The following is a 57,671-nucleotide window of genomic DNA, read 5'->3' as shown; positions in this document are numbered from 1 at the left end:
GCAATTCTTTCTCTAAGGCGACCTTGCCTTCAGGAGTCATAGGATAACGTTGCATTGTTGTCCCTCAGTTCAGTATTTTAAAAATACAGGTTTATAAAATGAAAAAAGCCCGCCACCGATAAGATGGCGGGACTTATCGGAAACGAATTAACCTAGTGTTTGCAAATCTTGCAAGCGATATACATCCATTGGCAATTTAATTGCTAAAGCTTGGCATACAGCATCAGCACCATTCAAGGTTGTTGTGTAATACACTTTACCTTGAAGCGCAGAGCGACGGATTGAGAATGAATCCTGCTGAGCTTGTTTACCTTCTGTAGTATTGATAATGAGGTGAATCTCGCCATTTTTCAAGCGGTCGACAATATTTGGGCGACCTTCTGTTACTTTATTCACACGTTCACATTCAATACCAGCTTCTTTAATGACATCATAAGTACCGCCAGTTGCGATAATTTTGAAGCCTAAATCAACCAATTGTTTCGCAATACCCGCGGCACGAGGTTTATCTGAATGACGTACTGAAATAAATACGTGCTTCACTTCACCTTCAGTTGGTTTACCCGGTAAGCGATCATTAGAGCCTAACACAGCTTTATAGAAAGCTTCACCAAAAGTTGTACCAACACCCATCACTTCACCAGTAGATTTCATTTCTGGTCCAAGGATCGGGTCTACACCTGGGAATTTGTTGAACGGGAATACTGCTTCTTTCACAGCAAAATGCGTTGGGATAATTTCTTTTGTGAATCCTTGAGATTCTAAAGATTGACCCGCCATACAACGTGCTGCAACTTTTGCTAATGATTCGCCGATACATTTAGAAACGAACGGTACTGTACGAGACGCACGTGGATTCACTTCAAGAATATAAACGTCATTACCTTTAACAGCAAACTGTACGTTCATCAAGCCAATCACACCAAGCTCTTTCGCCATAGCAACGGTTTGACGACGCATTTCATCCTGAATCTCTTGAGAAAGAGAGTAAGGTGGAATCGAACATGCTGAGTCACCAGAGTGAATACCTGCTTGTTCAATATGCTGCATAATACCGCCGATCACCACATCTTTGCCGTCAGATACACAGTCAACATCGACTTCTGTTGCATCATCAAGGAAATGGTCAAGCAGTACAGGTGCTTCGTTAGACGCTTGTACAGCATCACGCAAGTAACGTTTAAGTTCGTCGTCGTTGTATACGATTTCCATCGCACGACCACCAAGGACATAAGATGGACGTACAACCAACGGATAACCCACTTTAGATGCTTCAGCCATACCTTCTTCAGCAGATTTAACAATGCTGTTGCTTGGTTGACGAAGATTCAAACGTTGAATCATCTGTTGGAAACGTTCACGATCTTCTGCACGGTCAATCGCATCTGGAGACGTACCGATAATTGGTGCACCTGCTTCTTCTAAAGCACGAGCCAATTTCAAAGGTGTTTGACCGCCGTACTGTACGATAATACCTTTTGGTTTTTCTGTACGTACGATTTCTAAAACATCTTCTAAAGTGATCGGCTCGAAGTACAAACGATCAGATGTGTCATAGTCAGTTGAAACCGTTTCAGGGTTACAGTTGACCATAATGGTTTCATAACCATCTTCACGCATTGCAAGGGCAGCGTGAACGCAGCAATAATCGAACTCAATCCCTTGACCAATACGGTTAGGACCACCACCGATTACCATGATCTTGTCACGGTTAGATGGATTCGCTTCACATTCGTCATCATAAGTTGAATACATGTAAGCAGTATCTGACTCGAACTCAGCTGCACAGGTATCTACACGTTTGTAAACAGGGTATACACCCAAGTTCCAACGGTGCTTACGGAATTGCTTTTGCGAAATGCCCATCAAGTCTGCAATACGTAAATCAGATAAACCTTTACGTTTAAATGCACGGATATTGTCAGCGTTCAAATCACCAAAACCTAAAGTTTTGATTTGCTCTTCAGACTGAATGATGTCTTGGATTTGAATCAAGAACCAACGATCGATATTGGTTGCAGCAAATACTTCATCTAATGTGAAGCCATGACGGAATGCGTCAGCAACATACCAAATACGCTCAGGACCTGGCACTTTAAGCTCTACCAAGATTTTATCTTTCGCGCCTTCAGTACCCACCGCAATTTTCTCATCGAAACCACAAGCACCGACTTCAAGACCACGAAGTGCCTTTTGTACAGATTCTTGGAAGTTACGACCAATTGCCATGACTTCACCCACAGATTTCATCTGTGTAGTGAGTGTTGCATCAGCTTGTGGGAATTTCTCGAAGTTAAAACGAGGAATCTTGGTTACAACATAGTCGATTGCAGGTTCAAATGACGCAGGCGTTGTACCGCCAGTGATGTCATTTTTCAATTCATCAAGGGTATAACCCACTGCAAGTTTTGCTGCAATTTTGGCAATAGGGAAACCTGTTGCTTTAGACGCAAGCGCAGAAGAACGAGATACACGAGGGTTCATCTCGATCACAACCATACGGCCATCTTTCGGGTTGATACCGAACTGAACGTTTGATCCGCCTGTCTCTACACCAATTTCACGTAGCACTGCTAAAGAAGCATTACGCAGTAATTGGAACTCTTTATCTGTCAGAGTTTGTGCAGGTGCAACAGTAATGGAGTCACCTGTATGCACACCCATTGGATCGAAGTTTTCAATGGTACATACAATGATACAGTTGTCGTTTTTATCACGAACAACTTCCATTTCATATTCTTTCCAGCCAATTAATGATTCATCAATCAATAATTGTTTGGTTGGAGAAAGATCAAAACCGCGTTCACAGATTTCAATGAATTCTTCTTTGTTATAGGCGATACCACCACCTGAACCACCCATCGTAAATGATGGGCGGATAATCACAGGGAAGCCGAAACGGGCTTGAATTTCAAGCGCATGTTCCATGCTTTCTGCAACATCAGCACGTGGGCATTCCAAACCAATTTTGCGCATTGCGATATCGAAAAGTTTGCGATCTTCCGCTTTTTCGATGGCTTCTTTGGTCGCACCAATCAATTCAACATTGTATTTTTCTAAAATACCGTTGGCATCTAGTGCCAATGCACAGTTTAATGCCGTTTGACCACCCATTGTTGGAAGAACCGCATCTGGGCGTTCTTTCTCAATGATTTGTGCAACAGTTTGCCACGTAATCGGTTCGATATACGTTGCATCTGCCATAGTCGGGTCAGTCATAATGGTGGCTGGGTTAGAGTTCACCAAAATAACACGGTAGCCTTCTTCACGAAGGGCTTTACATGCTTGCGCACCTGAGTAATCGAACTCACATGCTTGCCCGATGACAATCGGACCCGCACCAATAATTAAGATGCTTTTAATGTCTGTACGTTTAGCCATGATCGCTTCCTTAATTACTTCTTAGATGCTTCAATAAGTTCGATGAAATGATCGAACAATGGGGCACAGTCATGTGGACCAGGGCTTGCTTCAGGGTGACCTTGGAAGCTAAACGCAGGTTTATCTGTACGATGAATACCTTGTAAGGTTTGATCGAACAAAGATTTATGCGTAGCTTTGAGGTTTGCAGGTAAAGTTTCTGCATCTACTGCGAAGCCATGGTTTTGAGAAGTAATCATCACTGTACCATTTTCAAGGTTCTGTACAGGATGGTTTGCACCGTGGTGACCATGTGGCATTTTCACAGTTCTAGCGCCAGAAGATAAAGCTAGAATTTGATGCCCCAAACAAATACCGAAAACAGGTAGGTTTGTAGTTTCAACAATGGTTTTTACTGCTGCAATTGCATAATCACATGCTGCTGGATCGCCAGGTCCATTTGACAAAAATACGCCATCTGGATTTAACGCCAATACTTTTTCAGCAGGTGTTTGTGCAGGAACAACAGTTAATTTACATCCGCGGTCTGCAAGCATACGTAAGATGTTGGTTTTGACACCGTAATCGTATGCAACAACATGAAATTTTGCTTCTGGTTGAGAAAAGCCTTGGCCCAATGTCCATGAGCCTTCGGTCCATTCAAAACCTTCTGGGTCACAACATTCTTTCGCAAGGTCTAAACCATCTAGACCACCAAAGGCACGTGCTTTTGCAATAGCTTCTTCTTCAGTAATATTATCGCCGGCAAGAATGCATCCGTTTTGTGCGCCTTTGTCACGTAAAATACGTGTCAATTTACGAGTATCGATATCTGCAATGGCAACGACATTATGTTGTTGTAAATATTCGCCAAGAGACTGAGTAGCTCGGAAATTGCTGTGTAATAACGGTAGGTCACGAATGATTAAACCATTCGCCCAAACTTTATGAATTCGACCTGATTCAGCGTCTTCTTCATTACAACCAGTATTACCGATATGAGGATAAGTTAAAGTTACAAGTTGCTGTGCATAACTAGGGTCGGTCAAAATTTCTTGATAACCAGTCATGGCAGTGTTAAAAACGACTTCACCAGTCGTACTTCCCGTAGCGCCGATCGATGTACCTTTAAAAACAGTACCGTCAGCAAGGGCTAAAATGGCGGGGGTGCTCAAACCATAGCTCCTGAACTAAAACCACAAAAATAGGGCTGTAAAAAAGCGAGTAGACGAAAAAAAAGGAAGGCTTACTAAATCCTACCCTCCTCTTGTCTGCTCGCTTGTAACTTAACAGCGCATTATACGCATGAGCCTCTCGAAAGTCTATTTTATTTCGAGGGATAATCTAAGATAAATACCTTGCTATTTAGCATTAATTCTGCTTTTAAAGTGAATTGTTTGAAATTGTAAGTATTTAAATATTGTCAGACAAATCAAAATCTAAAATTTATCCTTTCAATGTATCTTATTGACTCACATTCCAGGGGGAATCAATATGACTATATCTAAAGAAACTGTTACAAATAAAGTAACAAAAGAGACTGCGGCTTTGAAAGAAGTTGTAACTGAAACTACAGAAAGTTTAGAGAAGTTAGGTAAAGAAGCGCAGCAGAAAGTTGCTGAAGCGGTTACCGAAACTAAAACTAAACTTGAAGCAGAATCAGAGCAATTAACTGAGCAAGTTCAAGATCAAGTACAAAACTTTAAACAAGATTTGGTGCAACGTCTTGATGTGATCAAATCACAATTTTCAACTTCACAAAAAGATTTGGTTGAATTGGCTGATTTCTTAAAATCTGAATTAAGCATTTTAGTGAAAGAGTTAACTGAAGTTGGTAAAGAAATTCGTGAAGATGTTTCACAAATTTCGAGCAAACATAAAGTACAGTTAACTGAAACTTTAAAGCGTTCAAAAGATCATACTTTAGAAGTTTGGAATAAAGTAACAACAAAACAATAAGATATGTAAAGCTTATGTTTTGAGGAAAGCCATTTCTAAGAAAAATGGCAATAAAAAAGTGAGGCTAGTTGCCTCACTTTTTTATTTTCAATCACAGTTTACATAAGCGTATTTTAAAATGTATGTAACCAATCACGTTTATTGTGAAAGTCGGCCTGTTGGCCACTGTGTTGCATGGCAAAGAAATGTTGACCTTGCGTGGTATTTAAAACAGCGCTTAAACCTAAAAATAAGTCTGACCATTTTAATTTATTGGCAAGCATGAACTCGCTAAGATCTATGCTGACATTTAATCCATAATGCGTACGCTTTAACTGATTTAATTCAATGTCATAAGCAGCGACTGGCGGCATATTTTCAGGATAACGATATTCTTCAAATTGGTAAGCTTGCCAAGCTTGAGAAGGGGATAGATTAATTTCACGATAATAATCTTCACCTTGCACACCAATAAAAATCTCAAAACAGGTATTTTCCCAAAGGAAATCCTGACGTGGATTTGCTGTAACCAGTTCAGGATAAATTATGAATTGATTGGGATCTCTTAACCAATAACCGACATTGAGTGTATATGGGCTAATTTGTTCAATCGCACCAACTAGGGAGATACTTTGAAAACGACGATCAAATGCATTCAGTTCGAAACTTGCCATGAAAATAAATCTTAATTTGAAAGATGAGCGTGGCGAACTAAATTAGACAATTTTGGATTTTGTTTCGCAGCTTTTTTATAAAGCAATGCAATTTTACCAATTGTTTGAACAACTTCCGCACCAGTGACATTGGCAATTTCAGTAATCGTTGCAGCACGTGCTTCGCGGTCTTCACCTGTAACCTTGACTTTAATTAACTCGTGATCATTTAAAGCACGGTTTAATTCTTCAACGACACTTTCAGTCAAGCCTTTATCGCCAAGCATTACAACAGGGTTTAACGCATGTCCGATTTGACGTAAACGTTTACGTTCTTGGATAGATAGAGCCGCCATAAAAGATAACCTAATTTTAGAAACGACTTAGTATAACAAAAGCCATATCACTACGCTGTAAATTCTGTAGAAATAATCGATGAAGCTTATTCAAAAAAACATATCAATATCTGTCGATTTAAATCAATATGAATACTGCAATGAGAATTTTTTTCACGTACAATCAGAAGTTAGTTATCGGTTTAGATCAAGAGAGTTATGGCTACACGCATTACCAACCAGAAGTTATCCAAAAGTAGTCGTGCGTGGATGAGAGAGCATTTAGATGACCCTTTTGTGAAAAAAGCACAAAAAGAAGGTTACCGCGCTCGTGCTGCATATAAACTTCTTGAAATTCAAGAAAAACACAAAATGATTAAACCAGGGATGACCGTGGTTGACTTGGGTGCTGCGCCAGGAAGTTGGTCGCAAATCGCAGGTAAACTGGTCGGTGATAAAGGTTTAGTGATTGCTTCAGATATTTTAGAAATGGATGCTTTACCTGATGTTACTTTCTTACAAGGTGACTTTAGAGAAGAAGAAGTTTTCGAAAAATTGTTAAATATTTTAAATGGACGCACTGTAGACGTTGTAATTTCAGATATGGCCCCCAATACATCAGGTAATAGGGCTGTAGATCAACCTCGCCAGATTTACTTGTGTGAACTTGCGTTAGATTTTGCCAACAAGGTTCTTGGACCAAAAGGGCAGTTTTTAGTTAAAGTTTTCCAAGGCACTGGTTTTGATGAGTTCCGAAAGCAAGTCGTGGATAGTTTTGATGTGTTAAAAACAGCAAAACCAGCTGCTTCACGTGCACGTTCAAAAGAGGTTTTTTTAATTGGACAGGGCCGTAAAAAAGTTTCGCAATAGCTGGTGTTTTTGAGGTATGTTCATTCTTCGTAATGAATTGCCAACAAATGCTTGCCAAGTTGTTAAAAATTGTGCATTTTGTACCTTTTTAACCTTTATTGCGAAATTCATTACTCGCTTTTTGTTACGATCAAGCAAGATTGAGCCTGATCAAAATAGTTATATATGGGAATAAAGCTTTGAGCGATTACTTCAAAAATGCCGTATTGTGGCTGGTCATACTGGGTGTGCTGATCTTAATCTTCAGCAATCTCAGTGACCGCAGTAAGCCTTCTGCGATGAATTATTCAGAATTCGTCACAGCGGTGAATGCTGGTCAAATTAGTAAAGTCACAATTGATGGTGAAAGAATAAGCGGCGAAAAAAAGAACGGTTCGAACTTTGAAAGTATTCGCCCAGCAGTTCAAGATCCTGAATTGATGCCTACACTCATCAAAAATAACGTTGTTGTTGAAGGTACTGCACCTCAACGTCAAGGTTTATTGATGCAACTTCTCATCGCAAGCTTTCCTGTGCTTTTAATTATTTTATTGTTCATGTTCTTTATGCGTAACATGGGTGGTGGTGCAGGCGGTAAAAATGGTCCAATGAGTTTTGGTAAATCTAAAGCAAAAATGCTTTCAGAAGACCAAATCAAAGTGACCTTTACCGATGTTGCTGGTTGTGATGAAGCAAAACAAGAAGTTGTGGAAATCGTTGATTTCTTGAAAGACCCTGCAAAATTCAAACGCTTAGGGGCAACAATTCCTAAAGGCGTATTGATGGTTGGTCCTCCAGGTACAGGTAAAACTTTACTTGCGAAAGCGATTGCTGGTGAAGCCAAAGTTCCATTCTTTAGTATTTCAGGTTCTGACTTCGTTGAAATGTTCGTTGGTGTTGGTGCATCTCGTGTGCGTGACATGTTCGAACAGGCGAAACGCCATGCACCATGTATCATCTTTATTGATGAGATTGATGCAGTTGGTCGTCATCGTGGTTCAGGTACAGGTGGTGGTCATGATGAACGTGAACAAACACTCAACCAAATGCTTGTTGAAATGGATGGTTTCGAAGGTAATGAAGGGATTATCGTCATTGCTGCAACAAACCGTGCGGATGTACTGGATAAAGCATTACTTCGTCCGGGGCGTTTCGACCGTCAAGTGATGGTGGGTCTGCCAGATATTAAAGGTCGTGAACAGATCTTAGCAGTGCATTTGAAGAAACTTCCTTCGGTAACAGGTGTTGATCTTAAAGTATTGGCACGTGGTACACCTGGTTTCTCTGGTGCGCAATTGGCGAATCTTGTGAATGAAGCTGCATTGTTTGCTGCTCGTCGTAACAAGAACACCGTCGATATGCATGACTTTGAAGATGCAAAAGATAAGATCTACATGGGCCCTGAACGTAAGTCGATGGTGATCCGTGAAGAAGAACGTCGCGCGACTGCATATCATGAAGCAGGTCATGCCATTGTTGCAGAAATTCTTCCAGGGACTGACCCTGTGCATAAAGTAACAATTATGCCACGTGGTTGGGCTTTGGGTGTAACTTGGCAGTTGCCAGAACATGATCAAACCAGCCATTACAAGTCTAAGATGTTGAATGAACTTTCAATCTTATTCGGTGGTCGTATTGCAGAAGAAGTTTTCATTGATCAAATGTCAACGGGTGCTTCTAACGACTTTGAACGTGCAACCAAAATGGCACGTTCGATGGTGACCAAGTATGGTATGTCAGACAAAATGGGCGTGATGGTCTATGAAGATGAAAACCAGAATGGTTTCTTCGGAAATGTCGGTAGCCGTACGATTTCTGAAGCAACACAACAACAGGTTGACCAAGAAGTACGTCGTATCTTGGATGAACAGTATCGTGTTGCGCGTGATATTCTTGAAAATAACAAAGATATTGCACATGCAATGGTAAAAGCCTTGATGGAATGGGAAACGATTGATCGTGATCAAATCCGTGACATCATGGAAGGTCGTGATCCTCAGCCACCTAAGGTTTATGTTGCTGAAAATCCAGTGCTTGATGTAACACCTACAGATGGTCCATCAACACCACCACCATTACCAGCGACCTGATCAGTCAGTGAATAAACAAGAGCCTCAATTGAGGCTCTTTTTTTATACGAAAAAATTCACAGATGAAAAAAAATCACTGTGCTATTGATTTGAATTGTTAAACTAGCCTGAATTGAATACGGAGAATTGACATGCAACTGATGCCACTACCCAAGCAAATTTTGCAATGTGGGCGTTTAAGTCTGGATTTATCACAAGCACATGTCATGGGTATCTTGAATGTCACTCCTGATTCATTTAGCGATGGTGGGAAGCATGATCAAAAAGATCAAGCTGTTGCTTATGCCAAGCAAATGATTGCTGATGGTGCGACAGTGATTGATGTTGGCGGTGAATCTACACGCCCGGGTGCATCTGTAGTCGAGATTGCCGAAGAAATACGTCGTGTTGTTCCTGTGGTTGCTGAATTAGCCAAATTGGATGTCATTATTTCAATAGATACCTCACAGCCCGGAGTCATTCGTGAGGCGGTTAAGGCTGGTGCACATATTTGGAATGATGTCCGTGCCTTAACTCGTCCACATGCCTTAGAGACTGCTGCAGAGCTCAATATCCCTGTGATTATTATGCATATGCGAGGCGAGCCAACCACAATGAATCATCTTGACCAGTATGAAGATGTTACTCAAGAGGTAATTGCTGAATTACAGCAACGCGTAGATGATGCACTACAGGCAGGAATTCACCCTAAAAATATCATGATAGATCCTGGTTTTGGTTTTGCTAAAAATGCGCAACAAAATTTAAAGCTTCTCAATGAGTTTTATCAACTGAACAACATGGGTTATCCAATTTTATCAGCCTTATCACGTAAGCGCTTCATTGGTGAAGCTTTAGATGGTGCAGATGCCAATCATCGTGCTGTAGGTAGTGTTGCTGCACACTTGCTCAGTATTCAACAAGGCGCGTGTATGGTGCGTGCACATGATGTAAAAGCAATGTCGGATGCAATTAAAGTATGGCAAGCCATGCGCTCTGCAATTTAATGATGAATGATCAATAGCCTCTAATATTGTTTGATCTTTTTTTTAAATTTAGATCATCTACATCTGAAAAATTAATCAGTTAAATTGCCTGATCAATTTGGTGAATTGTATGGTTTGTGTTATATAAGCGCGTGAATTGCTGTTTTATTTTAGGTTGCAATGTTTAACGATCTACTTCTCCCAATGTTCGATGATGAATATTATCCAGATATTCTAGTTGCTGAGGTTAAGCAACTTATTGAAAATTTTGCTAAAAAAGTGGCAAAAACCAGCTTCAGTGATGCAGAAATTTATTCTATGGCAAAACTGACTGTGACTGAAATTAATGAAATGAAGCCACAGTTTGAGGATCTTGATTCTTCTTTGGATGGTACTGCAGCAGATTATATTGCTGAAGCAATGATGATGGTGGTACAAGACCAAGGGTATCTTGATATTGAAATGGAAGAGCTTGTTGCAAATAGAGAGTGGTAAGCCACTCTCTTTTTTTGCTATCGATTTTTAGAGATAAATAGGGGAGAGAGCTTAATTCCTTACTTATTTACGATACTTATTAAGCTGATTTTTTCGATAAAAACATAAATATGTATTAATTTTAAACATTTAAATATCAATTGCTTAAAGTATGATCATTGGTGTGTTTCAATGCTTGACGTAGGGTAGATAACTTTAGATAATGCGCACACAGTTTATGGCTATGTAGCTCAGTTGGTTAGAGCACCGCACTCATAATGCGGGGGTCACAGGTTCAAGTCCCGTCATAGCCACCATTTTTATAGACCATGCTCACTGCATGGTCTCTTTTTTTGTGCATCATCAAAAGATCACTAGATACAGATAAAAATTATCATCGTGCTATGAATATTTAGAATACTGAAAAAATCCAGTTGAATATTTGATTAAGCTTTTTCTGCTAAATAATTTTCTATAAATCTTTGTGTTTGCGTGTCAAGGTAGAATGGCGCAATCAAGGATTGAATGATCTCATCCAATAAGCCATGTTGATCCAAAGCACCTAGTGTATGTGGAATAAAACGATCAGCTTCGATAAATAAATCGTTTTGATCTAAGCCAACAGAGTGTAGTAATTCTTGTAAGCTATATTCCCCAAAGTATTCATAAAATGCTTCAACAACATTTAAAATAACCTGTTGCATATATTCTGTTTGACGTAATTCTTTCCAAGTTTCATAAACAAGAATAAAGAATTCCTCAAAATCAATGGATTGAACTTGAGAGAAAGCCTCTTTTAATGAGCGTTGCTTAACTTCATTCCAAACATGTGTAGCGATATCTGCCAGGTCTTCATTAGGCAGTAGAATGATATTGCTGAGTTGGCTACGGATAGCAGTTGCGAGTTGTTGTTCTAATTTAAGCTCAATATTGTGATGTTGATCTTGAATAAAGCTGATGACTTTAGCGCCAATACGGTTATGTTTCACTGTGTATTGACGTAGCTGGTTGAGCCAAGGGGTGTTGCTTTCTAAAATCTGATTGGCAAGCTGTAGGCTAACCTGTTGAATCTGCGGGTTGTGCTGTAAGTTTTCTTGAATATAGTCTCTTAATTGTTCTAATTCTAAGATTTTAAACATCCACAGTTCAAAAGATTCATCTGAGAGTAGATCATTGAAAATGGTTTGACTATGAATGGCATATTGATGAATTTTTTGAGCGACGACACCGATAAATTCAAGAATATCTGCGCCTAAATTCAATTCAAAAGCATATTTTTGCACTACAGACTGGAGTTGCTCAAGTTGAATCACATTTTTTAAAAGGATTTTGTCTGCATTTTGATAGGTTTGGGAAATAAAATTTTGAATAAATTGCGGATTTTTTTGATCTAAGAGTTGTTTTTTAATAAAGCGAACTTGCTCAAGCAATAATGCTTGAGCAAGTTCCTGAGCAAAGCTCGAAGGTGGAGGTGAATTATTCACATTCACGAGGCTTATACACCTGCTTTCCAGCCATTTACAATCGGATAACGGCGTTCACGGCTAAATGCGCGTGAGCTGATACGTGGTCCAATTGAACCTTGACGACGTTTGTATTCATTGCGGTCGACAAGCTGAATGACTTTTTCCACGATTGCACGTTCAAAACCTTTGGCAATGATGTCTTCTTGGCTTTGTTCTTCCTCAATATATGCATATAGAATGGCATCAAGTACATCATAAGCAGGTAAAGAGTCTTGGTCTTTTTGATCAGGACGAAGTTCTGCTGATGGTGGACGAGAAATAACCCGTTCAGGAATCACAGGCGTTTCAGAAATACTGTTACGGTACTTAGCCAATTCAAAAACAATAGTTTTATAAACATCTTTGAGTACAGCAAAACCACCTACCATATCGCCATACAGTGTGCAGTAACCTACAGAAAGCTCAGACTTATTGCCTGTTGCAAGCACAAGGTTACCAAACTTATTGGACAAGCCCATAAGCAATGTACCACGTGCACGCGCTTGAAGGTTTTCTTCGGTTGTATCCGCAGGTGAGTTACCAAAGAATGGGAACAAGGTCTGCATAAAGCTATTTACGATAGGATGAATTTCGGCAATACCAAAAGTAACGCCCATGCGTTTTGCTTGTTCAGTTGCATCTTCCACACTAATTTGTGATGTGTAGGTATAAGGCATCATCACGGCTTGAACTTTATCTGCACCAATCGCATCAACTGCAATTGCCAAGGTTAAAGCTGAGTCGATACCGCCCGATAGTCCTAAAATCACACCAGGGAAACCAGAGCGTTGTACATAGTCGCGTGTTGCTAAAACCAAAGCTTGATAGATCTCAGCCATAGTGTTTAATGCTGGCGCAGCTTCAACCACTTGATAGGCTTTATTTTCTATTTGATAGTCAGCAAAGTAGAGATCTTCTTTAAAGCTTGGTGCTTGTAGTGCAACTTCACCTGAATGGTTAATAACAAAACTGGTCCCATCAAAAATGAGATCATCTTGACCACCCACTTGGTTGATATAAACCACATTGAGATGGAGCTGTTTTGCCAACTCTTTTAATGTTTCGATACGATGTTGCGGTTTGCCGACTTCATAAGGTGAAGCATTCAAGACCAAAACACTTTCCACATTGAGTTGAGCAAGCTGTTGAACTGTATTTAAAGACCATACATCTTCGCAAATCAGGACCCCGAACTTATGACCTAAGTACTCAAATACAAGATGTTGATGTCCTTCATTAAAATAACGCTTTTCATCAAAAACGCTGTAATTAGGAAGATTTTGTTTGTTGTAGACCCCTAAAACTTGTCCATCTTTCATCACTGCAGCAGCATTGTAGCGTTGACCATCGTCTGTAAGATTGGCAAAACCAAATACCATCACGATGTCTTTAACAGTAGACAGTTTCTCGAAAGCTTGTGCAGTACGCTTTGCTAGGCTTGGGCGTAAAAGCAAATCTTCGGCAGGGTAACCGATTATAGAAAGTTCAGGGAAAACAACAATTTCAGCATTCTGTTTTTTTGCATCATTGGCTTGTTCAATCATTTTTTGAACGTTCGACTCAATATCACCAATGAATGGAGAGAATTGCGCGAGAGCAATTTTAAAACTTTTCATTTAAACCAAATCCTATTCCAATAGGGTAATTTATACACAAGTTGTTGATTTTTAAAATGTAGTTATTCAACATATGTGTATAGATATCACAGAAATTGCCAAAGGGCGAAACTATAAAATCATTAAAAAATCATCAAAATCTTTATTTTCTTGCAAGGCAAAAATTTCAGACATTGAGTATTTTAACTAAAAAAACGTCAGAAGCTAGTAATTCATCAAGTTTATTCAATACACCATCAATGACCTCATGAATTTAGTGTATTTTTTTTATAGAAACTAGTGATTTTTCATTATTTTTTGAATTTTATATTGGAAAGGATTAGCTTTAATTTATTTTTGTGAAATACATCACTTAAATTGTTTAAATTAGCATCAAAACAAGGGACTTAAATAGAATGATTGGCTGAATTTTTATCCAGAATAATATTTTCAATTCGATTTAAATAAATATCTTTGGCAATATCGCCTTGTTGCTCAATATTGTAATCGAAATAAGCTTTTCCTTGAATGAGGGTGTAGCGATAAGGGTTATATTTACCAAAACTCAGGTAAAGTGCGGACTGTAAAATCGCCCCCTTCAGTAATACATTTTCATGACGCTGATATTGATAAATATGGGCCATTTCATGAATAAAAACAGCTTGATAACCCAAGCTCATACAGGAAAAGTCTTCACAATAGTCTGCATCTTTTAAGTGAATATAACCATTGGGCGCCATCAAAATACCAACAGGCTGCCACGGTAAATAAGGATGATTCATCACCTTGACTTGGCTGTAGTCAATTAAATCTCCAAATACACTTTGGCTAATACGAATTTCACCCTCCGTCAATTTACGATACTTGAATTGATCCAATTGAAGAAGCTGTACAAAGCGCCAAATGAAATTGAACATTGTTTTATTTTGTGCTGTGTAAAAAGTACATCATGAAGTTTAGCACTGATTCAGTGTGACCCAAAGATTAACTGTGACCCAGATACACCACGATAAAAAAACTGTCTATTGTATATATGCTGACATGAAACTTTTCTTGTTGCCTGATTTCAGTTATGTAGCGTATCCGTAGTTAGGGTTCTCTACACCCAAAAATTAAATCATGATTTAAGTAAGCCAAAGCTAATGACTTGTCTGCAAAGGTCATTATTTATCAGTAGAGGCAAGCTCCGCACTTATTTGTCAGACACTTTATTGAATAGTCATAAATTGCCAATGGATTGACCTGAAATGTCAGTGGTATTTGAATCTAGATGACTTACTTTTCCAACATAAATAGGATTTTTTACTTGAAATGTGAATTTGAACTGGTTTTCAGTCAAATCCTTGATCCCTAAATAAACAATAGGTGCTTCATATGTTACTTGCTAAGCCTGTCAAAAAAGTGTTTGCAAAAGCTTTTCCAAGTCGATTGCCTAATTTAAAAGATCAGATTGCGAATATCCCGATTCGTCACTTCAATTTTAAATTTAGTCCAGATGAGTTGGATGTTAAATTTTTTATGCAAAAAGAGTGGGCGACTGCTTATTTTGCCGCACTGTCAATTTTTTTAACCTATGGTGAAGAGTTGGTGATCGAAACCGCACGACATCATCGTGATCAAATACAAGACCCAGTTTTAAAACAGCGTCTAACCAGTTTGATTGGACAAGAGGCAATTCACTCCAAAGTCCATGAAGAATACAATGAAACGATGATTCCAAATAATTTGCCTGTGCAGTTGTATCGGTTTTTAGCAGAACAAGTTTTTAATCATACTTTTTTAAAATTCCCACAGCCTTTAAAGCTTTCAATGATGGCTGGGATTGAGCATTTCACCGCTGTCTTTGCTCAATATGCCATGACGCATCAAGATATATTTAATCATTCTCTTGATGAAAAGACACGTGCTTTATGGTTATGGCATATGTTGGAAGAGTCTGAGCATAAAGATATTGCTTATGATACTTATCAAGTGCTTTCTGCAAATTATCCATTACGAATTTCAGGATTCTTTATTGCGTTGATTACTTTGGGTCTAGGCGTGGGTGCTGGCGCATTGATGTTGCCATTTTTACGACGTCCAATGAATAGCTTTAGTCTAAGTTTTTGGAAAGAGGCAAAGGGCAGTTGGGATTTATTATTTAGTCGAGACAATGGTGTTTTTGGTAGCAGTTTAGGCCATATTTTTGATTATTTGCGTCCAGACTTTCATCCAAATGATCATGATACAACTGAGCTTTTAGAATATTTCAAAAAAGAATTACTTGATCCTGAAACAGGCACACTCACCCCTTATTTTGTTAAAGAGTTTACCCCTGCTTTACGGATGTAATTTTATTCAATCTTAGCGTTCAAATTTTCTATTCAATATGAAAATGATTTTGTAGATCAATACTGAGCTTTTCCGTCAATTTTGTTGAAGGAAAAGCTTTTTTTAAAAGCTGTGATTTTAACCAAGCACTTCATAAAAATTGTTTTTAAGGGACATTCTTTATCAGTGGAGGCAACTCCTCAAAGTGATTGTCTGACAATTATCTAAGGTTGTCATAATTTGCAAACCGAATGAATGCATGTGCCAATGGTAATTGACAAGGCATGTCGTAATTTTTAGCCATCAAAGTAGAGTTTTTACTCAAAAGATTATCTAGTAGCTCATCCGCGTTAAGACGATGAAATGGATTTTCATATTAAATGAATAAAGAGTACCAGCTATGTTCGCTAAGCCAATTAAGAAAGCCGTTGCTAAAGTTTTTGCTGCGGCGCCATTCAGTCTGGAAAATCAAACGCCGATTATTCCAATTCGACATATGAAGTTTGATTTTGATCCAGCGCAAGTAGATCACCGATTTTATATGGATGCAGAATTGGCAAGTGCATATTTTGCGTCACTGTCGATTTTCTTAACACGTGGTGAAGATCTTGTGATTGATACTGCTCGTTATCATCGTGATTTCATTACCGATCCATTATTGAAGCAACGTGTCACCTCATTGATTGGTCAAGAGGCGATTCATTCAAAAATGCATGAAGAGTTAAATGACGCTTATTTAATTCGTGATTTGCCAGTAAAGCTGTTTCGTACTTGGGCTGGCTGGGCTTTTGAATATGGTTTTGAGCGTCTTCCACAACCGATGAAATTGTCTTTGATGGCTGGTATCGAACATTTCACTGCGGTACTTGCAGAATACATGATGAATCATGAAGAAGTGTTCTTCCGTTCGCAAGATGAAAAACAACGGGCAATCTGGATGTGGCATATGCTTGAAGAATCAGAGCATAAGGATATTGCTTTCGATGTGTTTCAAGAATTATCCAATAACTATTTATTACGTATTGCTGGATTCTTTCCCGCATTGATCACGATTTTGGTGCTGATTTCAGCTGCATCATTTTTAGTTCCTTTTTATCGTAATCCTAAGAATTTGATTAGCTTACGTTATTGGAAAGAGATTCCATATAATTTTCGCCTGATCTTTGGCTTAAAAGATGGTGTTTACGGCAGTAGCTTTAAACATATTTTTGATTATCTTCGTCCCGATTTTCATCCAAATGATCATGATACATCTGAATTTTTGGACTATTACAAAGAGAAACTGCTGAATCCAAAGACAGGTCTTCTTACGCCATATTTGACGAAAGAATTTTATCCTGCATTGCGTTCATAAAAACCTAAAAGAGATGGATTTAAAGTTTATGGGTATTTTTTCTAAAAAAGTTAAGCCGAGCCAAAATGCTTATGCGGTCGTGACTGGCGCAGGCAGTGGCATTGGACGTAGTTTTGCAATGGAACTTGCAAAACGCGGAGGAACAATTGTTTGTGCTGACATAAATTTGGATGCAGCCAAAGAAACTGTCAGTTTGATTGAATCACAAACTTCAGCTAAAGCATTTGCTGTGCAATGTGATGTGGGTGTGAAAGAGCAAGTAAAAGCACTTTCAGAACAAGCCGAAAAATTAATGAATCATCCTGTAAGCCTGATCATTAATAATGCGGGTGTAGGACTGGGCGGTAAGTTTGATGAAGTGTCACTGGAAGATTGGCAATGGTGTATGCATGTCAACCTCTGGGGGGTTATTCATGGTTGTCATTATTTTGTTCCTCAGTTTAAGCAACAAGGTTATGGAGCAATTATCAATGTTGCTTCAGCTGCGGGGTATACAGCAGCTCCCGAAATGACTGCTTATAACGTAACAAAATCCAGTGTGCTGGCATTGTCAGAAACCCTTTCAGCAGAGCTTCGCGGTGACAACATTCGAGTGAATGTGTTGTGTCCAACATTAGTGCCTACAAATATTATGAAAAATGGTCGTTTGCCTGGTCATTATGCGGGTTTAGCAGATGATTTACTGATGAATCATGCATTTACCACCAGTGATCAGGTGGTGATTAAAACCTTAAATAACTTGGATGCAGGCAAGCTGTACACCATTCCTCAGCCAGATGCAAAACTGTTTTGGATATTAAAACGTGCATCACCCACCTTATATGCCAAAGCGCTGGGTATCGGATATCCATTATTTAATAAATACATCAAATAAGCTGCGAGTAAATCAAGATGACAACAGAAACAACTTTAGCTACGCTGCCTAAAGAGAAAAGCGTAGAGCAAAACTCAACCCAAACTACAGTTGAAGACATTAAACAGGTGACTCAATCGAATACAGCACAAGACAAATCGCTTGAAGCAAAACAGCTTAAAGAAAAAGTGCCTGTAGAGAAGCAAGTTGAGGCAAAGACTGTTACAAAGCCAGCGAAAGCAAATCACCCTAAAGCTGAAGTCCAAACTCCAGCTAAAGCTAAAAATAAGCCTGAGGTAAAAGTTGAAACACAAATAAGCGCTCAATCTAAAAAGCTTGAACAATTGGCTGAAGAAAAAGCGCCAAAGACTCAGCACAAAGAAGCTGTGCACATCTATGACACCATCGTGGTTGGTGCGGGTATTTCAGGGATTGCTGCTGCTTATAAAATGAATCAAGCAGGCTATAACGATTATGTGGTACTTGAAAAAGCCAGTCGTGTGGGGGGAACATGGCGCGACAATAATTATCCAGGCTGCGGTTGTGATGTACCCTCAGCACTTTATTCATTTTCTTTCTCACCAAGCCATAAATGGAGTCATTTATTTGCCAAGCAACCAGAAATTCTAAGCTATTTAGAAGAGGTGGTGGAAAAATATGACCTTGGTGAGAAAATTGAATTTAATAATGAATTAATCAGTGCCAAATGGGATGAAGCACAACATATTTGGCACTTAGAAACATCAAAAGGTAAATATCAAGCCAAGACAGTGATCTTTACGACAGGACCGATTACTGAGCCTGCTTTGCCGAAATTAAAAGGAATTGAAAGTTTTAAAGGTGAAATGTTCCATTCAGCACGTTGGAATCATGATTATGATTTAACGGGTAAGCGTGTTGCAGTGATTGGTACAGGGGCTTCTGCAATTCAGTTTATCCCACAAGTACAACCTTTAGCGAAACAGCTGATCGTATTCCAGCGTACAGCACCGTGGGTACTACCCAAGGCGGATATGGAGTTAAACGAAACGGCTAAAGGGATCATTTCTCGATTCCCAATCATTCAACAAACTTGGCGTAATAGCATTGCACAGATTTTAAATGGGATTAACTTTGGATTGCGTAATCCTAAAGTATTGGAACCTGTTAATTTCCTAAGTAAGCAATTACTCAAACTGCAAATTAAAGATGAAACCTTGCGTAAAGCAGTAACACCGAACTTTACTATTGGATGTAAGCGCTTATTGTTTGCAAACAATTATTATCCAGCTCTACAACAAGATAATGTGAGTCTGATTGCACATGGTTTGGTTGAAATTGATGGAAATACAGTGGTTGCAGCAAATGGTGAACGTCATGAAGTGGATGTGATTATTTGGGGAACAGGCTTTGAAGTTTCACATCCTCCAATTGGTAAACGAGTTTATGACAGCAATGGTCAAGTCCTTGCTGAGCGTTGGAAAAATAGTTCACCTGAAGCATATTTGGGTGCCAGTATTGAACATGTACCGAATGCGTTCTTGGTCCTCGGTCCAAACATTCTGGTATATGATTCATTTATTGGTATCGCGGAAGCACAAGTCGGCTATATTGTTGATGGCTTGCTAAAAATGCGTGAGCAAAAATTCACTCGCTTTGAAATCAAAGCGGATGTGCTTGCCCAGCATAACAAACGTCTGCAGAAACATTTAAAAACCACTGTATTTAATGCGGGTGGGTGTAAGTCTTATTATCTGGATGAAAATGGTCGTAACTTTGCAGCATGGCCATGGTCATTGCAACAATTACGTAACCAATTAAAACAACTAGATTTAAACCATTATAGTGTGAGTAAAAAATAAGCTTAGTATTCAATTGCTGAACACTTTTTATGCGAGCCCTAAATTGATTTAGGGCTTTTATTTTTTTGTCTTGTGCGACGATGTAATCCAAAAATAATGATTTCAGCTAGGATTAAATTGACCACCCAACCTAACCAAGATTCTAACTGATAGATGTGAATTGGGGTTAACCAATCAAAATATGGTTGTAACTGATAAAGCACGATTTTCCATGTCCTTAAGCTCAGCGCTGAAAGGCTCAGTGCAAAACTACGGATCATCCAGTCACGATGTAAAATCCAGCGCTTTTTCAATAAAAAGTACAAAGCGGATAGGGTGGTGATCGCCCAGAGTGAACTTAATAAGACAAAGCTGATTTGAGTGGATAACCCTCCAGCCGCTGAAAAAGCTAAAATTAAGCCACTGGGTAAAGACAGCCCCAAAATGGTGATCAGATACAGCCAACCACTCCAGCGATGAATTCGGGGATAACGCGTGCGAAAGACACGGAAAAACTGTGTAAATCCAGCGATGAGTACAAAACTACTGCTGATCACATGGATTTTAAAAGCCGCCTGCCAAGGTTGAGTATTGACTACATCTTGCTTTAACAATAGAAAATGCTGATCAGTTTGCCATGGGAAATATTGTAGACAAATTGCCACCATGAGATAACATAAATAAGCATAGATCACGAGTGAAATTAGACTCAAGCTTGAATATGCCAAGGTAGTTTTTGTTTTGTTCATCACTGCTTATAATGGAATGGTGATTGGGAAATTATAATGGAAGATAGGTTGAAACAGCGTATTTATGTTTGGGTATGGCATAGATTTTAAAATAAACCACAAAGAATCCTGATTTTTTTATCTCAAAATAGATCACAAAGCAAACAATTTAATCTAAAATCAACGTGAAAATGCATCCAATATCTTCATAACAAATAGGTATAACAATGAATAAAAGTTTAATCGCACTCGTCGGATTTGGAATGATTGGTTTCCAGAATAGCTATGCACTGGATATTCAACAGTTGCAAAAATCTTGGTCTGGAAAATATGATGAGCAGAAAATTGCTGTTTTCATCCAATCTATCGATCGTAATCAGGTCAAAGGCTATAGTGTTCTCGGTAAAAATAAACAAAATTTCTCAGGAAAAGTACAGACGACTTCACAAGGCTATAAAATTACCGCAACAGAAAGTGGCGCTAAAGCAAGTAGTGGTGTGTTTACGTTTACTGTAAAACAGAATCAGCCGAATGTGTTGGAGTCTAGTTGGGAATCTACAACGGCTAAGGTTAAACCAAAATATTTTGACTTAACGCCGCAACAGTGTCGTTATCAAAAAGATGTCGGTGATTATCCAGTCGCATCACAACGTTTATTAAAAGATGAGGATCTACAAATTCCTCCTGAAGAACTGGACTGGATGCGTAATGAAATTTATGCGCGTCATGGTTATTCATTTGCCAATAAAGAGATTGCCTCTCAATTTGCTAACGATAATTGGTATATGCCATGCAGTACCAATGTTGAAAATCAATTAACTCAGATTGAAAAGACCAATATCCAACGTATTAAAAAAATTCGCCCGTATATGGCGAAAATGGAATGGGGTCGTTGATCAATATTTTGATCATATCTGGTTTAAATGATAGCTAAAGCAAAAGCATTTTAATTTGATGTGAATCTGATTTATATCATTATTTTTGCTTTAAAAAGCTCAAAGTCAGGTACTTTGAGCTTTTTAAATTTTACGGAAAATGTTAAATAGCTTGGGTGTTTTCATTTAGCCAGTTTAAAACATCACCTTCTAAGTGAGGTGCTAATCGCTCTCTGACTGTTTGATGGTACTGATTCAACCATGCTTTTTCATCATGACTGAGTAGGTCTAAAACGATACACATCAGGTTAATCGGACACAATGTTAGTGTTTCGAATTCCAAAAATTGACCATAGGTCGTATCTTCAAAATGCTTAATTTTGTTGACGACAAGATTCTCAATCCGAATGCCGTACTTGCCTTGATGATATAAACCAGGTTCATTGGAAGTAATCATCCCTTCGCGCATCTTGGTGGATGGTGTGACTGGGGCATAATATGAAATCACTTGGGGGCCTTCATGTACATTCAATGCATAGCCTACACCGTGACCTGTACCATGACGATAATCTAATCCGTATTTCCATAGCGTTTGACGGGTAATTGCATCTAATAGTGGTGATGCAATGCCTTCTGGGAAAACAGTTTGAGCAAGCGCAATATGACATTTTAATACAAGTGTGTAATCGCGCTTTTGTTCAACGCTTGCGGTGCCTATGGGAACAACACGGGTAATGTCTGTGGTTCCTTCATCATATTGTGCGCCTGAATCAATCAGCAGCAAACCATCACCACTAATCTCGCTAAAGCTTTCTTCGGTGGCACGATAGTGGGGTAATGCGCCGTTGGCATTAAAGCCTGCAATTGTCGAGAAGCTTAATCCAATAAAACCTGCTTGTTGTGCGCGAAAGCCTGAAATTTTTTCGTCGATGGTGAGTTCATTGATCGATTCTTTATCAGCCAATGCGTTATCTAGCCAATGAAAGAAATGACATAGGGCAACACCATCTTTGGTCATTGCACTGCGCACATGTGCAATTTCTGAAGGATGTTTACGTGATTTAAATAAACTGCTTGGATTAATGTCTTGGACTAAATGACTTTGCTGCTCAATGGCCTGTGCAGATGAAATTGAGACTTTAGCAGGATCAATTAAAATATTTTGTTGTTTAAGTTCGAGCAAAAACTTGATGCTTGCGTTATAAGCTAAGATTTCAATGTTATCCAAAGCAAATCTTTGCTGCATTTCAGTTGAAAGTTTTGCATCATCAATAAAAAGCACAGTTCGAGAATGGTCAATATATAAGTGTGCTAAGAACACGGGATTATATTCAACATCACGCCCCCTACAATTCAAAATCCAAGCAATATCATCGAGTGCAGAAATAAAATGCCCCGTTGCTTTTTTCTGAATAAGTTTGTGACGGATCGCAGTTATTTTTTCTAAGCGTGTTTGCGCATTTAAATCATCTGCCATTTGCCAAATGGGTTGTAGGGGCAGTGCTGGCCGTTCAGTCCAAATTTCATCAATTAAATCTAAGTCTGTTTGAATGCCGAAATTGTGTTCTATCGCAAGCGCTGATAATGCGCTGTATTGTTGAGTTGAAATGGTATTTCCATTGACAGAGATTTTTGCATCTTTGGCTAAATGTTGTGAAAGCCAAGCCAAATGTGTTGAAGCAGGATCATGTGTCTGCTTTTGTAAAACGTAACCTGTATTTTCCAGTTGCTGTTCAGCTTGTACCCAATATCGACCATCTACCCACAAACCTGCGAAGTTTTGAGTAACTACAATTGTGCCGACTGAACCTGTAAAGCCTGTTAGCCATTGACGTATTTTCCAATAATCAGGTAGATACTCTGACATATGTGGATCTGCACTCATGGCGATAAAAGCATCCTGCTGATATTTCTTCATAATTGTACGAAGGTTTTCTAATTTGTTGGCAGGTGACAAAGCGTTCATACTTTTTCCAATTGCATATCAAGAGATTTTTGAGAGGGGGTCGATGTTTGATTGAGTAATTTACGAATCGGTTTTCTCATTAACCATAGAACGAGTGCGCCAAGAAGTAAAGCGATGACACATCGCACAAATAGCAAGGGTAATTGGTCAACTTCATGGATAGAAACATGACCACCAATTAAACCTGCCATCAAGTTTCCTAAAGCAGATGCTGTAAACCAAAGCCCCATCACTTGCCCACGAATGATGGTCGGAGCAAGTTTAGTCATGGTTGAAAGACCAACAGGGCTTAAGCATAATTCACCTAGTGTTAAAAGCAGGAGGCTTGATGCGATCCACAATGCAGAAACAGTTCCACCATTTTGGGTGATCAAGTAACTGGCAATGCTCATCACGAGGAAACCACCCGCAGCGAGAAGTAAAGCAATAATGAATTTGGTGATATAGCTAGGGTCACGATTTTGTTTGCCTAATTTAACCCAAAGCCATGCGATGATCGGTGCGAAAATAATAATGAAAAGCGGGTTAATCGATTGAAACCAAACTGCGGGTATTTCAAAGCCAAAGAATTGGCGATCTGTAAAGTCTTGGGCGAAAAGATTGAAAGATGTTGGTTTTTGTTCAAATGCTGACCAGAAAAGTGCAGCGGTGATGAGTAAAATAAAACAGATGATGATTTGTTTTTTCTCAGTATTATTCAAACCAGCAAAGAGCAATAGATAGCTGAAATATAAGGCAATACAAATACAGATTGTGATTGTGAAATATGTGGCGATCTGAATTGGATTGATGTTAATTACGCCAAGAGAAACTAGACCGATAATCAAGCCAACAACTGCAATAAAACCTATGATCATTTGGGGTGCTTTAGGATTGTAATGTACAGGACGAGCCCAGTTATTTTCATTGCCTTGCACATGATTAAATTGTTTTAATTGAGGCACAGTTATTAACTTAAAAATCAGTAAGGCGATTAACATTCCAACGCCACCGATTCCGAATCCCCAGTGCCAACCATGTTCTTTAACCAATAAACCAGTCAATAGTGGGGCAATCAACGAACCTAGATTAATTCCCATATAAAAAATGGAAAATCCTGCATCACGCCGTGAATCTTGAGCCTGATATAAAGTGCCAACAATGACGGAAATACAGGTTTTAAATAAACCAGAACCGATCACAATCAATACTAAACCAAAATAAAAAAAGAAATGTCCAAATAAAGCTGCTAATGCAATGGATAAATGTCCGAGTGCGATGATCAGTGAACCGTACCACACAGCGCGCTCCTGACCGAGATAATTGTCAGCAACCCATCCACCCAATACGGTCATTAAATACATACTGCCTGCAAATAAGCCGACAATTGCTGATGCTGTTGGGCGATCTAAACCGAGACCGCCATCAGCAACTAAAGCCGCCATATAGAGGATTAATAAAGGGCGAATACCATAATAGGAAAAACGTTCCCAAAGCTCGGTAAAAAATAAACCTTTTAATGGTTTAGGGTGACCAAAAAAAGCTTGATCTGGGTCGTGCACTTGTTTGGATAAATGTTGAGGCATCTTCAAGTCCTTTGGAAATGTATTAATAAAAAAATTTTAAACAATATATAAAATAAAGTTATTTGTTGGGTGTTTTTTAAAGTAGTGATTTGTAAGTTTTATAGTAAAAATATAAATTTCAGTTTTCTATGCTTATATTGGCATTATTATGTTTTGATTTTAAATGAATTTTAAAATGAATGGATTATACCAGTTGGTATGAATATGTAATAAAAAACCACCCCAAAGGGTGGTCTCTTGTTCGATCTGAACGCACAACGAATTAACGTTTGATATCGCGTTGAGTTTCGCCAGTATAAAGCTGACGAGGACGACCGATTTTGTACGGACCGCTGTGCATTTCTAACCAGTGGCTGATCCAACCAACTGTACGTGCAAGTGCAAAGATTACCGTAAACATTTCTGTTGGGATACCAATCGCTTTAAGGATGATACCTGAATAGAAGTCTACGTTAGGATAAAGTTTACGTTCAATGAAGTACGGATCGCTTAATGCAATACGTTCAAGTTCCATTGCAAGCGCAAGTTGTGGATCATTGATACCAAGTGCACTTAACACTTCGTCACAAGTCTCTTTCATTACTTTTGCACGTGGATCGAAGTTTTTATAAACTCGGTGACCGAAGCCCATAAGTTTAACTTCTTTAGTTTTTACTTTTTCCATGAACGGTGCAACATTTTCTACAGAGCCGATTTCATCGAGCATCTTAAGAACAGCTTCGTTTGCACCACCATGCGCAGGTCCCCAAAGTGCAGCAATACCCGCAGCGATACATGCATAAGGGTTAGCGCCTGTAGAACCAGCTAAACGTACTGTAGACGTTGATGCATTTTGTTCATGGTCAGCATGAAGCGTAAAGATACGATCCATTGCTTTAGCAAGAATAGGGTTAACTTTGTAATCACGATCTGCTGGAGTAGCAAACATCATGTACAAGAAGTTTTCAGCATAGCTTAAATCGTTACGTGGATATACGAACGGTTGACCGATTGTATATTTGTAAGTCCAAGCAGCTAAAGTAGGAATTTTAGCAACTAAACGAACTGCAGTGATTTCACGGTGGTCTACGTTTTCAACGTCAAAACCGTTGTGATAGAACGCAGATAACGCACCCACTACACCACACATAACCGCCATAGGATGAGCATCACGACGGAAACCATTGAAGAAACGGCTAACTTGATCGTGAACCATTGTGTGGTTGCGGACTTTGTTTTCGAAGTCTGTTTTTTGTTCAGCAGTTGGAAGCTCACCGCTTAACAATAAATAGCAAGTTTCTAAGTAAGAAGCTTGAGTTGCAAGTTGAGCAATCGGATAACCACGGTGTAAAAGAACGCCTTTATCACCATCAATGAAAGTGATTTTAGACTCGCAAGAAGCTGTCGCCATAAAACCAGGATCAAAAGTAAAGTGACCTGAAGCCAACACATCCTTAACGTCGATTACATCTGGGCCCAATGTGCCGCTGTAAATTGGTAATTCAATTTTTTTGCCATCAAGCTCTAGAACGGCTTTCTTGCCAGTTGCTGCAGACATTCAATAGATCTCCTGTCCTGGTGGATATTTTATCTAACTTGCTGAGTCATCTTGTAATGTACAAGTCAGACGGATCAAAAATTGCTATTTAGCTTAGTGAGTACTGAAATTTTGTCAATTATACTTATGGATGAAAAAACAATGTTTTCATCAGTAGTTAGTCTAACTTTAACCAGTAAGATTGATCATTAAATTTCAGAGTCGGTCAGTATAATAAGGTAAATTCTAAAGAAGGTGCAGAAAAATAATTGTGATTGCTAGACAGGAAATGGCATTTTTGACCAATATTTTGTGGCTTTTGTAAGTTGCGAAATGCATTGTTGCTGTTTTAAAACCATCTGAATTTCACGACTTACATAGCTTTTGCCATTATTTTTGTGTAAAAAACACCCAAATGAGTTGATGAAATATTTATTTTCATTTTAATGCTTAATTGATTAAAAAATAGTTTTTATTGAAGCTTTTAAAGGATAAAAAATAATCGAATCAGTGTAAAAATAGGCATTTAGTTGCCTTAGGAATAATCAAATACCATAAAATCTTGCAGCTAAATTATGAATTATTCACAAACTAAGTCTTTCTTTCTTATTATAAAGCTTTCAGTCAAATCACTGAATTAAATGGCACCCATTTAAAATAGGAATAAAGGACTATTTTAAAATAACATGTTGGGTATCTACTAAAGCTTAACCAGCTGATGAAAAATAAAACAGCAGGGAGAAATTAACCACAGGACGATTTTGTCCGTAATGTTGTGCTTTAGTCTAAATTTATAAAAATAATATAAGTCGTAATTATGTGTAAAAGTAATATGTTTAAATGTCATAAAAAATAACGAGATAGCCTTGAAAAACAGAGGTGGGGGATCTGCTTTATTTTTCAAATGGGTGTAAATGATTCTTATTTGAGTGATTTTTAAAGAAAAAGCCAATTTCGATGGTTTGTATTTTGACAGTGCACGTTTTATAATTCAGTGTCGTTTAAAGTTCAGGCAATTTAATTTGTCTGACAATGCTAGCTTTCCTTCGAATTAATTCCAACAAACTCCGGATGGAGTTTTTACTTACAGGATGCCCGCTGTGAAAAGCAACAGACCTGTCAATTTGTCCATGGGTCAAGTTTTAGATGTAAACTTAAAATCCCCTGTGGCTATTGCATCAATTCTACACCGTCTATCAGGTGTCATCGTATTTTTACTCGTACCGGTACTTTTGTGGCTTTTAGACAAGTCTTTGTCTTCGCCTGAAGGCTTTGCTCAAGTTCAAGCAATCTTTGGTGGCTTCATTGTACGTTTTATCGTATGGGTATTTGTCGCTGGTTTATTATTCCATTTCATTATGGGTATTAAGCACTTACTTGCTGACTTAGGCTTTGCTGAAGAGTTGCAAAGTGGTCGCGTAGCAGCAACTATTGCATTAATCTTGGCTGCGATATCAGTTATCGCTTCATTTGTATGGATCGTTCTCTAATGAAAAGTGCTACAGGTTTAACGGGTTCAGGTTCTCGTGATTGGTATATCCAACGCGTAAGTGCTGTAGTTCTAGCTGTTTATACTGTTGTGGTATTAGGTTGGATTCTGTGCAATGGCGGATTTAACTATGAGCAATGGTTTGGCTTTATGATGACACTTCCGATGAAGATTTTATCTTTATTGGCAGTCTTATCTCTTGTTGCGCATGCTTGGATTGGTATGTGGCAAGTATTCACTGACTATGTGACTACTCGTCAGATGGGTCCTTCAGCTTCAGGTTTACGCATCGTGTTAACTTCAGCAGTGATTATTGCTGTTATTGCATATGCGATCTGGGCAATCCAGATTTTTTGGGCGAATTGATAGGAAAATGTCATGGGCGCTTTAACCCCTAAAGAAGATTATTCAAATATTCCAAGCCAGTTCTTCGATGCAGTCATCGTTGGTGGTGGTGGTTCAGGTATGCGTGCTTCATATCAACTTGCTCAAGCAGGTTTGAAAGTTGCAGTGCTAACTAAAGTATTCCCAACACGTTCTCACACTGTTGCGGCTCAAGGTGGTATTGGTGCATCGCTTGGTAACATGCAAGACGATAACTGGCACTATCATTTCTATGACACGGTAAAAGGTTCTGACTGGTTAGGTGACCAAGATGCAATCGAATTTATGTGTCGTGAGGCGCCTAAAGTTGTTTATGAGCTTGAACACTTAGGTATGCCATTTGACCGTAATGCTGACGGTACAATTTACCAACGTCCATTTGGTGGTCACTCTGCGAACTATGGTGAAAAACCAGTTCCGCGTGCTTGTGCTGCTGCCGACCGTACAGGTCATGCGCTTCTTCATACGCTTTATCAAAGTAACGTGAAAATGGGTACTCAATTCTTTGTTGAATGGATTGCATTAGACTTAATCCGTAACGAAGCAGGTGATGTACTCGGTGTAACAGCAATTGACCAAGAAACAGGCAAAATTGCTGTATTCCAAGCCAAAGCAACATTGTTTGCTACAGGTGGTGCTGGTCGTGTTTACCGTGCATCTACCAATGCTTATATCAATACTGGCGATGGTCTTGGTATGGCTGCTCGTGCGGGTATTCCATTACAAGATATGGAATTCTGGCAATTCCACCCAACGGGTGTTGCTGGTGCAGGCGTATTGTTAACGGAAGGTTGTCGTGGTGAAGGTGCAATCCTTCGTAACAAAGATGGCGAACCGTTCATGGAACGTTATGCTCCAACTTTGAAAGATTTGGCTCCGCGTGACTTCGTATCACGTTCTATGGACCAAGAGATCAAAGAAGGTCGTGGTTGTGGTCCTAAAGGTGATTATATCCTACTTGATATGACTCACTTGGGTGCAGATACCATCATGAAGCGTTTACCATCTGTATTTGAGATTGGTAAGAAATTCGCAAACGTGGATATCACCAAAGAACCAATTCCAGTTGTACCAACAATCCATTATCAAATGGGTGGTATTCCGACCAATATTCATGGTCAAGTGGTTATTCCTGAAACAGCGAAAAATGCAGCAGATTTCTATGCAGGTTTTGATAAAGCTGCAAACGAATACACAACCAACGGTACAATGAATTACACAGTGCCTGTAAAAGGGTTCTATGCAATTGGTGAGTGTTCTTGCGTATCTGTACATGGTGCAAACCGTTTAGGTACAAACTCATTACTTGACTTGGTTGTATTTGGTAAAGCTGCTGGTGAACACATCATCGATTACGTGACTAAACATCACGGTGATGAATACCAACCACTTCCAAATGATGTACTTGTGAACACGTTGAAACGTATCAATCATTTAGATGATTCTACTTCTGGTGAAAATGCACAAGAAGTTGCGGATGCGATTCGTGATATCGTTCAAGACCACGCGGGTGTATTCCGTACTCAAGCCTTGCTTGATGAGGGTGTTAAGCAGATTCTTGCGATTGAACCACGTGTACGTAACATTCATTTAAAAGACAAATCTAAAGTATTTAATACTGCACGTATTGAAGCTTTGGAAGTTGAAAACTTATACGAAGTAGCGAAAGCAACATTGATTTCTGCTGCTGCACGTAAAGAATGTCGTGGTGCACATACTGTTGTAGATTATGAATTGCCTGCTGATGATGAGCACTATTCATATGGTCGTCGTGATGATGAGTGGATGAAACATACTTTATGGTATTCAGCGGATAACCATCTTGAATACAAACCAGTACGTTACAGCCCATTGTCTGTAGACCCAATTGAACCTAAACCACGTACATTCTAATCGGGAGAAATAAGATGAGTAGAGGTACACGTACATTCGAAATCTACCGCTATGATCCTGATAAGGATAAAGCACCGTATATGCAGACTTTTAAACTAGAGTTGACCGATAAGCATCGTATGTTGCTTGACGCACTTTTAGCATTAAAAGTTCAAGACGAATCATTAACATTCCGTCGTTCTTGCCGTGAAGGTATTTGCGGTTCAGATGGTGTGAATATCAATGGTAAAAATGGTCTTGCTTGTTTATGGAACTTGAACGATTTACCTGAAAAAATCGTCATTCGTCCATTACCAGGTCTGCCAGTGGTTAAAGATTTAGTTGTGGATATGAATCAGTTCTACGATCAGTATGACAAAATTCATCCATTCTTAATTAATAATCAGCCTGCACCACCAAAAGAGCGTTTACAATCTCCAGAAGAGCGTGAGCACTTAAATGGTCTGTATGAATGTATTCTTTGTGCATGTTGTTCAACTTCATGCCCATCATTCTGGTGGAACCCTGATAAATTCTTGGGTCCTTCAGCATTGTTGAATGCATACCGTTTCATTATTGATTCTCGTGATACTGCGACACAAGATCGTTTATCACGTCTTGATGACCCATTCTCATTATTCCGTTGTAAAGGGATTATGAACTGTGTGTCTGTATGTCCGAAAGGTTTGAATCCAACAAAAGCGATCGGTCATATCCGTAGCATGTTGCTCGATCAAGCGGGTTAATACGATGTGAAAAAAGGGCGTACATCTTGGGATGTACGCTCTTTTTTTATTGGATTTTTAATGCGGTGGTTGTTTTTTGTTCGAGTGAATGGGATCTAAGCTTTAAGCATTGAAAAAGTATCAACAGACCCGATATAAATGGATGGATAATAATAGATTATTTCTTGTATGTATTTCGCTAATTTATAGGTGGTATGTGTCAAAAAAATCAATTGAAGTGACAGATCATGTTACGATTTAACAAACCACTATATGTGAAAAACACACCATATTTTTGGTACATTTTTTCTACATAAGTGTGATCCAGATCAGTTTATAAATAATTTTATAAGCAAAGATTAGAACCGCTTTAGAAAAAGCAAAAAAGCCTTTGTTTTTTCTAAGTCGATTTGCAAAAAATTGCTCAGCTTCGGTTGAGTATATAAGTGAGTGATGATGCCATTGAGGGCGTTATGATTCATTGTATGCATTAGTAAAAGCTAATGTTTATAACGCCCCTTGGTCATGAGTATCTGATGGGTGAATGTCAATTTACCGATTTGGCATTATCAATCATGGGAGTGCTTAAAAAGCACCCTCTAATGTTTTTGCAATAGGAAATGGGTCCACAAATGCAAGAAGTTGCTGACGCATTGCGTCTTGATACTGAACTTTCCGCTGATAGTGCAGCGTATATTGAAGAGCTTTACGAACAGTACCTTTCTTCTCCAACCTCAGTAGGTGAGGATTGGCGTCAATATTTCGATAAATTCCCTAAAGGTGACCAACCACACGGAAACATTCGTGAGCAATTCTTATTATTAGGTCGTAATTCAAGTCGTGTTCAGCCTGTTGTGCAAAGTGAAGTAAGTACTGAGCATGAACGTCGTCAAATCGGTGTTTTGCAACTGATTGCAGCATACCGTAACCGTGGTCATCAAAAAGCCAAGCTTGATCCACTAGGTTTGGCTAAACGTGAAGATGTGCCAGATTTAGATCTTGCTGCACATGGTTTAACCAAGTCTGACCTAGATACAGTTTTTAATGCTGGAAATTTGGCGATTGGTAAAACTGAAGCAACTTTAGGTGAGATGGTTAGCGCAATGGAGGCAACATACTGTGCTTCTATTGGTGCTGAATATATGCACATTGTTGACACCAAAGAAAAACGCTGGATTCAACAACGTCTTGAAGGTGCACGCGGTCAGTTCGGTTTCTCGGCAGATCAAAAGAAACACGTACTTGAACGTTTAACTGCTGCTGAAGGCTTAGAAAAATTCCTCGGTAATAAGTATGTTGGTGCGAAGCGTTTTGGTGTAGAGGGTGGTGAATCTTTCATTCCAATGGTAAACGAACTTATTCAACGTGCAGGTTCTGTAGGTTGTAAAGAAGTCGTAATTGGGATGCCACACCGTGGTCGTTTAAACTTACTTGTGAACATCATGGGTAAAAACCCAGCTGATTTGTTTGGTGAGTTTGAAGGTAAAACTTTAGCTAAAAAAGGTTCAGGTGACGTTAAGTATCACCAAGGTTTCTCATCAAATGTGATGACACCTGGTGGTGAAGTTCACTTGGCTTTGGCATTTAACCCATCGCATTTAGAAATTGTTGGTCCTGTGGTTGAAGGTTCAGTTCGTGCACGCCAAGTACGTCGTAAAGACATTGGTGGTGATGACGTATTGCCTGTAATCGTACATGGTGATGCTGCATTTGCTGGTCAAGGTGTCAACCAAGAAACCTTCCAAATGTCACAAACGCGTGGTTATACCGTAGGTGGTACGGTTCATATCGTAGTCAACAACCAAGTTGGTTTTACTACATCTGATCCACGTGATGCACGTTCTACCGAATACTGTACTGACATTGCAAAAATGATTCAGGCGCCAATTTTCCATGTCAATGGTGATGACCCAGAATCTGTATTGTTTGTTGCGCAATTGGCACATGATTTCCGTCATACATTCCGTAAAGATGTTGTGATTGACATGTTCTGTTATCGTCGTCGTGGTCATAACGAAGCAGATGAGCCAGCAGCAACACAACCAATGATGTATCAAGTGATCAATAAAAAAGCGACTACACGTACGCTTTATGCGGATCAATTGGTACAAGAAAAAGTATTAGATCGTTCTGATGCAGATGCTTTAGTTGAAAAATATCGTGAAGATCTTGAAGCAGGTAACCATGTTGCCAATGCTTTAGTGCTTGAACCAAATGATAAAATGTTTGTGGACTGGAAACCATATCTAGGCCATGAATATACAGATGTTTGGGATACGACTTTCCCAATCGAACGCTTAAAAGAAATTGGTACAAAAATGCGCGAATTACCGGAAGGTTTCGTGATGCAGCGCCAAGTGTCTAAAGTGATCGATGAACGTTTGAAAATGCAAACTGGTGAAATGCCATTAAACTGGGGTGCAGCAGAAACTTTAGCTTATGCTTCTATCCTTGATGATGGTTTCTTGGTGCGTTTGACTGGTGAAGATGTTGGTCGTGGTACATTCTCACACCGTCATGCCAAGCTACATAACCAAGTTGATGGTTCGGTTTATATTCCACTGTGTCATATCAAAGAAAACCAGCCACGTACTGCAATTTATGACTCATTATTGTCAGAAATGGCTGTGCTTGCATTTGAATATGGTTATGCAACAACATTGCCAAAAAGCTTGGTAATCTGGGAAGCTCAGTTCGGTGACTTTGCAAACTGTGCGCAAGTGGTTATTGATCAATTCATCTCATCTGGTGAAACCAAATGGGAACGTGTGTGTGGTTTAACATTACTTCTTCCACATGGTTATGAAGGTCAAGGTCCTGAGCATTCATCTGCACGTCTTGAGCGTTTCTTACAGTTATGTGCTGAAGAAAACATGCAAGTGATTACACCAACGACACCTGCACAGATTTTCCATGCAATGCGTCGTCAGGCAATTCGCCCAATTCGTAAGCCAATGATCGTGACTTCACCGAAGTCATTGCTTCGTCATAAACTTGCAACTTCAACTTTGGAAGAGCTTGCAACTGGTACATTCCAGACTGTGATTGATGAAGTGGATCAAATCAACAAACAAGATGTAACACGTGTTGTACTTTGTGGTGGTAAAGTTTATTACGACTTACTTGAAAAACGTCGTGAAGAAAACTTGAACATTGCGGTGGTACGTGTTGAACAATTGTACCCATACCCAGAAAAACGTCTTGCTGAAGTGCTTGCGACATATCCAAACATAAAAGAACTTGTTTGGTGTCAAGAAGAACCGAAGAACCAAGGCGCATGGTTATTCATTGCTCCTCGTTTATACGAAGGTGTAATGAAGTCTGCTCTACAAGTTCAAATTAGCTATGCAGGACGTGAAGCTTCAGCTGCACCTGCATGTGGCTCACCATATTTGCATGCAAAACAACAAGCTCAGCTCGTGAATGACGCACTTGCGATCGTAGCTGAACAATCAGGAGAATCTAAATAATGGCAACCGAAATTAAAGCACCGGTGTTCCCAGAGTCAGTTGCTGACGGAACAATTGCAACTTGGCACAAACAACCAGGTGAAGCGGTATCACGTGATGAAGTCATCTGTGATATTGAAACGGATAAAGTTGTTTTAGAAGTTGTTGCTCCTGCTGATGGTACTATCTCTGCAATCATCAAAAATGAAGGTGACACAGTTCTTTCTTCTGAAGTTATTGCAACATTTGAAGAAGGTGCTGTTTCTGGCGCTACTCAAACTCAAGCAGTTCAATCTGAAGAGAAAGTAGAACAAGCTGCGGCACAAACTCAAGCGGGTAATGCACCTGTTGTTGAGCGTGCTCAAGTACAAGATCAAGCACCTGCAGTGCGTAAAGCTTTAACTGAAACAGGTATTGCTGCTGCGGATGTAGATGGTACTGGTCGTGGTGGTCGTATCACCAAAGAAGATGTTGCAAATCATCAAACTAAACCAGCTGCTGCAGCTGTAACACCATTAAGCGTTGCTGTTGGTGAGCGTATCGAGAAACGTGTTCCAATGACACGTTTACGTAAGCGTGTTGCTGAACGTCTTCTTGCTGCTACACAGCAAACTGCAATGTTGACTACGTTTAACGAAGTCAACATGAAACCTGTGATGGAAATGCGTAAGCAATATAAAGATGCTTTCGAAAAACGTCATGGTGCACGTTTAGGCTTTATGTCATTCTTCGTTAAAGCTGTAACTGAAGCACTTAAACGCTATCCTGCGGTAAATGCTTCAATCGACGGTGATGATATTGTTTATCATGGTTACTATGATATCGGTGTTGCGGTTTCTTCTGATCGTGGTTTAGTGGTTCCAGTATTACGTAATACTGACCGTATGAACTATGCTGAAGTTGAATCAGGTATTGGTGCATATGCTGCAAAAGCACGTGAAGGTAAATTAGCAATTGAAGATATGACTGGTGGTACTTTCACAATTACCAACGGTGGTACTTTCGGTTCATTACTTTCAACACCTATTTTGAACCAACCACAAACTGCTATTTTAGGTATGCACAAAATCCAAGAGCGTCCTATGGCTGTAAATGGTCAAGTTGAAATTCTTCCAATGATGTACTTAGCGCTTTCTTATGACCATCGTATGATTGATGGTAAAGAAGCAGTAGGTTTCTTGGTAACTGTTAAAGAGTTACTTGAAGAGCCAGCTAAACTAATCCTTGACCTTTAATTCTTTAGAATAACAACACGAGTTTAGAGTGATCCTTTAAACTCGTTTTTGGAGATAAGCATGTCTCAGTTTGATTTAGTGGTAATCGGCGGTGGGCCAGGTGGTTATGAAGCGGCAATTCGTGCTGCTCAACTTGGTTTCAAAGTTGCGTGTATCGAAAAACGTGTACACAAAGGTAAGCCATCTTTAGGTGGTACTTGCTTAAACGTAGGTTGTATTCCTTCTAAAGCACTTTTGGATTCTTCTCATCACTATGAAGACACTCTTCATGGCTTAGATGTTCACGGTATTACAGTTGAAAATGTCCAACTTGATCTTCAAAAGCTTCTTGCTCGTAAAGACAAAGTTGTAGATAACTTAACTGGCGGTGTTGCTCAATTGCTGAAAGGCAATGGTATCGAGTGGTTACAAGGTACAGGTAAATTACTTGCTGGTAAAAAAGTTGAATTCACACCATTAGAAGGTGGCGATGTTCAAGTTTTAGAACCTAAATTCGTAATTCTTGCAACTGGTTCTGTACCTGTAAATATTCCTGTAGCAAAAGTTGATGAAGACCTTATTGTTGATTCAACAGGTGCATTAGAATTCCAAGAAGTGCCTAAACGTTTAGGTGTAATTGGTGCAGGCGTAATTGGACTAGAACTTGGTTCAGTATGGCGTCGTCTTGGCTCTGAAGTTGTTGTGTTTGAAGCATTAGATGCATTCTTACCAATGGCGGATAAAGCGTTGGCAAAAGATTATCAAAAACTTTTAACAAAACAAGGTTTAGATATTCGTATTGGCGCTAAAGTTTCAGGTACTGAAGTGAATGGTCGTGAAGTGACTGTTCAATATAACCAAGCAGGCGAAGATAAAACTCAAACTTTTGATAAATTAATCGTTTGTGTTGGCCGTAAAGCCTATGCAGAAGGTTTATTGGCTGAAGATTCAGGCATTAAATTAACTGAACGTGGTTTGGTTGAAGTGAACGATTGGTGTGCAACGTCTGTTGACGGTGTATATGCAATTGGTGACTTGGTACGTGGTCCAATGCTTGCGCATAAAGCAATGGAAGAAGGTGTAATGGCAGTTGAGCGTATGCATGGTCATGCTGCTCAAGTGAATTATGACACTATTATTTCAGTGATTTATACACACCCTGAAGCTGCGTGGGTAGGTTTGACTGAAGAGCAAGCTAAAGAGAAAGGTCACGACGTTAAAACCGGTCAATTCCCATTTGCGGTAAATGGTCGTGCTTTAGCTGCCAATGAATCTGCTGGATTTGTGAAGTTTGTTGCAGATGCAAAAACTGATCGTTTATTGGGTATGCATATCATTGGTCCAGGTGCTTCTGATATTGTTCACCAAGGTATGATTGCACTTGAATTTGTATCTTCAGTTGAAGATTTACAATTGATGACTTTCGGTCACCCAACTTATTCTGAAGTCGTTCATGAAGCAGCGCTTGCTGTTGATGGGCGTGCGATTCACGCGATTCAGCGTAAACGTAAATAACACAAAAAAGAGCGGTTTCGACCGCTCTTTTTACTTTTGATGGTTGTTTTTAATTGAATAATCATCTAAAAATAAAAGAACAAACTTTAATAAATGCCGATAGTTATTGCGATGGAAGTCTAATTATTGGTGTGTCATAACAATGTGAAAAGTAGTAAAAGGTAAAACATGAATCTACATGAGTATCAAGCGAAAACGCTGTTAAAAAAATATGGTATGCCAGTTCAAGAAGGCATTTTAATCACTACGCCCGAAGAAGCATCTGCTGCCTTTGAGCAAATTAGTGGCAAATTCGCTGTGATGAAGGCCCAAGTCCATGCAGGTGGTCGTGGTAAAGCGGGCGGCGTAAAAGTTGTTAAGTCAAAAGAAGAAGCAGCTGAATATGCAAAAAGCCTGTTAGGTACTCGTTTAGTCACGTATCAGACGGATGCCAATGGTCAGCCGGTAAATAGTATCCTTGTTTGTGAAGATGTTTATCCTGTAGAACGTGAATTGTATTTAGGTGCAGTGGTTGACCGTTCTAGTCGTCGTGTGACATTCATGGCGTCTACAGAGGGTGGTGTAGAAATTGAAAAAGTTGCTGAAGAAACACCTGAAAAAATTATTAAAGTCGAAGTAGATCCATTGGTTGGTTTACTGCCATTCCAAGCGCGTGATGTTGGCTTCCAATTGGGTTTAAAAGATAAGCAAATCAGCCAATTTGTAACCATCATGACAGGCGCGTACAAAGCATTTGTTGAAAATGACTTTGCACTATTTGAAATTAACCCACTTTCAGTTCGTGAAAATGGCGAAATCTTATGTGTAGATGCTAAAGTCGGTATTGACTCAAATGCACTTTATCGTTTGCCTGAAATTGCAGCGATGCGTGATAAATCTCAAGAAAATGAGCGTGAGTTAAAAGCATCTGAATTTGACCTTAACTATGTTGCTTTAGAAGGTAATATTGGTTGTATGGTGAATGGTGCTGGTCTTGCGATGGCAACAATGGACATCATCAAACTGTATGGTGGTCAGCCAGCAAACTTCCTTGATGTTGGCGGCGGTGCGACTAAAGATCGCGTCATTGAAGCATTTAAAATTATTCTTTCAGATTCATCTGTACAAGGTGTATTGATCAATATTTTTGGTGGTATCGTACGTTGTGACATGATTGCTGAAGCGATTATTGCAGCGGTTCAAGAAGTAAATGTAACCGTACCTGTAGTTGTTCGTTTAGAAGGGAACAATGCAGAATTAGGTGCTAAATTACTTGATGAATCAGGTCTAAAATTAATTTCTGCGAATGGCTTAGCTGATGCCGCAGAAAAAGTTGTTGCTGCTGTGAAAGCGTAAGGAGTATCAATCATGAGCGTATTAGTTAATAAAGACACAAAAGTATTGGTACAAGGCTTTACGGGTAAGAATGGTACATTCCATTCTGAGCAATCAATTGCATACGGTACAAAAGTAGTTGGTGGCGTAACACCGGGTAAAGGTGGTCAAACTCATATTGGTCTACCTGTTTTCAATACAATGCGTGAAGCAGTAAAAGAGACTGGTGCAAATGCAACATCAATTTATGTACCTGCACCATTTGTACTAGATTCTATTGTTGAAGCAGTCGATTCTGGTATTGAGTTAATCGTGGTGATCACCGAAGGTGTTCCAACCTTAGACATGTTAAAAGCGAAACGTTACCTTGAAACTTATGGTAATAATGCACGTTTAATCGGTCCAAACTGTCCAGGTATTATCACACCGGGCGAATGTAAAATTGGGATTATGCCAGGGCATATTCATCAACCAGGTAAAATCGGAATCATTTCTCGTTCTGGTACATTGACTTATGAAGCAGTTGCGCAAACGACCAAGCTTGGTTTAGGTCAGTCTACTTGTATTGGTATCGGTGGTGACCCAATTCCAGGTATGAACCAAATTGACTGCTTAAAACTTTTCCAAGAAGACCCACAAACAGAAGCAATCATCATGATTGGTGAAATTGGTGGTAGTGCGGAAGAAGAAGCTGCTGAATATATTCAATCTAATGTGACTAAACCTGTTGTTGGTTATATTGCGGGTGTAACAGCGCCTAAAGGTAAGCGTATGGGGCACGCAGGAGCGATTATCTCTGGCGGTAAAGGTACTGCTGAAGAGAAGTTTGCTGCATTTGAAAAAGCGGGTATGGCATATACGCGTAGCCCAGCTGAACTTGGTTCAACTATGTTTGATGTTTTAAAAAAGAAAGGCTTGGTTTAATTTAAAGTTTAAATTTTTAAGCTAAAAAATGGGAGCCAATCGGCTCCCATTTTTATTGGTTGAAGAGTATTGGTTGTATATTCTTGATTGTTAGCATTTAACCTTGTGATCAAGATAGAAAAAAGGGAATTTATATGAGAGTGGTGATCTGTGATTAGCCTTTGACTAAACCACCATCCACAATCAAATTTTGTCCTGTTACAGCGCGTGACCACGGTGATAAAAACATCAGCACGGCATCTGCAAACTGCTCAGGTGTGGTGACTTCTTGTAAGGGTGTGGAAGCAGCGATCAAATCAAACACTTGATCAGGTGTTGCACTACTAGCATCAGTCTTACGTAATAGACCGCCTGAAAGCATATTTACATTAATGCCATATTGACCTAAATCGTGTGACGTTGTGCGGGTAAAGGCCAAAAGTGCTGCTTTAGCTGCAGTATAATCATGATAAGGAACCACAGGATTCTGTACAAGATTGGTTCCAATATTGATGATTCGACCAAAATGATCTTTTTTCATATCTTCTAGTGCAGCTTGGGTGGTGTTTAAAGCGGCTTTTACTGCACTGTCCAATTGCTGTTGCATACTGTGCCAGCTCAAGGTTTCAACTTTTGGACGTAGATCACCATCAAATTTAAATGCCAATAGCGCATTATTAATCACTGAGGTGATTGCATGTCCATAATGCAGTTTTGCCTTTTTAAACATCGTGTTGACTTGATCTGCATCAGTTACATCTGCTTTGTAAATAAAAACTTGTTCGGCATGTTCCTTGGCAAGTTGCTGTGCGGATTCTTCACTATTGAAATAATTTACAACGACTCTTGCGCCTTCACGAATCAAAGCATGGGTAATTGCAAGTCCTAGACCACGTGCGCCACCAGTCACTAGAATAATTTGATCTCGTATTTCCATGTTCAAATCAACTCATTTGATATCAATTTAATTTTAGCACTTTTATCGATGAGACTCTTAGATTGAGAGATGAGTTACAAAGTTTATCAATTGCACATACTCAAGATGAAAAATATAAAAACATCTAGAGAAATTTAAGCATCTTAGTGCATTGATTACATATGAATATTTAAATAATTAAACTTTTTAAATCCTATTGATAAAATGATGGCTCAGAATGATAGTTAATTGGTTTAACATATTGATCATATTATTTATAATTAAAACGAAACGCATTTGATATTGGGTGTGCTTCAGCCATTCTGATCTATATGTAGGCTACAATTAGACTGAACATTTAAGTGACGTATAAACAAACAGAGGAGACAACCATCTTGTTTTATGATTGGTATAACTCCGATAAAAATGATGAATTGATTAGGCAAAACATGCGACCTATTTACCCGCTCAATTTAATGGTCATTTTTATATTTTTTATAAATTCAAATGTTTATGCTTTTGATGATCTGGCACTTATGGCAGAAGAGGCACAAAATCAAATTGTGGAATATCAAGATGAATTATTAGGACAACCAGATCAATTGCAAGATGAGCAATTATTTAAAATTGAAAATCAAGAAAATAGCCTAAGTGATACTGAAATGAGCACTGAGCGAAATGATATTTTTTTTGAACAAGACCAATTGCAAAAAAAGCTAGCAGAACAGCATGAGCATGAATTGGCAGATTATTCAATTTTAACCAATAAATTTTATGAAAATGAGCGTATTCGGGTGTTTAATTATAATGCTTACAATGTACAACAATTAAAGACATCATTGCTCAATCCTTCAAATGATAATCCTGCATCAAGTGAGCTTTATCTTTCTTTTGGTTATGGTATTGAATTTAAGATCAATGCTTTAAACAAAGTCGGTTATGAATACATCTCTAGTTTTCCTTATGATCGTGGGCAATTATTGCGTCTGTTTTGGATTAGAACGCTGACCTATTAACCATAAATATTTTATCGATCATTTTTTATTTCCATGAAGAAATCATGGGGGAAATACTACAACTTGAAACATAAGCTTGTTTAGCACTACACATTAACAGACTAACTTAAACAAAATGAGATGAAGAGGTGAGTCATCATGTTAAACAAAGTTATTGTGTTGGGTGTAGTTGCTATTTCATTAACCGGCTGTATTGTTGCGCCATTTGATGATGGTCATCGAGGTGGTCATGGTCGTTATGATCAGCGACATGATTCGGATCATCGCTGGGATCAGCGTCGTGATGGTGATCGACATCGTTATGACCGAGATCGCAATGATCGTGACTGGAATTGGAAAGGGCGTTAATTCTTTATCTTAAATATAAAAATGGGCAATGCATGCCCATTTTTTCTATCTTGTTGTTTGAAAATATATGAATGAAGTAACTGATATCATTTCATAAAAACTAATTTATATCTTTGTAGGGTGGCACTGCCGCATTTTACATTGAAAGTTTAAATATATTTGTGTAGGCAATAGCGTATTTTTTGTAGGGCATGCCACACGAGAACAATACCCTATATTATTTTTTTAAATAAACCTGCTTGTACTACACCAGCTTTGGTTTGTTTCTGTAATTGCCATGTTGAGGGTAAATTCAGTTGATTTAAGCTACGATCTGCTTCTACATAAATCAATGCTTGATCAGATAAGTATTGATCCGCTTTTTGAGCCAATTCATCCCATAAATTTAAACTATAGGGTGGATCTAAAAACATTAAATCAAACTGTTCATTTAAATTGGATAAGGCTTGTTGTGCTGTTTGTATTTTTAGCTGACAGTTATCAGCTTTGAGCAACTGAATATTGTCTTTTAAAAATTTAGCTTGCGTGGCATTGGGTTCAATCATGATGACATGACGTGCACCACGTGAAAGTGCTTCAAATCCTAAAGCACCTGAACCTGCACAAAGATCTAAGACTTTGGCATTTTGAATATCCCACATCAGCCAGTTAAACAATGTTTCACGAACTCGATCAGGTGTAGGACGTAAACCATCGATATCAGCAAAAGGAAGAACTCGACGTTTCCATTCTCCACCAATAATACGTAATTGGTTTTTCACTTTATTATTCACTGATATCAGCCTCAGGTACAGGTGGGGGAGTGGGTTGCGTCGAAGTCGTACTATGACCTTGAGTTGGTATACGGTTTTGGGTAGCCGTATTGGTCTGCGTATTTGGCTTCGGTTTAGGCAAGGCATTTGGATCTGCTGCAAGAGAAACATCACCACTTGGCAGTTCACCCGGTTTGATGCCAGCTGTCATTAAGCCTCCACTGACTTGATGGTTAAGCGGTACAATTGGATTCTTTTTGCGAGTCAGCAACCAGTAATCAAACACAGGACGAGCAATCTTGGCAGCAGAACCACCATGTTTACCATTTTCCCAAATCACCGCAATGGCAATTTCAGGGTTTTCAGCAGGTGCAAAACCAACAAATAAACCGTGGTCTAATTGTCTTGATGTTAGTGCTGCTTCGTTATAACGTTTGCCTTGGGCAATACTCTTCACCTGTGCTGTACCTGTTTTACCTGCGATTTGGTACATTGGTGTACGGATACCACGACCTGTACCTGTTTGAATAACATCAACCATTGCATCACGCATTTTAATCCAGTCTTCATCTGTACCACTGAAGTTGATTTTTCCTGTCGGGGCATTGAGTACTTCATGCTTTTTCGCCCCTTTGGATTCACGTAATACGTGTGGTGTGACATGTGCACCATGGTTGGCGGTAATTGCTGTTGCCATCGCCAGTTGTAATGGAGTCGCGGTAAACGCACCTTGACCAATACTGACAGAAATGGTTTCACCCTTGAGCCATTTGCTTTTTCGGGTACGCATTTTCCATTCAGGACTTGGATATAAACCTGTACTTTCGCTTGGTAAATCTACCCCCGTCTTTTCACCGAAACCAAATTGGCGCATCCATTCATTCATGCGGTCTATACCCATCTGGTAAGACAAGATATAGAAGTAAGTATCACAAGAAACCACAATTGACTTATGTAAGTTGACTGAGCCATGTCCAGTCTTTTTCCAGTCACGGAATTTATGTGAATCGCCGGGTAAATGGAAATAGCCAGGATCGGAAATAGCAGTTACCCAATCCACCGTTTTAAAGTGAATACCGCCTAAGCCTTCCATCGGCTTAATCGTAGAACCGGGAGGATAGGTTCCTTGGACTGCACGGTTATAGAGCGGTTGATCTAGGTTGTCACGCAAGGCTGTATAGTCTGCATGTCCAATACCTGTTACAAATAAGTTCGGGTTAAAACTTGGGCTTGACACCAGTGCTAATATTTCACCAGTTCGTGGATCAATTGCGACGATTGCACCACGACGATCTTTAAGCTGTTCTGCTGCAATGGTTTGCAGACCATAATCGAGTGAAAGATATAAGTCATTGCCTCGGGTAGACTCTTTACGGCCTAAATGACGTAAGACATTACCATGTGCATCGGCTTCAATCGATTCATAACCAGGAACACCATGTAGTAAATCTTCATAGGATTTTTCTACACCAATTTTCCCGATCAGGTTGGTTCCAGCATAACTATCTTTATCAATTGCTTTGAGTTCTTTATCGTTAATACGACCCACATAGCCAATAACATGGGCAAATAGCTCACCATGTGGATAATAGCGGGTCATTTGTGTTTCGATATCAACACCCGGAAATTGAAACTTGATTTCACTAAAGCGTGCAATATCTTGTTCTGTTAGGTTTAGCTTTAAGGTGACTCGTTCTGTTTTTTTAGAGGCTTTAATCCGGCTATTAAAACGGTCAATATCTTCTTGATTCAGATTTAAAATTGGAATTAAACGCTTAACCGTATCATCTATATCTTCGACATCGGCTTTGCTGAGGGTTGCAGTAAAAACAGGGTAGTTATCTGCCAGTAAAATCCCATTACGATCATAAATATAGCCACGTGCTGGTGCGATAGGCTGTAGTCGAATACGGTTTTTATCTGATGCTTCACTAAATTCTTGGTGATGGAAAATTTGCAGATAAGCATAGCGTGCAACCAGAAGGCACATAAAAAATGAAACAATACCAATCGCAAAAAAGACACGACTACGAAAGATGCGTTTTTCTTGTTGGACATTTTTTAGAGGAAACTGCTGCTTCATACGTCGTCGGCTTTAGTACTTAAAGATGGGTGAATTTAGGGGTCAAACATTTTACCCCAGATTGAGTCTTAAAAATTAAAAAACACAAATAACTCATCAAAATATATTTTAACTCAGTCTCTGCAACAAATTTGTTATGCCGAATGCAGGTCCGATGACATTTCACCTGAAAAATACGCATCGTTGTAAACATTGATGAATTGTCAACAGAGCCTATATGGATTTGACCTTAGCGACATTAAATTTATAGCGTTTTGTATATGAGTGCCAAAATAATTCTGTTAAAGTCGAGCCTTAAGGATAAATAGATTCGACCTAAGTTAAGATTAGGGATAATGGAGAAAATAATGAAAAAAATCTTTCCCTTATTAATGTTAGTTGCTGTCGGAAATTTCGCGCATGCTGATGTTAAAGATTATTTGCCAGATATGAAGGGAATTTTACCAGAGGCAAAGTTTAAGCCTGAAGATGCTTCTAAATGGAATATTGGTGCGGGTGTAACGCAACAGATGGTCCATGCGAATGGTGAATGGGTAAATCCTTATGGAATTGCGTATACTAAATTAGGTGTTTTTTATAATGGCGACCATGAATTTGCTGGTCAAGTCGGCTATAGAATTCCTGTAGTATTAAATGGTAAAGATAAAAATGGATTCTATGTTGGGGTCTATGGCGGAACACTTAAAAGTAAAAAAGTGGACGGAAGTGATGAAGTCCAATATGGTGGTGGTGCCGATTTATCTTATGTTTTATTGAATAAAGAGCGTATAAGTACATTTAGTGTGGGGATGGGTGCAGGTAGTGAACTTCATAATAAAAATGGAGATATGGTCCTGGAAACTCGTCCACAAATACAATTTGCTTATACCTTAAGTGTCGGGTTCTAAAGTTTTTATGATTTTATCCATATCCTTCGACCGCAAATAGAAATAAATACGAGAGTCATGCATGTTGGAATACGTTAATGGTTTGTGGCACGCTTTTACAGCTCGACCTGATCATCTTGCCATTTTAAGTATCATCCCAGTGACGGCCTTTGTAACGTGGGCACACGTTTGGATGGCACTGAAAATGGTATTTTATCCAATCACGTTTTGGGGATTTCATATTGGTCCCTTACCCGTGGGTTGGCAAGGGATTGTGCCACGCAAAGCTGGGCGAATTTCAGGCATCATCACAGACAATACATTATCCAAACTGGGTTCTTTGCGTGAATTTTTAGATGCAATGGATCCTGAAGATATGGCTCGGATTATCGGTGAACAAGTCGGTTTTGAGCTTGAACATTTGATTGATGAGGTGATGTTAGATCGTAATGCTGTTTTGTGGGAAAACTTACCTTATTCGATTAAACGTCGAATTTATGGTCAAGCGCATAAACAATTGCCGGGTGTCTTAAGAGAACTCGTGACCGAACTGACCATGAACGTCGAGTCACTGGTCAACATGCGGGATATGGTCGTTACTCAAATGGAAGGCGATCGCCGTTTGATGGTTCGTATGTTTTTAAAAGTTGGGCAAAAAGAAATTAACTTTATTTGGCATATTAGTGCTGTAATTGGGAGTTTTTTTGGTATTTTCCAAATGTTTGTTTATGTCTTTGTACCACAACATTGGACGGTACCTTTCTTTGCAGCCGTTTGGGGCTTTTTAACCAACTGGATTGCAATCTGGATGGTTTTCAATCCAGTAGAGCCACATTACGTACGCTATCCACAATTTTTTGAACGTACAAAAGATCGAAAATTTCCATGGATTAAACCTGTTATTCCAAGAATTGGCACTTATAATGTTCAGGGTGCGTTTATGAAACGCCAAGAAGAAGTGTCAGATGTTTTTGCAAGTGTCGTGACTGAAGATTTGATTACGTTAAAATCAATCATGACTGAAATGATGTATGGTCCTAAGAAAGAAAAAACCCGTCGTATTGTAAAGCGTCATATTAACGAAATTATGGAAACTCCATTGGTTCGGACCTCTTTACAATTGTCTTTAGGACTAAAAGAGTATGCAAAACTCAAGACAGACTTGATTGATCGGTCAATTGAAATTACGATGGTGCCTGTTTGCGACCCTGCGTTTAATGCGAGCCGTGCACAGAAAATTTTTCAGATGTTTAAAGAGCGGATTAGAGAGTTAACCCCAAAAGAGTTTCAAAACCTGTTACGTCCTGCATTTCAGGAAGACGAATGGATTTTGATTGTACTCGGTGGTGTGACTGGATTTTTTGCTGGTCTAATACATTTATTTGTGGCTTTCTTATAAATTTGATGCCATTACGATGATAAGTTTTAATTTGTCATGGCAAACGGTATCATACATATTGTTTTAAATGAGGATGTTTTTTTATGCGCATTATATTACTCGGACCACCTGGAGCAGGTAAAGGTACACAAGCTCAGTTGATCTGTAAGCGCTACAATGTCCCACAAATTTCAACCGGTGATATGCTCCGTGCTGCAATTCGTGAAGGTACTGAATTAGGTCTTAAAGCTAAAAGTGTAATGGAATCAGGTGGTTTAGTATCTGATGAGCTTATTATCGGTTTAGTGAAAGAACGTATTGCACAACCTGATTGTGTAAATGGTTGTATTTTCGATGGTTTCCCACGTACGATTCCTCAAGCTGAGGCTTTAGAGAACGAAGGGATTAGCATTGACCATGTAATCGAAATTGAAGTACCAGACGAAGAAATCGTAAAACGTCTTTCTGGTCGTCGTCAGCACCCAGCATCTGGTCGTGTTTATCACACGATTTATAACCCACCGAAAGTGGAAGGTAAAGATGATGAAACTGGCGAAGATCTTGTGCAACGTCCAGATGACGAAGAAGCAACGATTCGTAAGCGTTTAGGCTCTTATCATAATGAAACTGAACAGCTTGTTGGTTTCTATCAAGGACGTGCAGCTTCTGGGGAAAATGCACCGACTTATAATAAATTGAACGGTTTACGTCCAATAGAAGATGTTCAAAAAGATTTATTTGCGATTTTAGATAAATAAGACCGCATTCAAAGCATTTTTTTAAGCTTTGACAATAACAGAGACCTGATTCATATTAGGTCTCTTTTTTTGCAAGAGTGGCGTAGAGAGTGAAGTTTGTATTAATTGCCTTGGTCATTTTGAGTATATTGCTTCTTTTGGGCTTATTGTATATGAGCTTTAAATTGTTACGCAAAGCACAAAAAGAAGAGCTTCAGCAACGCCGTGAAATGAGAAAATCAGGCAATTACCAAGTGCATCCACAGGTGGCTGAAGAGTGGAAACGGCTTGAAAAGTTAAAGAAAGATTTAGAGAATAAAGAAAAATAACTCAATTCTAACTTTAGAATCATGAGTTTCTATGGAATTGAACTGATGATTTATGAAAAGGGCTTTATAACAAATACCAAAGATTTTTCATTCGTTTTAGTGTAGCTAAAACGAATGAATGTATATAGATAAAGTTAAATTATATTTTAAATTGCTCAGCCGCTTATTTTGTTTTGACCTTCACGTGCAGCGCCAAACTCATATTTATCAGGCCAATTACAAACATCTGACACAATACATTCATTGCATTTGGGTTTGCGTGCAATACAGCAGTAGCGGCCATGTAAAATTAACCAATGATGCGAGTCTATAATAAATTCTTTTGGAATCACTTTAATTAAACGATGTTCGACCTCAAGGACATTTTTACCTACTGCCAGTCCAGTACGATTGCCAAGACGGAAGATATGCGTATCTACAGCCATTGTAGGCTGACCAAAGGCGGTATTCAGCACAACATTGGCAGTTTTGCGACCTACACCGGGTAAAGCTTCTAAATCAGCACGATTGTCTGGAACTTGGCTATTGTGCTTCTCAATCAGAATTTTACAGGCTTTAATCACATTTTCAGCTTTGGCATTATATAAACCAATGGTTTTAATATATTGCTTTAAACCGTCTACACCCAATGCATAAATTTGTTCAGGAGTATTGGCGACAGGGAATAACTTATCAGTGGCTTTGTTGACACTTACATCTGTGGCTTGAGCCGATAAGGTAACAGCGACAAGTAACTCAAATGGGTTTGAGTAATTGAGTTCTGTTTTAGGATTTGGGCGTTGCTCACGTAATCGTTCAAAGAAAATCTGAATCTGCTTTTTGGTCATATTCTTTACAGTCATGATGCATCCTCTTGCAAAACAGATAACTGTTGAATCAATTCATTTAATTGATGTTGCTTATTTTCATCTGCTCGAACACTCAATTGTTTCTCTAGTTTTTTAATTTGAGTCCGCAGCTTAGCCAATTCAATGGTGGTTTTCGCATCTGTAACAATTGGATTTTTTATTGTGGGCTGATTGATTTCAATTGTAGGTAAAGCCTGACTCTGTTGTGTTATCTGCGCAAAGAGTTCAGTGTCGATTTCTGCACGAACCACAGGACCTTTACGATGCATGCGTTGTTTTTCTTCACGTTGAATATGTGCATAGTAACGACCACGTAAGTCATTTTGTTCTAAAAGACGTTGTTGTTCATTTGGAATAGGCTGAATGTCTTCAACTAAATCAATGCAATCTACTGGACAGGGAGCAATGCATAGTTCACACCCAGTGCATAGATCTGTAAGTACGGTATGCATCAGTTTACCAGAACCAATAATGGCATCTACAGGGCAAGCACTGATGCATTTGGTACAACCAATACATTCATCTTCACGAATAATGGCTTTCATGCGTTGTGGACGGCCATCGCTTTGAATTGGCCAGACACTTGGTTCAGCAATGAGTTTATTACGATTGAGTATATCCGCAAGCGCATCTGCAACAGGTTGCCCACCTGGCACACATTTATTGGCTTCTTCGCCTTTTTCTACAATAGATTTTGCATAAGGTAGACACCCATCACGGTGACCACAGAGTCCACATTGTGTTTGTGGCAAAATGGCATCTATTTGCTGAATGAAGGAAAGCGATGAATTCATGTGAATAAAACTTTAAAGAAAAATGAACAAATGCTTGGTAAAAGCGAAGAATATTTTGCAATTTTAGCATGTTTTGTAGTGAAAATCTTTGCTCTAATTTGGCGCTAAAAATGCGCTAATTTAGATCAAAATATCGAATTTTTTTTGGTTAAAAACGCCAACAAATTGACATTTTATTTGGGGTTGATTAGAAATTATCATATTGAATTTAAATATTATTTGAAAAAACATTTGAAAAAAGGTTGTGGATTATATGCAAAAGGGATTAAATACTTTGCGCCAAAATTTATCATTTTATTAAAAGGGTTGACCTTTTTTGTATCATTTTCTGCTGAGGAATGAGCGTTGAAATATAATAGCCTGAATGACTTTTTAAATTACGTTAAAGCACGTGATCCAAATCAACCAGAGTTTTTACAAGCTGTGGAAGAAGTTATGACCAGTTTGTGGCCATTTATTGAGAAAAACCCAGAGTATGCTGAGCACGGTTTGCTTGAACGTCTTGTTGAGCCAGAACGAGCGATTCAATTCCGTGTTTCATGGGTAGATGACAAAGGTCAAACTCAAGTTAACCGTGCTTTTCGTGTTCAATATAATTCTGCTATTGGTCCATTTAAAGGCGGCATGCGGTTTCACCCATCTGTAAACCTTTCTATTTTAAAATTCTTAGGTTTTGAGCAGACGTTTAAAAATGCGTTGACCACACTGCCTATGGGCGGTGGTAAAGGTGGTTCTGATTTTGATCCGAAAGGCAAGTCAGACGGTGAGATCATGCGTTTTTGCCAAGCATTAATCATCGAACTTTACCGTCACCTTGGTTCAAATACCGATATACCAGCAGGGGATATTGGTGTGGGTGGTCGTGAAGTGGGTTACATGGCGGGTATGATGAAAAAGCTCAGTAATGATACTTCATGTGTATTTACGGGCAAAGGTTCATCATTCGGTGGTTCTTTGGCTCGCCCAGAAGCAACAGGTTTTGGTACAGTTTATTTTGCTGAAGAAATGCTAAAAACTCGCGGTGAAAGCTTTAAAGATAAAATTGTGGTGATTTCAGGTTCGGGTAATGTTGCGCAGTTTGCTGCAGAAAAAGCCATGTACTTAGGTGCGAAAGTGGTTTCATTGTCTGACTCAAACGGTACAGTACATGTAAAAAATGGCTTTACCAATGAGCTTCTTGCCGAAGTGATGGAACTTAAAAACGTAAAACGTGGACGTATTTCTGAATTTGCTTCAAAACACGGTTTTGAATATTTAGAAGGTCAACGCCCTTGGTCAATTCAGTGTGATATTGCATTGCCATGCGCAACTCAAAATGAATTAAATGAAGAAGATGCAGATGTACTGCTTGCCAATGGTGTAATCTGTGTTGCTGAAGGTGCCAATATGCCTTCAACACTAGAAGCTGTAGAAAAATTTGTAGAAGCAAAAATCCTTTATGCACCAGGTAAAGCGTCAAATGCAGGTGGTGTTGCCACTTCTGGTCTTGAAATGTCACAAAATTCGATTCGTTTGGGTTGGACATTTGAAGAAGTGGATGAGCGCCTACATGCAATTATGAAAGAAATTCATCGTAACTGTGTGAAATACGGTACTCAAGCTGATGGCGCAGTGAACTATGTAAATGGTGCAAATATTGCTGGTTTTGTTAAAGTTGCCGATGCAATGTTAGCGCAAGGCGTGTTCTAATCTCAGTTTGATTTTGAACTTAAAACCGATGCTTTTGCATCGGTTTTTTATTTGAGTAATTTTAAAAACAGCAACAAGCTTATTTGCTCGGAATGGTTTCAACAATTGAGTCGAGTTCATATTGGTATTGAGACTGATCAGCTGCAGGATTGGCAATTTCTGTGCGTTTGACCTTAATAATTTGAGTAGACTTTGAATTATGGGTAAAGCCGTCAATAGAGTCATAAAAATAACTCGCTTCTTTCTCAGTATAATTCTTTTGACCAGTTTCGCTCAAGGTTAATTCACGGACTAAAAGACAGGTTTGTGGTGCAACACCAGTACAAGGTCGAGTTTCAGGACTGACCTCTAAAAAAATAATTTGTGGTTGAGTTGCTGTATTTGAAACTTGGGTCTCTATAGATGCAGGCGTTGGAACTTTTTGAGTTGTAGATTCTTGGCTACATGCCATGACGAGCAACGTTAAGATTAATGCAACGCTTAATTTGTGATTCATGATTTTACCTTTATCGATCTTGCTGTATTAAAAATGAGCTTTGCTGCAATCACTATGGATTGCTTAAGTTTGTATTATTGAATGTTTATATTCACTTTTTTTTAATTATTATGCAGTGTTGAATGTTCTGCATCGATTAAAATTGAGGCGCAAACCTTAAAATAGAAATATTTTGATTATTTGGCTGTAAAAGCATAAAACTGATTTAAATCTAGATGTTTATAAATAGTTAAGCTAAGAAAAGCTGAAGTTGAACTTCAGCTTTTCTATACAATTATTTTACAGTTTCACGTTCGATAATCATGTCTTGTACATAAGCGTATTTAGACTGATCAGCAGCTGGGTTTTTAATCTCATAACGTTTTACACGAACCACTTGGCGCTCAGCAGGGCTATGAGTAAAGCCTTCGATTTGGTCATAGAAATATGTCCAATCTTTATCTACTTGGGTTTTTACACCATTGTCAGCATATTTGATTTCGCGTACTTGTAAGCACTGCATTTTTCTTACACCAGCAGAACATTCTTTAGTTTCTGGGCTGATTTCTAAGAAAATTGTTTCACCTTGGCTTTGGTATTTAGTTTCAGGTGTCATTTTACCTGTAAATACAACTTTACCACCTGTCGCGTTTACCAAAGTAAGCGTTGGGCTTTCAGTGTTTGCTGTATCGAGTACAAATGCTGTTTTATTTGATTGGAACAATGCAGCAGCAAAACTTTCTTGTTTCATTAATTCAGGAGAACACATCATATTGGTTGATGCGATATTGCCAGTAACCAATAAACCGTTTTCAACTTTTGCACTGGTCATTAGTCGGTTACAGCCAGTCGCAACACTTAAACGTTGGTCTGCAAAATTAAGTACGATGGGTTGTTTGGTATCTGCTGGTTGATAAGACCATTGATAAGCATTTAATGTTTGCTCTGCATTACCTTGTTGTTGTAATACTTTCACAGCGGTATCACCCAATTTTTGAATATCGCCAGATTGGCAAGCCGCTAGGGCTAAAGGAAGTACAGCTAATGCTAAATATTTGAATTTCATATTCTATTCACGTTTTAAAAAACTATGCATAGGATAAACCATGAAACACTAAAAGATATGGATACAATTTATTAATTCGGTTTCAATATGTATCCATATAACTAAAAGTTAAACAATAATTAACAAATTGTTATCATTTGTGCTGAATGATGATCAATTAAATCATTTAGTCAAAACGATAAATATCCATACCTAGCGCGCCCATTGAAAAACTACTGTGCACAATACTAAAGCGATGGCCTGTACCCATTGCAAAGAAAAGAGGCGCAAAGTGTTCAAGTGTTGGGTGGTTTTTCTGTAGATAAGGAATGCTATCCCATTCCAATACAGCATCATAATTACTATGGTTGAGTTTGCTCACCACATAATTTCTAAATGTAGATGCCCATTCAGGCACATTCTCATCTTTGCCGTTCCATGACAATTCTCTTAAATTGTGAGTGATGCTACCTGAACCAATCAATAAAATTTGTTTTTCACGGAGTGGGGCAAGTGCTTGACCAATTTGGTAGATTTGATCAGCATGCATATTCATCGGTAAAGAAATTTCAATGACTGGAATATCTGCCTCAGGGTACATATGTAATAAAGGCATCCATACACCATGATCACGTGGTCGAGTACTATTTGCATGTGCAGGAAGATGTGCTTCAGCCAAGAGATGCAAAATTTCTTCCGCTAATTCAGGATTTCCTGGTGCTGGATAACGAATCTCATACAGCGCTTGAGGAAAACCACGAAAGTCATGCCATGTTTCAGGGCGTACACCTGTATTGACTTCTAAAGCCTCACTTTCCCAATGGGCAGACATCACCACGATGGCTTGTGGTTTTGGCAAATTTAGACCAAGACGATGTAGAGCAGGACCGACTTGTTCAGGATCTAGCGCAAGCATGGGAGAGCCATGTGAAATGAATAAACCTGGGAGTGTTTGTAAGTTCATATCTTTGTGCCTAAATGATCATTAAATACAGCGTGAATTGCCCATTCTAGCTAAAATGTATGCTCTCAATAAGCCTTTTATTTCAACAGACTGTTTCATCAATGCAACTTTTGCCCAATTACATGACTAGCCTGCACGATGATACGGATGATTATGGTTAATACTCATCGCACGATAAAGTTGTTCAATCAGCATAACCCGAACTAATGGATGGGGCAGAGTTAGTTTTGACAGTGACCAGTGCCAAGCAGCAGCTTTTCGCACGGCTTCAGAATGTCCATCTGGTCCGCCAATGGCCAGTGCAACATCATAACCTTCAAGCATCCAACCTTTCATGGTTTCAGCCAGCTTTTCAGTACTAAATTCACGTCCGCCTACTTCAAGTGCAATCAATACTTCATTGTGTTTCAGTTGGCTGAGAATACTATCACCCTCAATTTGGCGATATTTTAAAATATCTGCTTCTGAATCATTTTTGCCACGCTTTGCCATCGGGAGTTCAATAATTTGCGTCTGTACAAAAGGTTGGATTCTTTTGAAGTAATCTTCAAAACCAGTTAATACCCAAGCAGGCATTTTTTGACCAATGGTCAGAATACGGATTTTCATATTAACAATTTCTAACGTGGTAATTGCATCATTATAGCGTGATATTGGTTATTCTCAGGCGTACAACAAGAACTGAACGTCTAATTGCTGTTTTTTTAAATTATAGCTATACCAACACGCTTTTAAATTGGATTTATACATGCAAATAGCTTATCCAAATTTTTTAAATTTAAACTATCTTTTCATTATATTGCTCAGCTGTGGGCTTTCAACATGGAGTGTCGCTGCAGAACAACGCTATGATCAGCAAGCTGAACCTGATCGTTTAAACAGTTATTTACAACAAGTGATTCACCCACAAGCGTTTCGAAATTATCAAAATATTCAAGAGCTCGATCGAGTTGCGGCATTCATTAAACAACAACTTGAACAGTTTGCGATTCCTTGTGAATACCAGCCTTATCAAGTCAAAGGCAAAACCTATCGAAATGTAATATGTCACTTACAAATGGGTCATGCCAAAAAAGTGATTGTTGGTGCACATTATGATGTTTATGGGAATTTCAAAGGTGCTGATGATAATGCTTCTGGTGTGGTGGGGCTAATAGAGATCGCACGAATTTTAGCAGCCAATAAAGCCAGTCTTAAACAGAATGTTGATTTTGTCTTTTATACTTTGGAAGAACCTCCGTATTTCCGTACTGAACATATGGGGAGTTATATTCATGCACAATCCATTTTAAAACAAAAAGATCAAATTCAAGCGGTGTATATTTTGGAAATGATTGGATATTTTGACCATAAAAATGTTCAGGATTATCCATCGGGATTAGCTTTATTTTATCCCAAACATGGAAATTTTATTGGCGCAGTGAGTAATTTCACTTCACGTGGTTTGGGCGAAAAATATTGTGATGCCATGAAAGCGTTAAAACGCCTTGATTGTCAAAGATTGATAGCGCCATCATTTGTACAAGGCGTGGATTTCTCAGATCATTTGAATTATTGGCGCTTCGATATCCCTGCTATTATGATCACAGATACGGCTTTTTTTAGAAATAAGCATTATCATACCCAAGAGGATACTGTTGAAAAACTCAATTTAAATAAGATGGCAGAAGTCATCAATGGTGTGGTGTATACAGTTTTACAAGACTGATATTTTTCAATCAGGTTATGTCATTTGCTATTTTGATCAAAGGAGAGCTTATGCAATACGGTGCAATGCAATTGCTCTCGATGTGGATTAAGGATCGGAAAATACAGAATCAATCGGTACATACCTTAGATGCTTATTTCCGAGATGTATCCAACTTTATTGATTTTTGCTATGACAAGCAGATCGAGTTAAAACAAGTCGAAGCTGCTGATTTAAGAGAGTATGTAGCTTATCGTGTCGAAAAAGATCAGCTTTCGACCAGTAGTTTACAACGGCATTTAACTTCAATTCGTCAGTTTATGAAGTGGGCCAAACAAGGTGGTTATTTAGAAATCAATGCAGCGGATGATTTTCAGATAAAGCGGCAAGCTCGACCATTACCAGGGATGATTGATATTGAAACGGTCAATCAAATTATGGATCAGCCCGAACCTGAAAAGCCAATAGAAAAGCAGTTGTGGTTACGAGATAAGGCTATTCTGGAATTGCTCTATTCGAGTGGCTTGCGCTTGGCAGAAGTGCAAAGTTTAACCATACGAGATATTGATTTTACCCGTCATTTATTGCGTATCACGGGTAAGGGGAATAAAACTCGAATTGTACCTTTCGGCTCTAAAGCGAGAGAGAGTCTGATTGAATGGTTAAAAATCTATCGAATCTGGCAGGGGGAGTTTAGCCCTGAATCTTTGGTATTTATTACTCAACGCGGCACAAGTATTAGCCCACGTCAGATTGAAAATCGAGTCAAATACCAAGCACTACGTGCAGGGGTAAATGTTGATTTACACCCACATTTATTACGTCACTGCTTTGCCAGTCATATGTTATCCAATAGTGGAGATCTGCGTGCAGTGCAAGAAATGCTAGGACATAGCAATTTAACCACAACACAGATTTATACCCACGTCGATTTTGACCATCTGGCACAAGTCTATGATCAAGCGCATCCAAGAGCTGCTGCATCAAAAATAAAAAATTAATTTTGAATATAAGGCTTTATTAAGCGTTGACCTTTGTATTTTGTAGCGAATAGACCTGGTGAAAAGCACAGTTGGTTTTTTAATAAAATGCATAGTGCTTAAACACATTTAGCACAGAAAAAAGTCGAATAGATAATTGTTTTTAAAAATGCTCTCATGTATATCTAGGTTTGGTATTTATTCAATACATTTCTATTGATTCAATTTTGCAGAAAAATTAGGTCTTTCAATGATCCCTGAACTTGAACAAAAATATAAGCAACTGACTGACGCTCAAAAAGAAATTTTTAAGGGCTATGGCTTACGTCAAATTAAACATTTTGTAGAATTCAGCCTCCCCAAAATTGAGGCAACCTTACCGCAAGAAGGAAAAGTATTGGGTATCAATGCTGAGGGTAAAGTTCAAGCTGTAAATACCGCAACCAATCAGACCTATTTATGGATATCAGACCAACAATGGCAAGCGGCACAAACAGTGTCTAATCATATTGATTTAAAAGAAGACTTTATTGAGATTTGGCAAGTGCTGGAGCTCAAAAATCAAGATTTGATTGATTTAAGCCATATTCATCGTGATTTTTTAGCAAGCATGGCTAAATAGTTCAATACTCAAATTGAAAATCTTGTTTTTGAATTCGATAGAGCTTCTCTTCATGTAGTGGATGGTACTCATCAAAATCAGGATGTAGAAAGTCATGAGAAAAGCTCATTCCAATTTTTTTCATGACATTTTGCGAAGCAAGATTATGTTTAGATGTAAATGCAACAATCTCTTGAAAATTCAGTTCTTCAAATGCAAATCTTAAACAAGCTTGAGCTGCCTCAGTTGCATATCCTTTATTCCAAAATTTTGGATCAAGCCGCCAGCCAATTTCTATACATGGAGAAAATTCAAATTTTGAGGGTTGTTGATGTAGTCCAACACACCCAATAAACTCTTGGGTTTCAATCAATTCAACGGCCCAAAGTCCCCAGCCTTTGATTTCGATTAAATATTTAATCTGATTTGCCAGTTCGTCACTTTGTTCACGATTTAAAATTTTGGGGAAAAATTGCATTACTTCAGGGTTTGCTGTGATTTTTGCAAAAGCACCGTAATCAGAAGCTTGCCATTGTCGAAGTAAAAG

At 38.8% G+C, this 57,671-nt stretch carries 51 protein-coding genes and 1 tRNA gene (2 of these 52 only partly in view); 30 read left to right on the top strand and 22 right to left on the bottom strand.

Translation table 11 applies throughout. From position 1 onward, the window contains the following. The 3 genes from greA to carA all read right to left on the bottom strand — a co-directional run. On the bottom strand, nucleotides 1-55 hold the 5' end (the start) of the coding sequence (gene greA / locus F981_RS00900; protein WP_004717337.1) for a transcription elongation factor GreA. 422 nt of this gene lie to the left of the window's left edge; the window shows 55 of its 477 coding nt (coding positions 1-55); it begins with the start codon at nucleotides 53-55; its stop codon lies off the left edge, out of view. Between the two features lie 92 nt (nucleotides 56-147). Further along, entirely contained in the window at nucleotides 148-3,381 is a 3,234-nt protein-coding gene (carB, locus tag F981_RS00895; protein ID WP_004717334.1) for a carbamoyl-phosphate synthase large subunit, read from the bottom strand. A 14-nt stretch (nucleotides 3,382-3,395) separates the two neighbouring features. Continuing rightward, complete coding sequence (gene carA, locus F981_RS00890; protein WP_004717333.1) at nucleotides 3,396-4,535, bottom strand: glutamine-hydrolyzing carbamoyl-phosphate synthase small subunit; 1,140 nt, start codon at nucleotides 4,533-4,535, stop codon at nucleotides 3,396-3,398. A gap of 319 nt (nucleotides 4,536-4,854) precedes the next feature. On the opposite strand from carA, the gene F981_RS00885 reads away from it, so the two are divergent. Next, the gene (locus tag F981_RS00885) at nucleotides 4,855-5,319 is read left to right on the top strand and encodes a lipocalin/fatty-acid binding family protein (protein WP_004717330.1); all 465 of its coding nucleotides are present in this window, start codon (nucleotides 4,855-4,857) and stop codon (nucleotides 5,317-5,319) included. A gap of 113 nt (nucleotides 5,320-5,432) precedes the next feature. On the opposite strand, the gene F981_RS00880 is transcribed toward F981_RS00885, so the two are convergent. Together F981_RS00880 and yhbY are read right to left on the bottom strand one after the other, a co-directional pair. Beyond that, nucleotides 5,433-5,972 (bottom strand): DOMON-like domain-containing protein, encoded by a 540-nt coding sequence (locus F981_RS00880; protein ID WP_004717328.1) that lies wholly within the window; start codon nucleotides 5,970-5,972, stop codon nucleotides 5,433-5,435. Between the two features lie 11 nt (nucleotides 5,973-5,983). Further along, entirely contained in the window at nucleotides 5,984-6,307 is a 324-nt protein-coding gene (gene yhbY, locus F981_RS00875) for a ribosome assembly RNA-binding protein YhbY (protein ID WP_004717326.1), read from the bottom strand. Nucleotides 6,308-6,505: 198 nt separating this feature from the next. Between yhbY and rlmE the strand changes: the two genes are divergently transcribed. The 5 genes from rlmE (at nucleotide 6,506) to F981_RS00850 (ending at nucleotide 10,981) form a co-directional block, all read left to right on the top strand. After that, nucleotides 6,506-7,156 (top strand): 23S rRNA (uridine(2552)-2'-O)-methyltransferase RlmE, encoded by a 651-nt coding sequence (gene rlmE / locus F981_RS00870; RefSeq protein WP_004717323.1) that lies wholly within the window; start codon nucleotides 6,506-6,508, stop codon nucleotides 7,154-7,156. Nucleotides 7,157-7,335: 179 nt separating this feature from the next. Next, entirely contained in the window at nucleotides 7,336-9,225 is a 1,890-nt protein-coding gene (gene ftsH / locus F981_RS00865) for an ATP-dependent zinc metalloprotease FtsH (protein ID WP_004717320.1), read from the top strand. A gap of 131 nt (nucleotides 9,226-9,356) precedes the next feature. Further along, nucleotides 9,357-10,211: a dihydropteroate synthase gene (gene folP / locus F981_RS00860; protein ID WP_004717318.1), complete on the top strand. Its 855-nt coding sequence runs from the start codon at nucleotides 9,357-9,359 to the stop codon at nucleotides 10,209-10,211. Between the two features lie 159 nt (nucleotides 10,212-10,370). Next, nucleotides 10,371-10,685 carry a DUF5713 family protein gene (locus tag F981_RS00855; RefSeq protein ID WP_004717317.1) on the top strand — a complete coding sequence of 105 codons (315 nt, stop codon included), beginning with the start codon at nucleotides 10,371-10,373 and terminating at the stop codon, nucleotides 10,683-10,685. Between the two features lie 219 nt (nucleotides 10,686-10,904). Next, a tRNA-Met gene (locus tag F981_RS00850) sits at nucleotides 10,905-10,981 on the top strand. A gap of 129 nt (nucleotides 10,982-11,110) precedes the next feature. Here F981_RS00850 and F981_RS00845 read toward each other — a convergent pair. From F981_RS00845 to F981_RS00835, 3 genes are all read right to left on the bottom strand, one after another. Continuing rightward, entirely contained in the window at nucleotides 11,111-12,154 is a 1,044-nt protein-coding gene (locus F981_RS00845; protein ID WP_004717314.1) for a hypothetical protein, read from the bottom strand. A gap of 5 nt (nucleotides 12,155-12,159) precedes the next feature. After that, nucleotides 12,160-13,785 carry an NAD+ synthase gene (locus tag F981_RS00840; RefSeq protein WP_004717311.1) on the bottom strand — a complete coding sequence of 542 codons (1,626 nt, stop codon included), beginning with the start codon at nucleotides 13,783-13,785 and terminating at the stop codon, nucleotides 12,160-12,162. 386 nt (nucleotides 13,786-14,171) lie between these two features. Then, complete coding sequence (locus F981_RS00835) at nucleotides 14,172-14,681, bottom strand: hypothetical protein (RefSeq protein WP_004717310.1); 510 nt, start codon at nucleotides 14,679-14,681, stop codon at nucleotides 14,172-14,174. A gap of 457 nt (nucleotides 14,682-15,138) precedes the next feature. Here F981_RS00835 and F981_RS00830 point away from each other — a divergent pair, with 457 nt between their 5' ends. From F981_RS00830 to F981_RS00815, 4 genes are all read left to right on the top strand, one after another. Then, nucleotides 15,139-16,095, top strand: a complete 957-nt coding sequence (locus F981_RS00830; RefSeq protein WP_004717307.1) for a metal-dependent hydrolase — start codon at nucleotides 15,139-15,141, stop codon at nucleotides 16,093-16,095. Between the two features lie 379 nt (nucleotides 16,096-16,474). Continuing rightward, nucleotides 16,475-17,428, top strand: a complete 954-nt coding sequence (locus F981_RS00825) for a metal-dependent hydrolase (protein WP_004717305.1) — start codon at nucleotides 16,475-16,477, stop codon at nucleotides 17,426-17,428. Nucleotides 17,429-17,456: 28 nt separating this feature from the next. Continuing rightward, nucleotides 17,457-18,302, top strand: coding sequence for an SDR family NAD(P)-dependent oxidoreductase (locus F981_RS00820; protein ID WP_004717304.1), 846 nt, complete (start codon nucleotides 17,457-17,459; stop codon nucleotides 18,300-18,302). Between the two features lie 293 nt (nucleotides 18,303-18,595). After that, nucleotides 18,596-20,122, top strand: a complete 1,527-nt coding sequence (locus F981_RS00815) for a flavin-containing monooxygenase (RefSeq protein ID WP_035371625.1) — start codon at nucleotides 18,596-18,598, stop codon at nucleotides 20,120-20,122. A gap of 38 nt (nucleotides 20,123-20,160) precedes the next feature. Here the strand turns inward: F981_RS00815 and F981_RS00810 are convergent, their stop codons facing one another. Then, nucleotides 20,161-20,850 carry a DUF2306 domain-containing protein gene (locus tag F981_RS00810; RefSeq protein ID WP_004717300.1) on the bottom strand — a complete coding sequence of 230 codons (690 nt, stop codon included), beginning with the start codon at nucleotides 20,848-20,850 and terminating at the stop codon, nucleotides 20,161-20,163. A 206-nt stretch (nucleotides 20,851-21,056) separates the two neighbouring features. Here F981_RS00810 and F981_RS00805 point away from each other — a divergent pair, with 206 nt between their 5' ends. Then, entirely contained in the window at nucleotides 21,057-21,725 is a 669-nt protein-coding gene (locus F981_RS00805) for a YARHG domain-containing protein (protein WP_004717298.1), read from the top strand. Nucleotides 21,726-21,867: 142 nt separating this feature from the next. Here the strand turns inward: F981_RS00805 and F981_RS00800 are convergent, their stop codons facing one another. The 3 genes from F981_RS00800 to gltA form a co-directional block, all read right to left on the bottom strand. Then, nucleotides 21,868-23,670 carry an aminopeptidase P family protein gene (locus F981_RS00800; RefSeq protein WP_004717296.1) on the bottom strand — a complete coding sequence of 601 codons (1,803 nt, stop codon included), beginning with the start codon at nucleotides 23,668-23,670 and terminating at the stop codon, nucleotides 21,868-21,870. Beyond that, the gene (locus tag F981_RS00795; protein ID WP_004717294.1) at nucleotides 23,667-25,235 is read right to left on the bottom strand and encodes a peptide MFS transporter; all 1,569 of its coding nucleotides are present in this window, start codon (nucleotides 25,233-25,235) and stop codon (nucleotides 23,667-23,669) included. The genes F981_RS00800 and F981_RS00795 overlap by 4 nt, the downstream gene beginning before the upstream one ends. Before the next feature lie 262 nt (nucleotides 25,236-25,497). Continuing rightward, nucleotides 25,498-26,772, bottom strand: coding sequence for a citrate synthase (gene gltA, locus F981_RS00790; RefSeq protein WP_004717293.1), 1,275 nt, complete (start codon nucleotides 26,770-26,772; stop codon nucleotides 25,498-25,500). 1,070 nt (nucleotides 26,773-27,842) lie between these two features. Between gltA and sdhC the strand changes: the two genes are divergently transcribed. From sdhC to sucD, 9 genes are all read left to right on the top strand, one after another. Continuing rightward, nucleotides 27,843-28,241 (top strand): succinate dehydrogenase, cytochrome b556 subunit, encoded by a 399-nt coding sequence (gene sdhC / locus F981_RS00785; protein ID WP_126606943.1) that lies wholly within the window; start codon nucleotides 27,843-27,845, stop codon nucleotides 28,239-28,241. Further along, the gene (sdhD, locus tag F981_RS00780) at nucleotides 28,241-28,606 is read left to right on the top strand and encodes a succinate dehydrogenase, hydrophobic membrane anchor protein (protein WP_004717289.1); all 366 of its coding nucleotides are present in this window, start codon (nucleotides 28,241-28,243) and stop codon (nucleotides 28,604-28,606) included. Before sdhC ends, sdhD begins: the two co-directional genes overlap by 1 nt. 12 nt (nucleotides 28,607-28,618) lie before the next feature. Continuing rightward, on the top strand, nucleotides 28,619-30,517 hold the full coding sequence (locus F981_RS00775; protein WP_004717286.1) for an FAD-binding protein: 1,899 nt from the start codon (nucleotides 28,619-28,621) through the stop codon (nucleotides 30,515-30,517). A gap of 14 nt (nucleotides 30,518-30,531) precedes the next feature. Further along, nucleotides 30,532-31,242 (top strand): succinate dehydrogenase iron-sulfur subunit, encoded by a 711-nt coding sequence (locus tag F981_RS00770; RefSeq protein WP_004717284.1) that lies wholly within the window; start codon nucleotides 30,532-30,534, stop codon nucleotides 31,240-31,242. A gap of 611 nt (nucleotides 31,243-31,853) precedes the next feature. Continuing rightward, nucleotides 31,854-34,691 carry a 2-oxoglutarate dehydrogenase E1 component gene (locus F981_RS00765; protein WP_004717282.1) on the top strand — a complete coding sequence of 946 codons (2,838 nt, stop codon included), beginning with the start codon at nucleotides 31,854-31,856 and terminating at the stop codon, nucleotides 34,689-34,691. After that, nucleotides 34,691-35,905, top strand: coding sequence for a 2-oxoglutarate dehydrogenase complex dihydrolipoyllysine-residue succinyltransferase (gene odhB / locus F981_RS00760; RefSeq protein ID WP_004717280.1), 1,215 nt, complete (start codon nucleotides 34,691-34,693; stop codon nucleotides 35,903-35,905). The genes F981_RS00765 and odhB overlap by 1 nt, the downstream gene beginning before the upstream one ends. Before the next feature lie 60 nt (nucleotides 35,906-35,965). After that, the gene (lpdA, locus tag F981_RS00755; protein ID WP_004717278.1) at nucleotides 35,966-37,399 is read left to right on the top strand and encodes a dihydrolipoyl dehydrogenase; all 1,434 of its coding nucleotides are present in this window, start codon (nucleotides 35,966-35,968) and stop codon (nucleotides 37,397-37,399) included. A gap of 168 nt (nucleotides 37,400-37,567) precedes the next feature. Next, on the top strand, nucleotides 37,568-38,734 hold the full coding sequence (gene sucC, locus F981_RS00750; protein ID WP_004717276.1) for an ADP-forming succinate--CoA ligase subunit beta: 1,167 nt from the start codon (nucleotides 37,568-37,570) through the stop codon (nucleotides 38,732-38,734). A gap of 12 nt (nucleotides 38,735-38,746) precedes the next feature. Further along, on the top strand, nucleotides 38,747-39,637 hold the full coding sequence (gene sucD / locus F981_RS00745; RefSeq protein ID WP_004717274.1) for a succinate--CoA ligase subunit alpha: 891 nt from the start codon (nucleotides 38,747-38,749) through the stop codon (nucleotides 39,635-39,637). Nucleotides 39,638-39,791: 154 nt separating this feature from the next. Here sucD and F981_RS00740 read toward each other — a convergent pair whose 3' ends face one another. Continuing rightward, entirely contained in the window at nucleotides 39,792-40,553 is a 762-nt protein-coding gene (locus F981_RS00740) for a 3-oxoacyl-ACP reductase (protein ID WP_004717273.1), read from the bottom strand. Nucleotides 40,554-41,068: 515 nt separating this feature from the next. Here F981_RS00740 and F981_RS00735 point away from each other — a divergent pair. Beyond that, nucleotides 41,069-41,548 carry a hypothetical protein gene (locus F981_RS00735; protein WP_228129006.1) on the top strand — a complete coding sequence of 160 codons (480 nt, stop codon included), beginning with the start codon at nucleotides 41,069-41,071 and terminating at the stop codon, nucleotides 41,546-41,548. A 138-nt stretch (nucleotides 41,549-41,686) separates the two neighbouring features. Further along, the gene (locus F981_RS00730) at nucleotides 41,687-41,896 is read left to right on the top strand and encodes a hypothetical protein (protein WP_004717269.1); all 210 of its coding nucleotides are present in this window, start codon (nucleotides 41,687-41,689) and stop codon (nucleotides 41,894-41,896) included. A gap of 212 nt (nucleotides 41,897-42,108) precedes the next feature. Here F981_RS00730 and rsmD read toward each other — a convergent pair whose 3' ends face one another. Together rsmD and mrdA are read right to left on the bottom strand one after the other, a co-directional pair. Further along, nucleotides 42,109-42,657, bottom strand: coding sequence for a 16S rRNA (guanine(966)-N(2))-methyltransferase RsmD (gene rsmD / locus F981_RS00725; RefSeq protein ID WP_016539125.1), 549 nt, complete (start codon nucleotides 42,655-42,657; stop codon nucleotides 42,109-42,111). A 4-nt stretch (nucleotides 42,658-42,661) separates the two neighbouring features. Continuing rightward, on the bottom strand, nucleotides 42,662-44,731 hold the full coding sequence (mrdA, locus tag F981_RS00720; protein WP_004717265.1) for a penicillin-binding protein 2: 2,070 nt from the start codon (nucleotides 44,729-44,731) through the stop codon (nucleotides 42,662-42,664). 347 nt (nucleotides 44,732-45,078) lie between these two features. Here mrdA and F981_RS00715 point away from each other — a divergent pair, with 347 nt between their 5' ends. From F981_RS00715 to F981_RS00700, 4 genes are all read left to right on the top strand, one after another. Beyond that, a complete protein-coding gene (locus F981_RS00715) occupies nucleotides 45,079-45,618 on the top strand; it encodes a hypothetical protein (RefSeq protein ID WP_004717263.1) in 540 nt (179 codons plus the stop codon). 61 nt (nucleotides 45,619-45,679) lie between these two features. After that, nucleotides 45,680-46,996, top strand: coding sequence for a DUF445 domain-containing protein (locus tag F981_RS00710; RefSeq protein ID WP_004717262.1), 1,317 nt, complete (start codon nucleotides 45,680-45,682; stop codon nucleotides 46,994-46,996). 83 nt (nucleotides 46,997-47,079) lie between these two features. Then, nucleotides 47,080-47,733 (top strand): adenylate kinase, encoded by a 654-nt coding sequence (gene adk, locus F981_RS00705; RefSeq protein ID WP_004717260.1) that lies wholly within the window; start codon nucleotides 47,080-47,082, stop codon nucleotides 47,731-47,733. 89 nt (nucleotides 47,734-47,822) lie between these two features. Continuing rightward, nucleotides 47,823-48,041, top strand: a complete 219-nt coding sequence (locus F981_RS00700) for a hypothetical protein (RefSeq protein WP_004717257.1) — start codon at nucleotides 47,823-47,825, stop codon at nucleotides 48,039-48,041. Between the two features lie 155 nt (nucleotides 48,042-48,196). On the opposite strand, the gene nth is transcribed toward F981_RS00700, so the two are convergent. Further along, nucleotides 48,197-48,883, bottom strand: coding sequence for an endonuclease III (nth, locus tag F981_RS00695; protein WP_004717256.1), 687 nt, complete (start codon nucleotides 48,881-48,883; stop codon nucleotides 48,197-48,199). Continuing rightward, a complete protein-coding gene (locus tag F981_RS00690) occupies nucleotides 48,880-49,683 on the bottom strand; it encodes an RnfABCDGE type electron transport complex subunit B (protein ID WP_004717253.1) in 804 nt (267 codons plus the stop codon). Before F981_RS00690 ends, nth begins: the two co-directional genes overlap by 4 nt. A 345-nt stretch (nucleotides 49,684-50,028) precedes the next feature. Here F981_RS00690 and gdhA point away from each other — a divergent pair, with 345 nt between their 5' ends. Beyond that, nucleotides 50,029-51,372, top strand: coding sequence for an NADP-specific glutamate dehydrogenase (gene gdhA, locus F981_RS00680; RefSeq protein WP_004717251.1), 1,344 nt, complete (start codon nucleotides 50,029-50,031; stop codon nucleotides 51,370-51,372). 79 nt (nucleotides 51,373-51,451) lie between these two features. On the opposite strand, the gene F981_RS00675 is transcribed toward gdhA, so the two are convergent. The 4 genes from F981_RS00675 to rlmH all read right to left on the bottom strand — a co-directional run bounded on the left by F981_RS00675 (nucleotide 51,452) and on the right by rlmH (nucleotide 54,465). Beyond that, complete coding sequence (locus tag F981_RS00675; RefSeq protein WP_004717250.1) at nucleotides 51,452-51,868, bottom strand: DUF4377 domain-containing protein; 417 nt, start codon at nucleotides 51,866-51,868, stop codon at nucleotides 51,452-51,454. A 274-nt stretch (nucleotides 51,869-52,142) separates the two neighbouring features. Then, nucleotides 52,143-52,913: an META and DUF4377 domain-containing protein gene (locus F981_RS00670; protein WP_004717248.1), complete on the bottom strand. Its 771-nt coding sequence runs from the start codon at nucleotides 52,911-52,913 to the stop codon at nucleotides 52,143-52,145. Nucleotides 52,914-53,079: 166 nt separating this feature from the next. Then, entirely contained in the window at nucleotides 53,080-53,856 is a 777-nt protein-coding gene (locus F981_RS00665; protein ID WP_004717246.1) for a dioxygenase family protein, read from the bottom strand. A 126-nt stretch (nucleotides 53,857-53,982) separates the two neighbouring features. Continuing rightward, nucleotides 53,983-54,465 carry a 23S rRNA (pseudouridine(1915)-N(3))-methyltransferase RlmH gene (gene rlmH / locus F981_RS00660; protein ID WP_004717243.1) on the bottom strand — a complete coding sequence of 161 codons (483 nt, stop codon included), beginning with the start codon at nucleotides 54,463-54,465 and terminating at the stop codon, nucleotides 53,983-53,985. Between the two features lie 139 nt (nucleotides 54,466-54,604). Between rlmH and F981_RS00655 the strand changes: the two genes are divergently transcribed. From F981_RS00655 to F981_RS00645, 3 genes are all read left to right on the top strand, one after another. Then, nucleotides 54,605-55,564 carry a M28 family peptidase gene (locus F981_RS00655; protein ID WP_004717241.1) on the top strand — a complete coding sequence of 320 codons (960 nt, stop codon included), beginning with the start codon at nucleotides 54,605-54,607 and terminating at the stop codon, nucleotides 55,562-55,564. Nucleotides 55,565-55,644: 80 nt separating this feature from the next. Continuing rightward, the gene (locus tag F981_RS00650; protein ID WP_162242547.1) at nucleotides 55,645-56,544 is read left to right on the top strand and encodes a tyrosine recombinase XerC; all 900 of its coding nucleotides are present in this window, start codon (nucleotides 55,645-55,647) and stop codon (nucleotides 56,542-56,544) included. Nucleotides 56,545-56,773: 229 nt separating this feature from the next. Continuing rightward, entirely contained in the window at nucleotides 56,774-57,145 is a 372-nt protein-coding gene (locus F981_RS00645) for a hypothetical protein (protein ID WP_004717237.1), read from the top strand. Between the two features lies 1 nt (nucleotide 57,146). Here F981_RS00645 and F981_RS00640 read toward each other — a convergent pair whose 3' ends face one another. Continuing rightward, nucleotides 57,147-57,671: the 3' portion of a GNAT family N-acetyltransferase gene (locus F981_RS00640; protein WP_004717236.1), read on the bottom strand. 27 nt of this gene lie beyond the right edge of the window; only the last 525 of its 552 coding nucleotides appear in the window; its start codon lies beyond the right edge, outside the window; its stop codon occupies nucleotides 57,147-57,149.

Source organism: Acinetobacter guillouiae CIP 63.46 (genome assembly GCF_000368145.1).
Taxonomy (GTDB): Bacteria; Pseudomonadota; Gammaproteobacteria; order Pseudomonadales; family Moraxellaceae; genus Acinetobacter; species Acinetobacter guillouiae.
The sequence above is the reverse complement of the archived record's forward strand: the minus strand, read 5'-3'. Positions and strand labels throughout refer to the sequence as shown.

Excerpts from the sequence above, each read along its gene's own strand:
- sucC (WP_004717276.1), top strand. The coding sequence starts at position 37,568 with ATGAATCTACATGAGTATCAAGCGAAAACGCTGTTAAAAAAATATGGT.
- rlmH (WP_004717243.1), bottom strand. The coding sequence starts at position 54,465 with ATGAAAATCCGTATTCTGACCATTGGTCAAAAAATGCCTGCTTGGGTA.
- F981_RS00835 (WP_004717310.1), bottom strand. The coding sequence starts at position 14,681 with ATGTTCAATTTCATTTGGCGCTTTGTACAGCTTCTTCAATTGGATCAA.
- F981_RS00690 (WP_004717253.1), bottom strand. The coding sequence starts at position 49,683 with ATGAATTCATCGCTTTCCTTCATTCAGCAAATAGATGCCATTTTGCCA.
- sucD (WP_004717274.1), top strand. The coding sequence starts at position 38,747 with ATGAGCGTATTAGTTAATAAAGACACAAAAGTATTGGTACAAGGCTTT.
- F981_RS00770 (WP_004717284.1), top strand. The coding sequence starts at position 30,532 with ATGAGTAGAGGTACACGTACATTCGAAATCTACCGCTATGATCCTGAT.
- sdhD (WP_004717289.1), top strand. The coding sequence starts at position 28,241 with ATGAAAAGTGCTACAGGTTTAACGGGTTCAGGTTCTCGTGATTGGTAT.
- F981_RS00655 (WP_004717241.1), top strand. The coding sequence starts at position 54,605 with ATGCAAATAGCTTATCCAAATTTTTTAAATTTAAACTATCTTTTCATT.
- F981_RS00825 (WP_004717305.1), top strand. The coding sequence starts at position 16,475 with ATGTTCGCTAAGCCAATTAAGAAAGCCGTTGCTAAAGTTTTTGCTGCG.
- lpdA (WP_004717278.1), top strand. The coding sequence starts at position 35,966 with ATGTCTCAGTTTGATTTAGTGGTAATCGGCGGTGGGCCAGGTGGTTAT.
- adk (WP_004717260.1), top strand. The coding sequence starts at position 47,080 with ATGCGCATTATATTACTCGGACCACCTGGAGCAGGTAAAGGTACACAA.
- F981_RS00735 (WP_228129006.1), top strand. The coding sequence starts at position 41,069 with ATGGCAGAAGAGGCACAAAATCAAATTGTGGAATATCAAGATGAATTA.
- gltA (WP_004717293.1), bottom strand. The coding sequence starts at position 26,772 with ATGTCTGCAGCAACTGGCAAGAAAGCCGTTCTAGAGCTTGATGGCAAA.
- F981_RS00885 (WP_004717330.1), top strand. The coding sequence starts at position 4,855 with ATGACTATATCTAAAGAAACTGTTACAAATAAAGTAACAAAAGAGACT.
- F981_RS00820 (WP_004717304.1), top strand. The coding sequence starts at position 17,457 with ATGGGTATTTTTTCTAAAAAAGTTAAGCCGAGCCAAAATGCTTATGCG.
- F981_RS00665 (WP_004717246.1), bottom strand. The coding sequence starts at position 53,856 with ATGAACTTACAAACACTCCCAGGTTTATTCATTTCACATGGCTCTCCC.
- rlmE (WP_004717323.1), top strand. The coding sequence starts at position 6,506 with ATGGCTACACGCATTACCAACCAGAAGTTATCCAAAAGTAGTCGTGCG.
- F981_RS00840 (WP_004717311.1), bottom strand. The coding sequence starts at position 13,785 with ATGAAAAGTTTTAAAATTGCTCTCGCGCAATTCTCTCCATTCATTGGT.
- carB (WP_004717334.1), bottom strand. The coding sequence starts at position 3,381 with ATGGCTAAACGTACAGACATTAAAAGCATCTTAATTATTGGTGCGGGT.
- F981_RS00645 (WP_004717237.1), top strand. The coding sequence starts at position 56,774 with ATGATCCCTGAACTTGAACAAAAATATAAGCAACTGACTGACGCTCAA.
- F981_RS00710 (WP_004717262.1), top strand. The coding sequence starts at position 45,680 with ATGTTGGAATACGTTAATGGTTTGTGGCACGCTTTTACAGCTCGACCT.
- F981_RS00765 (WP_004717282.1), top strand. The coding sequence starts at position 31,854 with ATGCAAGAAGTTGCTGACGCATTGCGTCTTGATACTGAACTTTCCGCT.
- F981_RS00730 (WP_004717269.1), top strand. The coding sequence starts at position 41,687 with ATGTTAAACAAAGTTATTGTGTTGGGTGTAGTTGCTATTTCATTAACC.
- F981_RS00805 (WP_004717298.1), top strand. The coding sequence starts at position 21,057 with ATGAATAAAAGTTTAATCGCACTCGTCGGATTTGGAATGATTGGTTTC.
- F981_RS00675 (WP_004717250.1), bottom strand. The coding sequence starts at position 51,868 with ATGAATCACAAATTAAGCGTTGCATTAATCTTAACGTTGCTCGTCATG.
- F981_RS00670 (WP_004717248.1), bottom strand. The coding sequence starts at position 52,913 with ATGAAATTCAAATATTTAGCATTAGCTGTACTTCCTTTAGCCCTAGCG.
- nth (WP_004717256.1), bottom strand. The coding sequence starts at position 48,883 with ATGACTGTAAAGAATATGACCAAAAAGCAGATTCAGATTTTCTTTGAA.
- F981_RS00740 (WP_004717273.1), bottom strand. The coding sequence starts at position 40,553 with ATGGAAATACGAGATCAAATTATTCTAGTGACTGGTGGCGCACGTGGT.
- odhB (WP_004717280.1), top strand. The coding sequence starts at position 34,691 with ATGGCAACCGAAATTAAAGCACCGGTGTTCCCAGAGTCAGTTGCTGAC.
- F981_RS00715 (WP_004717263.1), top strand. The coding sequence starts at position 45,079 with ATGAAAAAAATCTTTCCCTTATTAATGTTAGTTGCTGTCGGAAATTTC.
- sdhC (WP_126606943.1), top strand. The coding sequence starts at position 27,843 with ATGCCCGCTGTGAAAAGCAACAGACCTGTCAATTTGTCCATGGGTCAA.
- folP (WP_004717318.1), top strand. The coding sequence starts at position 9,357 with ATGCAACTGATGCCACTACCCAAGCAAATTTTGCAATGTGGGCGTTTA.
- mrdA (WP_004717265.1), bottom strand. The coding sequence starts at position 44,731 with ATGAAGCAGCAGTTTCCTCTAAAAAATGTCCAACAAGAAAAACGCATC.
- F981_RS00855 (WP_004717317.1), top strand. The coding sequence starts at position 10,371 with ATGTTTAACGATCTACTTCTCCCAATGTTCGATGATGAATATTATCCA.
- F981_RS00830 (WP_004717307.1), top strand. The coding sequence starts at position 15,139 with ATGTTACTTGCTAAGCCTGTCAAAAAAGTGTTTGCAAAAGCTTTTCCA.
- F981_RS00800 (WP_004717296.1), bottom strand. The coding sequence starts at position 23,670 with ATGAACGCTTTGTCACCTGCCAACAAATTAGAAAACCTTCGTACAATT.
- F981_RS00795 (WP_004717294.1), bottom strand. The coding sequence starts at position 25,235 with ATGCCTCAACATTTATCCAAACAAGTGCACGACCCAGATCAAGCTTTT.
- F981_RS00810 (WP_004717300.1), bottom strand. The coding sequence starts at position 20,850 with ATGAACAAAACAAAAACTACCTTGGCATATTCAAGCTTGAGTCTAATT.
- F981_RS00880 (WP_004717328.1), bottom strand. The coding sequence starts at position 5,972 with ATGGCAAGTTTCGAACTGAATGCATTTGATCGTCGTTTTCAAAGTATC.
- F981_RS00775 (WP_004717286.1), top strand. The coding sequence starts at position 28,619 with ATGGGCGCTTTAACCCCTAAAGAAGATTATTCAAATATTCCAAGCCAG.
- yhbY (WP_004717326.1), bottom strand. The coding sequence starts at position 6,307 with ATGGCGGCTCTATCTATCCAAGAACGTAAACGTTTACGTCAAATCGGA.
- F981_RS00650 (WP_162242547.1), top strand. The coding sequence starts at position 55,645 with ATGTGGATTAAGGATCGGAAAATACAGAATCAATCGGTACATACCTTA.